We start from the raw sequence: 56,014 nt of genomic DNA, 5'->3' as shown, positions 1-56,014 counted from the left end.
GCCGAGCAGGCCGGCTTCGACGGTGTCGAGGTCCACGCGGCACACGGCTACCTGCTTTCCCAGTTCCTCTCCCCGCTGGTCAACAGGCGCACCGACCGGTGGGGCGGATCCCTGGAGAACCGCGCCCGGATGCTGCTCGACATCGTCCGAGCCGTCCGCGCCGCCGTCTCCCCCTCCTTCGCCGTCGCGGTCAAGCTCAACTCCGCCGACTTCCAGCGTGGCGGATTCGACGCCGACGACGCCCGGCAGGTCATCGAGATGCTCGAACCCCTCGGCGTCGACCTGGTCGAGCTCTCCGGCGGCAGCTACGAGAGCCCCGCCATGACCGGCCGCTCCGCCGACGCCCGCACCCAGGCCCGTGAGGCCTACTTCCTGGACCTGGCCAAGGACCTGGTCAGGACCAGCCCGCTTCCCCTGATGCTCACCGGAGGCATCACCCAGCGCGCGACCGCCGAGCAGGTCCTCGACAGCGGCGTGGCGGTCGTCGGCATGGGTACCGCGCTCGCCGTGACCCCCGACCTGCCCGACCGCTGGCGCCGGGGCCGCGAGGCCGATGGGCGGATGCGGCCGGTGAACTGGGCCGACAAGGCCCTCGCGTCCGCCGCGAGCATGGCTCAGGTGCGCCACCAGATGCGCCGCCTCGCCCGCGGAAGCAGCCCCAGGCCCGGCACCCACCCGGTGATCGCCCTGATTTCCGAACGGCGCAGGCAGCGCACGGCACTGCGCAGCTACCGCTCCTGGCTGTCGAAGCGCCGGAGCGCGGCCTGAGCGGCGCCACTTCACACCACTCAGGCACAGGAAGTACGGGGATGGCGGAACCGATACGGAACGACGAGGACCTGGGCGAAGGCCAGTCGGGCGACGGCGACGCCCCGGCGTCCCCCGCCTCGGCACAGGCGTCCCCCACCTCGGCACAGGCGTCGTCCGCCGAGCCCGACGAAGCGAGCCCGCACGAGCCCGCGGCCCTGCCCGGAGCCGTGGCCACGGTGTGGTCCAGCATCCTCGCCACCGCGTACCGGCGGCTCGGAAACGGGCGATGAAGGCCGTACAGCAAGCCGTGAAATCCCCCCACAGAATCCCCGCACCTCAGTGTTGACGCCGCAAACATGACACCCCTACAGTCAATGTATACGGCGCTTACATCAGAGTGAGGAAATTGCCATGTCTTCGCACCAGAAGGACACCGTCAAGGTCGACCTGGGAGGCCGCGAGGTCACGGTCCCCAAGGGCGGCATGTACGACCGCTACCGCATGAGCCCCGACCTCGACGCGGTCAACCGGGACCCGCGCGTCAGCGACGTGGACTTCTTCCGGAAGCTCCCCAAGATCAAGGTCGACTCGCCGATCGGTCCCACGCTCACCCCGAACTTCTACTACAGCATCTCGACCGCCCGCCTCACGATGCTCGCACCGTCCCGCGCGATCCGCGCCCGGCTCCCCGAGGAACTCTCGCCGCTGGAGGTCGTACCCGGCCTCGGCCTGGTCTCGGTCATGTTCTTCAGCTACGACCTGTGCGACATCGACTTCTACACCGAAGCGGCCGTCGGAATCGCGGTCAAGCCCGCGCGCCACGGCAGGCTCGGCTTCTTCGACCTCGTCACCGGCCTGAAGAACGAGCACCTCGACTCCTACGTCCTCTCGCTGCCGGTCAGCACCGAGATCGCGCAGGTCCGCGGCCACGACGGCTACGGCTTCCCCAAGTGGGTCACCGACCTCGACGTCGGCATCGACAACCACCGGACGACCGCGCGCGTGGCCAACGACTCCGGCGGAGTCGACCTGTCGCTCCTGGCGAACACCCCCGCCCAGAGGGCCTACCCGAGCGGGGAGCGCGTCGGCTCACTGACCTCGTACACGAGGATCGACGGCGCGTGGCACTCCACTCTGAACCAGACCAACGTGCTGAACGCCGGCACGACCCGCAGCACCGGCGGCATCACCCTCCAGCTCGGCGAGGGCCGTATGTCCGACGACCTGCGGTCGCTCAAGCCGAAGCGGACCATCCAGTTCGACGTCATGACCGAGGGCCAGGCCGCCCTGCACATGCCGGTCCCCACCTCGGTCCAGAGCCGCAGCAAGTAACGAAGGAGCCCCGCCATGTCCCTCGCACCCGCCGGCCCGACGACCGTCCGCGGTCCGGCTCTTCCCGCCTCCCTCACTCCGCCCTTCCTCCAGCGGCTGACCTCTCAGGTCTCGGCCGCGCCGAACGCCGCCCGCGTGACCACCACCGCCCCCTGCACCGGCGTTCCCCTGGCCGACTTCCCGGTCTCCGCCCCCGAGGACGTCGAGGCCGCGTTCGCCCGTGCCCGGACCGCGCAGAAGGCCTGGGCCGCCACCTCGGTCGCGGAGCGCAAGAGGATCCTGTTGCGCTACCACGACCTGGTCCTGGCCCGCCAGGACCAGGCGCTCGACCTGATGCAGGCCGAGAACGGCAAGACCCGCCGGGACGCGTTCCTCGAGGTCGTCGACATCGGCGTCGTCTCCCGCTACTACGCGCGCAACGCCGCCAAGCACCTCGGCCCCAAGCGGCGCCGCGGGGCGATCCCGCTGCTCACCCACACCACCGAACTGCGTCACCCCAAGGGCGTCGTCACCGTCGTCTCGCCGTGGAACTATCCGCTGAGCATGGCCGCGAGCGACACCATCGCCGCCCTGATGGCCGGCAACGCGGTCGTGCAGAAGCCCGACACCCAGACCGCCCTCACCGCCCTGTGGTCGATGGACCTCATGTACGAGGCCGGCCTGCCCAAGGACGTGTGGCAGATGGTGATCGGCCGGGGCAGTTCCATCGGCGGTGCGCTGATGGACAACGCCGACTACATGATGTTCACCGGCTCCACCGCCACCGGACGTCAGATCGCGAGCGACGCAGGCCGCCGCCTGATCGGCGCCTCCCTCGAACTCGGCGGCAAGAATCCCATGGTCGTCCTGGACGACGCCGACATCGAGAAGGCCGCCGACGGCGCCGTCGCCGCCTGCTTCCCCTCCGCCGGGCAACTGTGCGTCTCCGTCGAGCGCCTGTACGTGGCGGAGTCCGTCCGGGACGAGTTCGTCGCCGCGTTCACCGCCCGCACCAGGAAGCTCAAGATCGGCGCCGCGTACGACTACAGCGTCGACGTCGGCAGCCTCACCACGCCCGCCCAGCTCAAGACCGTCACCGAGCACGTCGACGACGCGGTCGCCAAGGGCGCCACCGTCCTCGCCGGCGGCAAGGCCCGGCCCGACCTCGGACCGCTGTTCTACGAGCCGACCATCCTCACCGACGTCACCCCCGACATGACCCTCTACGACCACGAGACCTTCGGGCCCGTCGTCTCCGTCTACACCTACCGCGACGTCGACGAGGCCGTCGCCCTGGCCAACGCCACCGCGTACGGCCTCAACGGCAGCGTCTGGAGCCGCAACGGGGCCCGCGGCCGGGCCGTCGCCGCCCGCATCCACGCCGGCACCGTCAACGTCAACGAGGCCTTCGCCGCCGCCTGGGGCAGCGTCGACGCCCCCATGGGCGGTATGGGCGACTCCGGACTCGGCCGCCGCCACGGCGCCGACGGCATCCTCAAGTACACCGAACCGCAGACCATCGCCCACCAGCGCGTCCAGGGCTTCTACCCGCCGTCGGGCATCCGCCCCGAGTCCTGGGCCGGTCTCCTGACCCGAGCGCTCAAGGTCCTCAAGGCGGCCGGCGTCCGCTGAACAGCGACTGCCGTGCGTCGGCGGCCCCGATCGGGCCGCGCCGCGAGAAGCGGGCGGCCCGCCCACCCGGCAGGCCGTCCTCTTGGCCGGCATCGGGGAAGCGGGGCCGGTCCTGACGGCGTTGCCGATGACGTGGACGGCGACCCGGGCGAGACCAGCGCGCCGGCCGTCCCGGTCCCTCTTCCCTTTTCGATCACTTACGATGTATACGGCGTTCACATTTGAGAGGGAATGTGGGCATTGTAAACATTAAGGATGGATGGGTCCCATGCCTCCGACCGGCACGTACCATCACGGCGACCTGCGCGCCGCCTGCCTGCAAGCCGCCCGCGAACTGCTCGAGGAGGACGGCAGCGCGGGTCTCTCGCTGCGCGCGGTCGCCCGGCGCGCCGGGGTGTCGGCCACGGCCCCCTACCGCCACTACGCCGACCGCGAAGCGCTCGTCTCCGCCGTCGCCGCCGAGGGCTATCGCGAACTGGCCGGGCACCTGGCCGGCGCCCATCCCGCGCCCTCGACGCCCGACGAACTCGCCGCGGTCGCCGTCGCCTATGTGCAGTTCGCGCTGGAGCACCCGGCCCTGTTCCGGGCCATGTTCGCCGAGCCCTGCGATCCGACGAGCGAGGAGCGGGTCGCCGCGACCGCCGCGATCTCGGAGTACGTCCGCGGCATCGTCCGGGCCACCTTCCCGGACGTGGACGCGGACGCCCTGTCGACCACCGTGTGGGCCCTCGTCCACGGCCTGGCGTTCCTGCACCTCGACGGCAAACTCGACGCCTCCACCCCCGAGGTGGTCGCCGGCCAGGTCACCGCCGCCGTCCACGCGCTGTTCAAGGCCTCCCCGGCGATGTCCGGGACGGTGGCGGCCCCACCGGCCGAGGCCTGAGCCGTCGGCGCCGACTCGGCCATCGAGGGCGCAGTCAGCGGTAGGTGAGCATGTCGCGCCCCGTCGCCGGCGAAGTGGGCGTGCTCGTTGAAGGTCAGCCGGATGACTGGGCTGACGGCGTGTGGCGCGGGCGATGCGGTCGTCGTCTGCCTGCGCCCAGTACGCGAGGGCGCTGCCGAGGCCCATCAGCGGATCACCGAGCGTGGCCATCTCCCAGTCCAGGACCCGGGTGACGCGCAGGTCCGTCTCGTCGAGGACGAGGTTGTCCAGACGCCAGTCGTTGTGGTGCCCGCCGGCCCGGTGTGCCGCTGAGCCAGACCACCAGGTCGTGGGTCGTGACCCAGGGCTCGAGGTCACGCAGCGCTTCCCTCGCCGTCACTGGGTCGCGCAGGAGCACTGGGCCGGCTTGAAGTCGACGCTGTAGTCGTTCCGCGGCTCGTGGTCACCGCCGCTGGAAGTCTCGCTCGCTGATCGCGGCGTGCTGAAGGACGGCCTGGCCGTGTTCGCCTCCGGCCTGCGCCAGGAACCGCACACCGCAGCGCAGCAGTAGAAGCAGCGCATTCCCATCACCCTGTCGAGACCGAGCACACCCGATCGGCCTGCCCGCAGTCATCGGCTGGGCAAGGCTTGGCTTCCGCCGCCAAGGAGCCCGGCGATCTCTCGGGCCGCGTCGCGGGCCGGCCGTCCGACGCCGATGAGCGTGGCGGAGGCGGGGCCTGTCCAGTCGCCGTATCCGAGGAGGTGCAGCCGGGGGTCTGCCACGGTGCGCGTGCCCTGAGTGGCGATGTGGCCGCGCGGACCCCGCAGGCCGAGAGGTGACAGGTGCGAGAGGGCGGGCCGGAAGCCGGTGCACCAGATGACCGCGTCGGCGGGCGCCCGCGTGCCGTCGGCCCAGACGACGCCGTCACGGTCGAGGCGTACGAACATGGGCGACGCCTTGAGCCACCCGGCGTCCCGGGTCTCGCGTACGGGCGGTACGGCGACGATGTCCCCCAGCGAGGCGACGCCGCCGGTGTCGGTGCGGCCCTCGTCGAGGGCGCGGCGGCGGGCGGTGGCCGCGTCGAACAGGGCGCGGCCGTCGATGTCGTCGGCGAGGTAGCGGGGCGGACGCTGGGTCGCCCAGGTCAGTTCGGTGTCGTGGGTGAGGTCGGCGGCGATCTGTGCGCCGGAGTTGCCGCCCCCGACGACGATCACACGTTGGCCCGTGAAGTCCTGCGGTCTGCTGTAGGAGACGGTGTGCAGTTGACGTCCCTCGAAGTCCCCTCGGCCGGGGACGGCCGGCAGGAAGGGACGCCACCAAGTGCCTGTCGCGCTGATCACCGCGCGTGCGCGCCACGTGCCGGAGTCCGTCTCCACTCTCAGCAGCCGTCCGTCGTCGTGCACGCCGACCACCCGGACCGGTCGCTGCACGGGGAGGTCGTACCGCTTCTCGTAGTCGCTCAGGTAGGCCACCACGTGCCCGGCGTCCGGGTACTCCTGGCCCGGCTGCGGCGGCATGAGGCGGCCGGGGAGGGAGGAGAAGGCGGCCGGGGAGAACAAGTGGAGCGAGTTCCAGGTGTGCTGCCAGGCACCGCCGGGGGTGGGCTGGGCGTCGAGAATGACGAAGTCCAGGCCCTGGCGGCGCAGGTGGTAGCCGGCGGCGAGCCCTGCCTGGCCGCCGCCGATCACCACCACGTCGGTGTGCTGTGTCATGCCGCCTGTGCCGCCGCGCACGTGGTGCACCGGATGGTGCGGACCGTGACCTCACCGGGTCGTCCGAGGAGTCGCCCTCCGCGCACGACGCGATGGGCGACGAGCGTGTGCTCGCGGCAGACGGCGGCTCCGCAGTCGTGGCGGACGCCGACGGCCGTGCTGGTCTTTCCCGGTACGCGGCAGTCCAGGCAGTGCATCAGTAGCCCCTGCCCTCAGTGGTCAGAGCGGACGGTGTGAACTTCTTGCGCCAGGCCAGCGATACGTAGACGAGGCCGATCAGGACGGGGACCTCGATGAGCGGTCCCACGACGCCGGACAGTGCCTGGCCGGAGGTGACGCCGAAGGTGGCGATGGCGACGGCGATGGCCAGCTCGAAGTTGTTGCCGGCGGCGGTGAGGGCGAGGGTGGCCGTGCGGTCGTAGGCGAGGCCGATCGCCTTGCCCAGGAGGAAGGTGCCGGCCCACATCACGGCGAAGTACACCAGCAGCGGCAGTGCAATGCGGGCGACGTCGAGTGGCTGCGAGGTGATGGTCCTGCCCTGGAGGGCGAAGAGGATGACGATCGTGAACAGCAGGCCGTAGAGCGCCCACGGGCCGATCTTCGGCAGGAAGTTGGACTCGTACTTCTCGCGGCCGAGTTTCTTCTCGCCGATGCGTCGGGTGAGGAAGCCCGCGAGCAGCGGGACGCCGAGGAAGATGACGACGTTCAGGGCGATCTTCCACATGGAGATGTCCAGGTGCTCGCCGTCGCCGAGACCCAGCCAGCCGGGCAGCAGGTCGAGGTAGAACCAGCCGAGCAGGCCGAATGCCAGGACCTGGAAGACCGAGTTCAGCGCGACGAGCACGGCCGCCGCTTCCCGGTCGCCGCAGGCGAGGTCGTTCCAGATGATGACCATGGCGATGCAGCGGGCCAGGCCGACGATGATCAGGCCGGTGCGGTACTCGGGCAGGTCCGGCAGGAAGATCCACGCGAGTGCGAACATCACCGCCGGGCCGACGATCCAGTTGATCACCAGCGACGAGGCCATGAGCCTGCGGTCGCCCGTGACGGCGTCGAGCTTGTCGTACCGGACCTTGGCCAGCACCGGATACATCATGATCAGCAGTCCGATGGCGATCGGCAGGGAGATGCCGCCGATCCCGACCTTGGCGAGGGCGTCGTTCAGGCCCGGGATGGCTCGGCCCAGGCCGAGGCCGACGGCCATGGCGATGAGGATCCAGACGGCGAGGAAGCGGTCGAGCGTCGACAGCTTCGCGACGACGGAGGACTCCTCGGTGGTCGCGGGTGCTTCGGTGCGGGTCACGGACAGGCCCGCTTGTTGTCGGCGGCGCTACGAGCAGACTCGGCCAGGTCGGTGAACCGACCGGCGAGCGAGGCGATGACGTCCGGGCGGACCTTGTAGTACGTGTAGCGGCCGCACGGCTCCGTGTCGACGACCCCCGCCTCGCGCAGCACTCTGAGGTGGTTGGAGAGGTTGGTCTGCCGGGCACCGGTCTCCTCCACGAGGTGAGTGGTGCACAGCGTCTCTTTGGCGAGCAGGGTCACGATCTGCAGCCTGAGCGGGTCCGCCAGAACCCGGATCAGGTCAGCGTCGACTGACGTCATCATGCACTGATACTCTCACATCAGTGGTGACTGACACCACCAGGTGCTGATGTCATTCGCACCTGATGCCGTCGCGAGACAAGAGAGACCTCCTGATGTCCGACAAGCCGTCCGTGCTGTTCGTCTGTGTCCACAACGCCGGCCGCTCGCAGATGGCCGCCGCGTGGCTGACCCACCTGGCCGGGGACCGCGTCGAGGTCCGGTCCGCCGGTTCCGACCCGGGCGACAATGTCAACCCGGCCGCCGTCGCGGCCATGCGTGAGGTCGGCATCGACATTTCCGCCGAGGTGACCAAGATACTGACCGTGGAGGCGGTCAAGGAGTCCGACGTCTGCATCACCATGGGCTGTGGTGACACCTGCCCGGTCTTTCCCGGCAAGCGGTACCTGGACTGGCAACTGGAGGACCCGGCCGGCCAGGGCGTGGATGCCGTCCGTCCTGTCCGCGACGAGATCAAGGGGCTGGTCGAGGGGCTGATCAAGGAGATAGCACCGGAGCCGCAGTCATGACCGCCGCTGACGTACGCGACGTCATCGTCATCGGCTCGGACCCGGCGGGCTACACCGCCGCGCTCTACACCGCCCGAGCCGACCTGAACCCTCTCGTCCTCGGTGGTGCGATCTTCGTCGGCGGTTCGCTGACACCACAACCGAGGTGGAGAACTTCCCCGGCTTCCCCGACGGTGTCCAGGGCCCCGAGCTCAGGGAGAGCATGCGGGCTCGGGCCGAGAGGTTCGGTGCCGAGATGATCGACGACGACATCGTCGCCGTCGACCTGACCGGCGACATCATGACCGTCACCGACACGGTTGACACCGTCCACCGCGCGAAGACGGTGATCGTCGCCGCGGGCTCCGGCTACCGCAAGCTCGGCCTGCCCAAGGAGGACGAGCTGTCCGGGCGGTGTCTCCTGGTGCGCGACCTGTGACGGTTTTCCCTTCCGGGACCGCGACATCGTGGTCGTCGGCGGCGGCGACACCGCTATGGAGGAGGCCACTTTCCTCACTCGATTCGCCGAGTCGGGGACCGTCGTGCGCCGGCGCTCTACCCTGCGCACCTCCCCGGTCATGCAGAACCGCCCCTTCTCCGACGACAAGATCGCCTTCGCCTTCGACAGCGAGGTCGCCGCGCTCCACGAGAAGAACGGCTCGCCGGTCGGGACAGGACTGTTCATCGCCATCGGTCACGACCCGCGCACCGAGCTCCTCGCGGGGTATTTGCGCCTCGACTCCGGGGGCTACCTCAGCAGGGAGGCCGGGGCGTCGATCGTCATCGACGTGGAGACCCTGTCGACGGACCGCCGGCCGTACGAGGGGCCCTGCGGTCCGGGCATGCGCGGTACGCAGAAACCACACGGTGCGGCAGATGCCAGCCCCACCGACCAGGCGCGGCAGACACGCCGGGACGCTGCTCAGTCGCGGGCGGTAAGAAATCCGGACAGGGCAGCCAGCACAGACGGAGCGAGACGGTAGTAGACCCAGGTGCCGCGCCGCTCGGACAGCAGCAGGCCGGCTTCGCGGAGCTTCTTCAGATGATGGCTGACCGTGGGCTGGGAAACGCCGACATCGGCGATGTCGCACACACAGGCCTCTCCGTCAGGATGGGAAGCGACCTTGGAGAACAGCCGTAGCCGCACCGGATCACCGAGCGCCTTGAACATGGCGGCGGTGACCTCGGCCTCCTCGTCGGTGAGCTCCCGGTCCGTGAGGGACGGGCAGCACGGTGGGACGGAGGCAGTGGCCGCCATCTGCGCTAGCTTCGACATGCATCTATGTTGACACTCGTTTCACCTCCTGCCAAGATCGATTGGTTCGATGAGCATCTAATCAGCGCTGGGGGCATGACAAAGATGCGTACCGCCGATATACGGCAGGTGGCTACAGCGCCGCCAAACACGACGCCCACGTGCTGGCCGAGACCTTGCGTCTGGAGGTGTGCGGGGAGGAGCTGCGGGTGATCGAGATCGCGCCCGGGATGGTCCACACCGAGGAGTTCTCCCTGAATCGCTACCGCGGTGACCTGAACAAGGCAGACGCCGTCTACGCGGGCGTGCCGGACCCGCTTGTCGCCGACGATGTCGCCGACGTGGCGACATGGGCAGTGACCCGGCCGCCCCACGTGAACATAGACCTACTGGTGGTCCGGCCCAGGGCCCAGGCGGCGCAACACAAAGTGCACCGCACCACCTGACCTCCCCGTCGACCACACGCCCCTCCCCCGAGCAGGGAGGGGCGAGCCGCCGCTGCGGTTCAGCAGCCGGAGGCGCCGGGTGCGTCGAACTTGTCGGCGGCGTAGGCGGCCAGTTGCAGGGCGGCGGTGTGGTCGATGCCGAGCTCTGTCGCGGCGGACAGAACGGCGTCCGAAGCGGTGGCCGAGGTGCCCAGGTTCTTGGCGGTGACGTGAAGGAGCTGCTCGTGCTGGTCCTTGGTCAGCCCCAGACGCAGAGCGAGTGCCTCTCCTCCGGCGGTCACCGAGCACACCCCGGTCTCGGGCAGCTGCAGTTCGACCGACTGGGCGGCTTCCATGTCGCCGGCGAGAGCGGCGGCGATGGAGCGGACCTGCTCGTATCCGGTGAGCATGAGGAAGGTCGGGGCCCGGCCGTAGCTCTTCATGCCCACGGCGTAGTAGCCAGGTTCGGGGTGGGCCAGTTCGCGGTAGCCGTGCGGGGTGACGGTGCCGCAGGAGTGCTGGTTGGGGTCGATGAGCGGCGCGAGCGCACGGGGCGCGGACATGATCGGGTCGAGTTCCAGGCGCAGCTCGTCGACGATGCCGTAGTCGGGCCGGAAACCGGTGGCCGCGACGATGCGGTCGGCGGTGAGCGTCTGCTCGGTGCCGTCCAGGCCACGAGAGACGAGCTCGACCTGGTCGCGCGAGGGGTCGTCGCCCAGGCGGCGGACGGCGTGGGTGCGGAAGTTGGCGGCAAGAGTCACGCGGCCGGTTTCCACGAGCATCTTCAGGCCGGAGCCGATGGCGCCGCGCGCGGGGAGTTCGTCGTCGCCGCCACCACCGAAGGAGGCGGCCGGGTCGGCGCCGCGGATGGCCCAGGTGATGGTGGTGCCCGGTGCGGTGTCGGCCAGCTCGGCCAGGGCGAGCAGAGTGTTGGCTGCCGAGTGGCCCGCGCCGACCACGACGGTATGACGGCCGGCGTGCTGGTCGCGGTCCGCTCCGAAGACGTCGGGCAGGCCGTGGTTGATCCAGGCGGCGGCGTCCTGCTCACCGTGGGCGGGCAGGCCATTGGCGCCGACGTGGTTCGGCTGACGCCAGGTGCCCGAGGCGTCGATGACGGCGCGGGCCGGCACTTCCTCACCGTCGGCCAGGCGCAGGACGAACGGGGCCGCGTCCCGGCCGGCGGTGCGCAGACGGTCAATGCCCAGCCTGCTGATGGCGGTGACCTCGGCGCCGTAGCGGATATGGGAAGCCAGCGCGGGAAGTTCGGCCAGCGGCTGGAGGTACTGCTTGACGAGATCCCCGCCCGTGGGCAGGGCGGAAGCGTCGGGCTCCTCCCAGCCTGCCGCCGCGAGCAGCCGACGGGCAGCGGGATCGGTGTTGAACTCCCAAGGACTGAAGAGCTGGATGTGGGACCAGGCCTGCACAGCCGTCGCAGCGGCGTCTCCGGCTTCTACGACGACGAAGGGGACGCCGCGTTCGGCCAGGTGCGCGGCGGCGGCCAGCCCGACGGGGCCGGCGCCGATCACGGCGACTGGTAGGCGGTCGGAGCTGAGGTCAACCACTGTGCGGTGTCCTTTCACGAAGGGAGGGCGGCAGTCAGGCATCTCGCGTGGGATCGGACGAGGCAGCCGCGAGATCCTCGGCGGTGTCCGCCTGCTTGTGCTGTTCGCTGCGCTGCGCGGCCCGCCGCCGAAATTCTGCGATCGCGGCACAGCAAGAGCCGGCCTGCTCGGCGTCGGGGTCGGGGTCGGGGTCGGCGGAGTCACTCATCGGAATCGGCTCCTGTCGCGGCGGCTCGGAGGGCGACGCGGGAGCGAGCACATCACAACCGCCTATATAGATAAACAACGAATCAGACTTCCACCCTCACCCTTGCTTCGATGAATGTCAACCTCACGCCACAGCCTGCCAGGGTGTGACGAGCGTCACTTCGCGCCGCGTTGCGCGGGCGACCCGCGTCGGGTCAATCTCGATACATGTCGAAACAGCGGGGGCAGTGCACTACCTCCCCGAGGGACTGGCCGAGCGCTTCGGCAAGAACGGCAAGACCCTCGGCAAGGTCCTCGCGGTCCTCGCCTCCTTCCTCATCCTGTTCTTCGGTCTCTTCGGCGGCAACCTCTTCCAGGTCAACCAGTCCTACGCCCAGCTGGTCTCGGTCACCGGCGGCGAGGACGGCGTGCTCGGCTCCTCCGCCGGCGCCCTGTTCTTCGGCATCCTGATCGCCGCCCTCGTCGGCATCGTGCTCCTCGGCGGCATCCGCTCCATCGCCAACGTCACCAGCAGGCTCGTGCCCGCCATGGCCGGCATCTACATCGTCGCGTGCCTGATCGTGATCCTTGCCAACGTCACCGCCGTCCCCGACGCCGTCGCCTCCATCGTCGAGGGCGCGTTCAACCCCGAAGGCGTCGCCGGCGGCGTCCTCGGCGCACTGATCATCGGCTCCAAGCGGGCCGCCTTCCCCAACGAGGCCGGCCTCGGCTCCGCCCCGATCGCCCACTCCGCGGTCAAGACCAAGCACCCCGCCAGCGAGGGCCTGGACGTACCTCTTCGGCCGCAGCCGGGCCAGCGAAGTGACCTACAAGGTCGTCTACACCGTCTTCGCCGTCGCCGGTTCACTGCTCACCCTGCAGACCCTGATCGACATGGCCGACGCCTTCCTCTTCACCCTCGCCGTCACCAACATCATCGGCCTCTACCTCCTCGCCCCCGTCGTCAAGCGCGAACTCGGGAGCTTCCTGGAATTCGTCCGTGCCCGGAACGCGGGAGAGAAGATCGACAACGGCGACGACGACCAGGAGCCGGTGAAGACCACCGTCTGACCACTCACACGGCCCGGCTCCTCAGGAACGGGCCCGTGCTCACCCTGCGCCTGGGTGAGCACGGGCCCGTTCACCACTCTCACCACGCCTGCATCGCAATGCTCGACGCCACGACTTCGGCGAAGCCCGATCCCGACACCGGTCCCGCGTCGGCCATCGTCTCCAGCCCGACCGGCGGCCGTCTCCTCGCGGTCAGCGTGACACCACGCTCGACCTCCTCCGGCTTCGCTGCAGCCGAGGTGGGGCCCGATTGCCTTCTCCGGTCCCGTGAGAACCGGACCCACCCCCCCCAGCACGGCAGATGTCGTCCTCGCCGAGCGGGCGGTCCTGCACTTCGCAGGTCGCTGGGACGCCGCACGAAGAGAAACCGCTCGTCGGTTCCGGGGGCCACCGCCGGTGGCGACAAGCGTTGGCGCACCCTCGGACTACAGAAATTCCTGCAGCATCTGGCACACGCCCCCGGTCGGGCGAGCGCTACTGTACGACGCAATGGCATGAGGTGCTTCGACACGACGACCCGGGGGAAAGACGCCGACACGACGGAGTAGGCCACAAGGGCCTGGAATCCGCTTGTGACGACTTCGCGGACTCTTGGGATTACGGGGCAGCCCACCAAACTCACCAAGGGCGTGTCGAAGTTCGCCAACAAGGTCGCTGAAGAATTCACGAAATTCGACCAGAAACTGTACGACGAGCTTCAGAAGGCGCGTGAGGCAGAAGGAGAGAAGTGGGCCTTCGACGACACCTCAGGAAGTTCCTGGACGAGACCGGAGAGGGTGGTCGGCCTGGCGGGTCCCCGCACGCACCGAGCGCCTCTGGTGAAGCCGAAGTGTCCTTCACGACAGAGGTCCCGTGGCCGTCGCTGTGGAAGTTCGCGCAGTTCGCGTACATCGCCGAGCAGTACGGCTACCGCTACACCGGCCTGGATCCGGAACTGCAGGATTCCGGCACACCGTTCTTCGTCTTCCGACGCCTGCCGGACGCGCGCGAGCGCGCCACTCGTACGAGAGAGCGGTATCCCGACGCCCCCGAAGACGGTCGGCTGCCAGGTATGCGTGCATGGCCTGTGCCCGTACTGACGCTGCCGAAGGCACAGAGCGAGGTGAAGCTGCTGCATGCCCGGATCGCCATCGATTACTACGGTGCGCTGGGGCGGCAGCGTATGCGCCCGTGGCTCATCGGTATTCCGGTGCTGTTCCTGCTCTTTCTGCTGGTGAACGGCGAGCTGCATGCGACAGGGCTGCGTGTCGCGGCCGGTATGGTCGCGGCCCTGCTCATTGCGTTGGCGGCTTCTCGGATCTTTGCGCGCCGTCGCCGTGCGGCTCATGAACGGCTGCTTGAGCGGTCCGGTATCCGTTGGCCGCCGTGACCGCGGTCTGCGTGTCGAAGACGAAAGTCCGCCCGATGTGTGCGAGGCGCTCGCTGTAGGAGCCCAGAAGGTAGACCGAGGCAAAGGGTTAGCAATTGTCCTGCCACAGTCACCCACAGCTGAACACACCCTCGACGGGCACGGCGCAACGCATCGGGCTTGCAGCACACCCAGCCGTCCAGCGCCCGCGAAGAGCCTGTGAAGGTCGACACAGGACGGCTGGTCCCTACCGGCCGTCACCGGCCCGTCAGTCATTCCCGCAGGTCAACGAACCCTTCCTCGCGGCTTCAGCGGCACCGGAGGCAGCACAGGGGCAGGCAGCGGGGCGCCGTCGTATCCCTTGACCTCTCCGAACCGTGTCCCTTCCATCCAGTCCCGCCGGGCCTGCACGATCTCCTCCTGGGAGCGCCCGATCCAGTTCCAGAACATAGCGAATCCTGCACACATTTGCGCAGGTCAGCGGTGTTCCGGATCGACGACGGTGAGCAAACTGTCGTCATCGGTCCTGGAGGGGTCAGCAACCGTGAGTGCCACTGGCTTGGTTCGTGGGATGGGTTCGTTTTTCAAGGAGTGTGAGCATCCGCGGTCGCGGTGGTCGAAGTGCCCGCACGCGTACAAGGTGCGGTATCGGTCGGCGGCCGGGAAGCAGGTGAAGGAGTCCGGGTCCTCCCGAACTGCACCTCGGTCAGACCCGCAAACGGCTCGATCCACTTCGGATCATCTGCTGAGATCACCCCACCCATGCCCGACCAACGCACCAGCCGCACCATTGGTTACGGGACAACCTCTAGGGCGGATGGGTCAACTCTCGGTGGAGCCATCGTCGCTGGCGTTGTCCGTGCGTCGGCGGCGGGACAGTACGAGGGCACCTGCTCCTGCGGCGGTCAGGGCTGCGGCGCCGCCGATCAGCCACGGGGTGGCGTCAGCGCCGGTATGTGCAAGCGAGCCCGCAGTGGCAGGGACCGCGGTACTCGGGGCGGTCTCGTCGGCTGTCGGGGTCCCCGAGACGGGCGCAGTCGGCACATCCTCATCCGCGCCGTGCTGGTTCGGGGTGGGCTTGGCGGTCGGCTTCTCAGCGGGCTTGCCTGACGGCTTTTCCTTGGGCGGCGGGGTGGTGGCGGTCCTGGCGTGGGTGACGGTCACGGTCACGGGGTCGCCCGGCTTGGCCTTGAACTCCTTCGAGGGCTCGTAGATGTGGTAGCCGGCGGGGGCCTTGATCTGCTTGACCCAAAAGACACTGCCTGTTGATGTGTTGACGGGGAGCTTGCCGCTGGCCGTGCCGTCGGAGCCGGTGGTGAGCGTCAGGAGGGTCTTGTTGCCGCTGCCGATGTTGACCGTGGATCCGGCCAGCAGCTTGCCGGTCTTGTCGTCCTTGGCCCGCACGAGGACGCTGGCGGCTTTGAACGGGTCGACGATGGACAGCTGTGTGGTCGCGCCCGGGGTGACGATGACGTCCTGGTCGGGGACGACCTCGTGAAGTCGGCTGCCCGAAGCCGTCTCCTTGAGCCGGTAGATGCCCGGCGCGAGGTCGGGGAAGGTCAGCTTCCCCTGGGCGTCGCTCTGGCCTCGTCCGGCTTCCTGACCGGTGGAGTCGAGCAGCAGGAATGCGACGCCGGGCAGGGCGTCTCCGGCCTGGTCCTTCGTGGTGATCTCGATGGTGCCGGCGTCCGGGGCCGGGGTCTGCGCTGGAGCGGCGGAGGCCGAGGGGGTCGGTTCGGAGGGCTCGGCGCTGGCGGTCGGCGCCCAGGTCAGGGTGCCGGCCGCCGCGACGGCGACGGCAGTAGCGGATCGGACGAATCGTGCGGGCACGAGGAAAGGGGCTCCTTGGGGCAGGGGACACGGAAGGTCATCGGGTGTGGCCGGAGGCCGGGGCGGGAGGTAGCGGAGCGACGGAGGGGTTGCTGTGCGGTTGCCTGCCTGTCGCAGTGGCGACGTAGAGGGCACGGCGGGTCTGGGTGGGGACGTCCTGGACGGTGCGCCGCAGTGGTTCGGTGGAGATGAGCGAGGCGGTGAAGGCAGCGACGAGCGTGGTGGGCGTGCCGAACGAGAAGCGCGCCGTCCAGTGCGGTTCACTGGGGTACCCGCCCCACGCCCGCCAGGACGGCTCGCTGGAAGCGCCGGTGGCATAGCGGTGGCGTACACCGCCGAGTCCCTCCGGGGTGAGGAAGGTCTGGGTGCCGTCGGTCTTGACGCCGTGGCTCCAGCCGCGGGTGAGCAGCAGCGCGTACGCCTCGTAAGGCGGTGTCCCGTCCTGGAACAGTCGCTTCTGGGCGCTGTCCCCGTCCTGGAGATAGAGGTCGAGCAGCTCGCTGTGGACGTCGTGCAGGATTTCTGCGGGAGTGGTGGCGTCGAAGGTGATCCGCCAGAAGGGCGGGGTGAACGGGGCCCGGTGGGCGTTGACCGTCCATGTGCCCTTGCCGGGCTTGTCGGGCTGGGGGTCGAAGGTGGTCTGCAGGCGGAGGCACGGGCTGAATGCGGTGGCCGTGCCTGCTTCGGTCTGGGCGAATGTCCAGCCCTCCTCGATGGGGAAGGCCCACACGGTGCGGGGGTCGACGGAGCCGGGGCCGGCGAGGTGGCGCGGCAGAGCCTGCACGCTCTGGGCCGGGTCGAGGCTCTCAAGGGGGTGGGTGAGCACGGGCGGGGCTCCTGCGGAGGAAGGGCGGACTGCTGGGGAAGGGGCGCGGCTCAGCGAGTGCGGGCGCCGCCGCGCGCGGCCGGCGGGGCGGGCGCCGTGTGCGTGCTGCTGTGGGGGCCCGGTCCGGCGCAGACGCCGCCCATGCCCCGGGGAACCAGACAGTGGTGTACTGCTCGATGGCGTCGCGGAGCCCGGTGAACTCAGCTCCCTCCCAGGGTGGTTGACCGGGACGGTGGTACTTGTTGAAGGTGCCGTGCATGGAGTCGTTCAGGGCCCTGTTGCTGGTCACGTCGCGGCGGTGGAAGGTGTCGTGGTCCAGGAAGCTGAGGGTGACCGCATCGATTGCGCCCCGTTCCGGGGGGACGACCGCGAGGCGTAGACCGCCGTACGTGTCCGCGTAGATAGTGCGGGTGAAGTCGATGCGGAGCCGAAGGTGCGTGCCGGCAGTCGGCGCGGCGAGGTAGGTGTTGCCCACGACGGCGTGGTCGTGGAAGGGGAGGCGGAGTTCGGCGAAGAACTCTGGGGCTTGCAGGGGCAAGGAGGATCTCCGGTCGGGCGTGTTATCGGCGCGGGCCGGGCAGGGCTGGTCGGCTGATGGTGCTCCAGCGCGGGACGCTGGCCGCGGGCAGCGCAGGCGGGCGGCGGGAGGAGACGGCCCGCTGCACGTCGAGCGGAGTAGGAGCGGCCGGGCCGGGCGGGAGGATCGGCGTGAGCTGGGCCATCCCCTTGATGTAGCTGGAGGTCGCCTGGCGCCACCGGGGCAGGGGTGCCGGATCGGCGACGCACTCGGTGACGGCGGTGAGCAGGGCGATGGGGGTGTCGGTGCTGGCCGTGGCGTACCAGATGGGCCGGTCGATGGACGTGCCCGCCCACAGCTGCCAGCGGGCCTCGCGCGTGGTCAGTTCGGTTTCCGGATCGAGGTCGCCGGTGGTGAACTCCATCCCGGCGTGCCCGTCCGGGGCCTGGACCGCGAGGACGCCCCAGCGTGGACGGTCGATCTCCCAGCCCTGTTTCAACAGAGGGACGACCGCGAGGAAGGGATCGTGCTCGTCGATGCTGTAGACCGGCCGGGCAAGGTAGGCATCCGGTCCCTGCTCGTATGCCGTGGCCAGGACCGTGGTGAACGCCTGGACGAACTCGGTGGGGACGCGGTCGTTGAAGCAGACGCCCCACGCGGGCGGTCCGAAGGAGTCCTTGTAGGCGTTGATGCGCCACAGTCCGTCGTCGTCGCCCTCGGGCAGGTAGCCCAGGCGTACGCGCCGGTCAGGAGCACTCACGTACACGTTGGAGTCCTCGTCCTGCCGCAAATCCCAGCCGAGGTCGAGCAGTGGGGCGAGGGCGGGGTCGCCGGTTCCGGTGGTGGAGGCGAGGTGGCGCGGGGAGACGTAGACGTCGCCGTCGATGGTGTCGTGGTCGTGGTGAGGCACTGATTCCTGGAGGGGGTGAGGAAGGCGGGTCAGTTCGCGGGGTGCAGGGCGGCTGCGAGGTCGGTGGAGCGGCCGGTGTAGTGCAGGGTGCGCAGCCCCAGGCGGCGGGCGGCGTGGCAGTTGTCGGCCCGGTCGTCCACGAGGAGGACGCGGTCGGGGCCGGCGGCGCCGGTGGCGTTCAGTGCGTGCTGGTAGGCGGCCGGGTCGGGTTTGCAGACCTGGAGCCGGGCCGAGTAGAGGGCGTGGGTCATCAGGCGGCGCCATGGATGGCGGTCGAGGACGTTGCTGAGGTGGCGGGGTGCGTTGGACAACAGCACCAGCGGTAGCCCGGACGCGTGGGTGTGTTCCAGGACTTCGACGACGCGGTCGTCGGTGGACGTCCACATGTCGGTGTCCGCCTCGCGCAGTTCACGCAGCCGGCGGGCGCCGGGGTGGTGGCCGAGGACTGTGGCCCAGTAGGCGAGATCGCTGAGCTGGCCGGCGTCGTAGGCGGGGCGGGCGTTCCAGAAGGCGTGCTGGAAGGCCGGGAGGTCGTTCTCGGGCCACAGGGCGGTGCGGGCCAGGCGGAGCCACTGGTCGGTGGTGGGTTGCAGGCCGATGACGCCGTTGTAGTCGAGGATGGCGGCGTCCAGTCCCGGGTGAGCGGTGGTGGGTGTCGAAGCGGTCACGGGGTGGTGTTCTCCAGGGCGCGGTGGGCGAGGACGGCGACGGCGGCTGCGAGGGCGGCGGGCAGCAGCAGGGCCGTGGACAGGGTGGTGGCGCTGGCCAGGGCACCGATGAGGGCCGGGCCGGCGAGGAGGCCGAGGTAGCCGGTGGCGGTGACCCTGGCCACGGCCCTGGCGCCGCCGGCTCCGGCCGCGGTGATGAGCGACGGGACGGTGGTGGACAGGCCGAGTCCGAACAAGGCCCAGCCGGTCAGCGCCAGGGGGGTGCTGGTGCCGGTGGCGCCGATGGTCAGTCCGGCCGCGGCGAGCACCGCTCCGGCCCGTACGACGGTCGGCGCGCCGAAGGCTGCGGTGAGCCGGTCTCCGGCCAGCCGTCCGGCGGCCATGGCCGCGCTGTACAGGGCGAACGCGAGGGCACTCGCGGCCGTCGGGGCACCGAGGGCGTGGAGGTGCACGGCGGCCCAGTCGGCGGCGGCCCCCTCCCCCAGCAGGCTCGCTGCCGCCAGCGCGGCCAGAAGCCAGAGCCGTCCCGGCGACGGGAGGAGCGGCCGCTCCTCGTGGGGATCGGTGCCGTCGCGTGCTGTCGGGTGGTGGTCGGTGCCGCTCAGGCTGCGGGTGGCCCGGACAGCAGCGACTGCGGCGCAGGCGAGAAGGACTCCTGTGCTGGTGAAGAGGATGCTGTGCGGGGTGTGGGCGGTGGTGGCGGCCAGGGCCGCGCCGGCCAGGGCGCCGAGGGAGTAGGCGGCGTGGAGGGCGGACATGATGGGCCGGCCCATGGCGTTCTGGCAGTTGACGGCCGCGGTGTTGGCGGCGACGTCAAGGACACCGTGGGCGAGGCCGAAGGCGACTGCCGCCGTCAGCAACGTGGACAGGCTCCCGCTCTGGCCCAGCAGGACGAGGCATCCGGCCAGGGAGATGGAGCCGGCGGTGAGCAGGGCCGGCAGCCGAGCCGGACGGGCGCAGCGGCCTCCGACCTGGAGCCCGGCGACCATGCCGACGGCGGCGGCCAGCAGGACCAGGGCCAGCCCTCCGGTGCCGAGGTGGGCCGCCTCCTGCACGGCGGGCATCCGGGCACCCCACACCGCCATGATCATCCCGAGGCCGAGGAAGTACCCGGTCAGGAGGGCCCGGCTGCCCGGCCCAGCCGCGAACGCCCCGCTCACGCCGCGATGCTGGTCGGGCCGACGACCGCGGTGACGTCACCCGCGGCCTGGTCGGCACGTGCGCGCGCCTGTACACCGGTGCTACCGGTGGTGATCAGGTAGCCGATCCTGCCCGTGTACAGGTTTCCTCCGTCGGCGGGCAGGAGGAGCTGGTCGCCGGGGCTGCACTGGAAGTGCAGCCGCTCCAGCCACGTCGGGCGGGCCCCGTCATAGCTGAGATGGGTGAGGGTGCCCGAAGTGATCGGGTAGAGCAGCCGGATGGCAGCTGCCGAGGACCTGGTCGGCGTGAGGTCGGGTATGCGGTCGCAGGCGATGTCGGCGGCGGCACGGGCCAGGTCGATGCCGGTGGCCAGCCGCACGAGGTGACCGATCATGTCACCGGCGAGGCGGGCGTTGACCTCGATGAGGCGGGGCCGTCCGTCGACCATGCGCATCTCGACGTGGCTGACGCCGTCGGTGATTCCGAGGGCGGTGAGCGCCGCCCGGGCGGCCGGGGCGACGGCCTCCAGGAGCGGGTCGGTGGCGTCCACCCTGTGGGCGAGCTGCTCGAAGTGCGGGGGCGGGCTGAGGGTCTTCCGGTTGACCGCGACCACCGTGGTGTTGCCGCGGTGGGTGACGCACTCGACGGAGATCTCCGGCCCGTCGAGGTACTCCTCGACCAGCACGCTCGTGTTCTCCGCGTCCTGCCCGGCCGTGCGTTCGGCTGCCTGGTAGGCCGCCGTGAGCTGGTCGCGGTCGTCGGCGCGGAGCACCCCGATGGCGCCCGCGTGCGCGGCCGGCTTGAGCACCACCGGATACCCGACCCGTTCGGCGGCAGCTTCGGCCTCCTGGCGGGAGCGGACGCTCACCGATGCGGCCGAGGGCACGCCGTGGCGGGCGAACAGCGTGCGGGCGGCGGCCTTGTTGCGGCAGGCCCGCATCACCTCGGGCGCGCTGGTGGGCAGGTGGAGCTGTCGGGCGAGACGGGCGACCTGGACGAGGTGCCACTCGCTCCAGGTGACCACCCCGGCCAGGTCGTAGCGCTCGGCCAGGGTGCGGCCGGCGGCGGACAGCGCGGCCTGGTCGGTCAGATCGGGTACCACCACGCAGTCCCGGATGAAGGGCACCTCCCAGGAGGGTTCCTCGGTGGTGACCAGGACGACGTCATAGGCCGCGGCAATGGACTGCAGGCAGTAGCCGCGGTATCCCTCGTCGGGAGGGGCGACGACCAGAGCGACAGGACGGGACAAGAAGGAACTCCTCAATATGGACAGGGGGATGGGCCGGCCTGGTGGCGTCGGCGCTGAGCCGGTGGCTGTGTGCGCCCCGGCTGCGGTCAGGCGGACATGACCGGCATCCGGCGCAGCCGGGCGAACGCGATGGCCAGGCCGATGGTTTGCAGGAGGGCAGCGGTGGTGATGGCGTGCCCGAGATGGGCTGTGGGGAGGGCTGCGACGAGGAGTCCGGCGGCGGGGTAGGGCAGCAGGAGCAGCAGGATCGTCACGGCGAGGGTGCTGCCGAACACGTCGGCCGGAATCACGTGCGAGCGCACCGTGCGCAGGACGACGGCGAGGCCGCCTTCACCGGCCATCAGGACGGCGATGAGCAGGAAGTAGCCGCGGTAGGTGTCGGCGTGGGCGACGGCGAGCGTCGCTCCGGCCGCCACGGTGGCGGCCGTCGCGCCGGCCGGCCACAGTCCCCAGCGGTCGATGGCCCAACGGGAGGCCGTGACAGCGAGCAGGGAGGTGACCGCGGCGGCGGACCAGACGAGTCCAGCGTCCGCGCTGGAGTGGTCCAGGTCGGTGACGACGATGACCGGCACGGCGGCCTGCAGCAGGGCGACGGCACCGTTGGAGACGATCAGGCCGCCCACGAGCCAGGCGAGCGCCGGCAGGCTGCGCAGCGTCGTCCACCCAGCGCCCAGCCCCCGCCGGGTGTCCCGGTCCACCGGGGCGGTGCCGTGGCGTGGGCCGAGGGCTGCGGCGAGGAGGGAGAACAGCGCAAGGGTGGTGAGCATGGCGGCGGGTCCACCGTGCTCGATGAGCAGGCCGGCTGCGGCGGGCCCGGCCAGGGTGGCGGTCTGGTCGATGGTGATCAGCGTGGACTGCACACGGTGCGCCCGCACACCGGCGACCCGGCTCGCCGCGCCGCCGGCGGTCTCGGCCGCCACGTAACTGCACTCGGTGAGCGCGCCGGTGAACGCGGCGAGCAGCAGGACCGTGACCGTCGCGACGGTACTGCGGGCATCCCCCATGGCCAGGGCGCCGGCCGCGAGGAGTGTGACCACGGCCCGGGCCAGGGTCGCCGCCCTGAAGAGGCGGGCCGTGCCGAAGCGGTCGGTCAGCGTCCCCGCGACGGTGAACGCGCCGATCCGTGGCAGCCACTGCAACGCGAAGGCCAGCCCGGTCCACGCCGCCGAGCCGGTGGCGGCCAGGACCAGCAAGGGAACGCCGTAGGTCGTCATCGCGGACGCGGCGGCATCGGCCCCGCGGGGCAGGTAGAGCGTGCCTGCCAGGGCTGACGGTGGGCGTGGGGCGGCTGGTGGTCTCACGCGGCGATGCCGTACGCGCTCTGCTGCGGCTGGGGCTGGTGGTGGGTGTCGGCCCACTCGGTCAGCAACTGCTGGATGTGATGCAGGCTGGCGTCCACCTCGCCGTCCTGCTGGCCCGGCTGGGTCGTGGTTGGGTCGGCGAGCAGGGCGAAGACGCGGCGGATCCGTTCGGCGAAGGTGCTGACCGCGTGGGGGTAGTTGTGGTGGCGTGCCCAGCGGGCCGCGGTGTCGTAGAGGTCGGCGAGGTCGCGGCCGGCCTCGGTGAGCCCCAGGCCCGTGTGGGAGCGGTCGAGGAGGCTGAGCGCGTCGGCCTTTTCGACGGCCTGCCTGATCTGTGCGGTGGACAGGGCGGTCAGGGTGCGGGCCAGGGCGCGGGATGGGATGGCGCCGTGGTCGTCGATCTCGCTGATCAGGCGGATCAGGCCGGCCGAGGCCAAGGCCGTTCCCATGTGCTGGAGCTGGTGGCGGGAGTGGGCGGGGTTCATCGGCGGATTCCTCCGGTCGGCAGGGCGGCTATGGGGCGGGCCGGGACGGCGTGGGAGAACAAGTCGGTGCTGTTCCACGCCGTGCGGTCGGTGGGCGGGCCGACCGCCACAGCCGCGCGGGCGGCTGGTGCTGGGGTTCGGTTCTGGTGGCTGACCCAGGCCCGTGAACCCTGGGCGGTCGTCTGCCGGCCCCAGACGGGGTGCCGGGCGGCCTGGGTGAGCGGCTGTCCCGCCGACCAGGCGGACAGGGCACCGAAGACCCGCCCGAGCCCTTCGCCCGAGACGGACAGGCGGTAGGGGTGTCCGGTGCCGTCGGTGTCGACCAGTCCGTCGGCGACGAGCTGGCGCAGCGGTGGATAGATGTTGGTCCAGTTCCTGTCGGGCATGACCGTGCGGGCCAGGGCCCGGCCGCTGGTCTCCCCACGGATCTTGAGCGTCCACAGGATCGGGGCGGCGTGCCGCCGGGTGAGCAGGGTGAGGCTGTCCTCGATCTGGTCGATCGCGGGCAGTGGCTGCTTCGGCTCCAGGTACTGCTCGGCCCAGGTGGCGATCACGGGAAGCACCGGCAGCAGTGTGGTGGCCCGGTCGGTGTGGGCGTAGGTGACGTGCCGGGCATCGTGTTCGGTGCGCTGGACGAGTCCCGCGTCGCACAGGTTGCGCAGCACGAGGTGGACCTTGCTGTTGCTCAGCCAGGCGACCTTCCGCGCGGTCTCGGTGTAGCGGGCCGGTGGGCCGGACAGGGCGAGCAGGACCCGCATGTTCCACCGCGGTGTGATCATCGCGAGGGCCTCGCAGACGCGGGCGAGATCGGCGTCGGTGGCGGGCGGCAGACCGGTGTGGGACAACGCAAAGACTCCTGTGGCGTCAGGCTGGGATGGGTTCAGCGACTCGGCGTAGCGCTTGTGGCCGGGAAGGCGGGTGCCGGGGCGGCCGGGGCGGGGACCGCGGAGGGTGTCGGCTCGGTCGGGGTGAGGCGCCCCAGGCTCTGGAGCACGGCCCCGGCGGTGTGGGCCTGGGTGTCGCGGACGGCGACGGCTTCGGCGAGGCGGCGTGCGCAGTCGAGGAGGTGAGACACCTCGTGCCCGCTGATCTGCCGTTGCGGGTGGATGAGTTGGGTGATGCGGTCGCGGTGATAGGTGATGCTGTGTTCGGCGTGGCGGAGGCCGTGGTGCATCGCGAGGAGCGCGGCGAGCATGCCGGGCGGCTGGTCGCGGGCATGGGCTTCGAGGTCGGCGAGCGGGGCGCCGTACAGGTCCTCGATCTGGCGCGCGGTGTCGGTGGACGTCGGGTGGGGCAATCAAGGGGCTTTCAAGTGCGGCGGGCCCGGGCCGTCCCGGCACGCTGGGGTGCCGGGACGGCCTCAGGCAAGAGGGTGGTCACCGTCGGCTGTGACAGACGGATGGACCGCGGCTGTTCGACGGGCGGCATGCTGCGCAGCAGATGGTCGAGTGCGCTGCGGTAGCCGTTGCGGGCATCCAGCGCAGCCTCCAGCCAGTACGCGTCCTCCCGCAGATCGTCCGCGGACGCGGACAGGTCGTTCATGTCCCGCTCGGGGTCCATGGCCTGGCGGACGCGGTCGCGAACCCGGGCGACCTGTTCCTCGGCCAGGGCGAGGAAGGAGCGCAGCTGAAGCGCCCGGGTCAGGGCGACCGGAGCGTCCGGGCCTGTGGCCGTCTCGTACAGGTCGGCGACGGGAGCGCCGAAGACGTCGGTCAGCCGGCCGTCCGCGGAGCTGGGCCTGGTTGGTGAGGTCACCGCACCGCGCTCCGTCCTGGCTGTGCCGTGGTCGCGGGACGGGGCGGTGGGGTGGTCGGTACGGCCGGGCCGTACCGGCGCGTTCCGCGGTTGTGGGCCCGCCGTTCGGCGGCCAGGTCCTGCTGGCCGGCAGCGTGGGGGTCCAGCGCCCATCGGACGTACATGGCCCGCCCGTCGCGTGCGGTCACGGCCGCATCGACACGCTCGACCAGGTCTTGTGTCGGGCCTTCGGCGTCAGGATGCGGGGTGTCCAGCACGGTGAGCAGATCGTGCTCCGCGCGGTCGAGGGCCGCCTGGGCTTCGAGGAGCATTCCGTGCCACTTGACCACGTCCGTGGCCGCGGGGTTGGCGGTCGGTGCGGCGGTCACGGCCGCCTGCAGCTGATCCATGCTCATCCCGAACCGGGCCTCGATGTGTTCGGTGAGCACGCCGACCACATCGGCGCCGATTCCGTCGTCGGACAATGGCTTCTCTTTCCTGTTTCCATTCTCGGGACTGGACGGGTTCGCCGGCATGGCAGATCTGCTGCCGGGCTGCTGAGGCAGGCTCAGCTGCCGCACACCAGCGCATGGCGGACGGTGAGCGATGCGGGCATCGCTACTGAAAGGAGGGATCGATGTGAACGCATACGGAAGAAACCTCCATCGGGCAGAAAGCTGTTACGGAAAAGGACCGTCGAAGGACGACTTCTGCGGCCGGTAAAAGAGTCCGGAGAAACGCCGGTTTGGCCAACCGGCGATCGTCGGATATGTTGCGCCGCCCGCGTGAGGCTGAGCGCTCAGCGCGAACGGCCTGGCGGGCGCGGGGCAGGGGCCTTGGCGGCACCGGCCGGGCGGCCGGCGGTAGCTGCCAGGCGGACCGGCGGCAGAGGGTCGGCCTCGCCGGAGAGGCGGTCGTTGCACCACTGCAGGGCCTCACCGGCCGTGTCGAAGCCGCCCTCGCGCAGGGTTCGCGTCCACCTCTCGGTATCGACCTCCTCGACCACCACGCGGAAGGGGCTGGGGGCTTGCTCGTCTCGGGCACGCAGAACCACGACGATGACCATGTCGTCCGGGTCGTCGCTGGTGTAGGAGTGGCCCATGGCGTAGTGGTCACCGTCGCCGACGAGGCGGCGCTCCAATGCTTGCGTGGCCTCGTCCGCCGGGGGCGGGCCCAGTTGCGGGTCGAGACTGATGGCGTCGGGTGAACAGCCCCGGTGGATGAGCCAGGACTGAGCCATCGCGGGCAGCGGCAACGGGGCCCGCTCGAAGCTGAACGTCTGCTTTTCGCTGTCCCGTTGCAGATGCACGGCGAGCACCTGGGCCATGCCGGGGTGTCCCCAGGTGGCGGTGCGGTCGAACAGCACGTAGTAGCTGTGCGGGCCGTCGTGGTGTTCGGCGAGGGGGACGAGCATGTCCTCGTGGACTGCGACCTTGCGGTAGAAGTCGAGGTGTCGCTCCTCGTCGGAGTCGAGGTCGTCCAGCTCGAAGTCGACGTGAGGGATGGGCTTGCGGGCCGACGCCGGTTCGGTGGGGGACAACAAGAGCCTTTCGGTGGAGTTCGGCGCCGCTTCGCCGGAGTGGACGGTGATGCGCCGGGGCGAGCCGAACTTTTCGGCGCATGCCTCGTGGGAGTCCGGCGGGCGTCGAGCAAGGCGGCTCGCCCGGCCTCGCTGAGGAAGACGGGCGGCCGGCGTGCGCAGGGGGGCTGGTGTCCCGGACGATCAGGCCGGCGCGTTCCAGCTTGTGCATCTTGGGATAGGGGATGCGGGCGCCGGAGGAGGCGGTTACGGATGCCTTGCCGGACAAGAGGTGTTCGTGGAGCTCGGCACGGCCGGCCGTGGCGAGCAGTGCCGCGTGGTCCCACGGGGTCAGCGGGCGAAACGGTGGGCGGGAGTGGCTGCGGGGCGGGGCAGGCCGGGCATCGCGGACGGCAGCGGAACCGGCCGTGGTGCCGGAGGTGCGGCAGCCAGCTGCGGTGACCGGGAGCGGGCCGCGTGTGTGCGGGCGCTCAGTGGCCGGCGGGGCATCCCCAGGCGGCGGCCGACCTCGTCGTAGACGTCGTTGTTGGCCCGGGGGCGGACGGCGACCACGTGTGCCTCCCGCCGGTAGGTCACCGACTCCGGAGACGGGCGCAGACGGTAGACGACCCGCCACTCCTTGCGGGCGTCCACCACGAGCTTCCGGTAGCCCTCCAGGTCGCCGGTGAGGTGGCTGCCGAAGCGCTCGGCGTTGACCACCTCCTGCAGCTGAGCGAGGGCCAGGTCGCGGATGTCACCGGGGGCCTGGAGGAGGTCGGTCAGGGCACGGGGATCGAAGCTCAGGCCGAACGCCGGCCTGGAGGGCTGCCTCTGGTTCACGAGGCCAGCTCGTACGATTCACGCGTACCGGATGCTGGTGGCGCCGTCTTCTCCGAGCGGACCGAGGGCGGCGGGCCGGGCAGAAGCCGGTGCGCGGGCCGCTCCGGAGAGGTCATGCAGGCCGACAGCGGGCCGCCGGGGGCGCGGACCGCCGCGACGGCGTGGGTGAGGAAGTCCCGGTGCCACACGAGCAGGCCGGAGAGCCCGGCTTCGGGGTCCCGGTGCTGCTGGTAGGCCAGCCACAGGGCATGCAGCCAGGCCACGACGTCGTCGTGCTCCTGCCAGCGCAGGCACCACGGCGACGCTGTGGTGACCTCCGCGCCGTAGACGGGGAGCAGGAAATCATCGACCCAGTCGGACAGCGCGTCGAGTTCGTCCTCGTACTCCTCGCCTTCCAGTTCCAGGATGGGGCGCGGTTCCGGCGGCGTGGGCGGGGGCGGGCCGGCGAAGGCGGGCATGCCGAACGCCGCGAACGGCGCTCCGCCGGGGCCTGCGGGAGATGGCGGGGCCGAGGAGAGGTGGTCGAGTTGCTGGGCCTGCTGCGCCGACTGTTGCATCAGCCGTCGCACGCTGGCCTCGATGCCCTCCAGCTGGGTATCCGGAACGCGGACCGGTTCCATCTCCCCGTCGGTGGGGGGTTCTACAGATTCAGACACGAGAAGGAACGACCTCCTGAGAGCCGTGAAGGGTGAGAGCGAAGGCGCCGCCGGGCGGCTGACCGTTCGGTGACGTGGGGCCCGGGTCAGGTGACGAGGGCGACGTCGTCCCGGGTGAGGGTCTGGCGGACCGTCTGGGTGAGCCGGTCGGCCGCGACGGAGGCATAGTGCTCGGTCTTCTCCACACCGATGAAGTCACGGCCCTCCAGGAGAGCGGCGACGCCGGTGGAGCCGGAGCCGGCGCAGAAGTCGAGGACCGTGCCGCCCGGCGGCGAGATCTTGACCAGCTCGCGCATCACCTGGACCGGCTTCTGGGTGATGTGCTGCCGCTTCGCCCCGGAGGGCTGGGAGGCGGAGTAGAGACCGGGCAGGTAGACCGGATTGCGGGAGGCGTCGATCGCCCCGTTCGAGGCCCAGACGACGAACTCGCAGTTCTGGGTGAAGCGGCCCTTTTGGGGCCGGGCCTGCGGCTTGTGCCAGGCCAGCACACCGCGCCACAGCCAGCCCGCCGCCTGGATCGCGTCGGTGGTGACCGGCAGCTGGCGCCAGTCGGTGAACAGCAACGCCGTCCCGCCCGTCTTGGTCAGCCGGTGCGCCTCGGTCATGATCTGCGTCAGCCAGAACCCGTAGCTGCGCTGGTCCATGTTCTCGCCGGTGAAGTCGGCCAGGGTGTGCTTGGCATCGGCGGAGGTGTACTTCTGCTTCGCCGACCGGCTCGTGCGTTCCTTCGCGGTCCGTCCGCCCGAGTTGTACGGCGGATCGGTGATCACAGAGTCGACGCAGTCGTCCGGCAGGCCGGACAGAACACTCAGCGCGTCACCCTGATGCAGGGAGAAGGGCAAAGAGAAACCCCGATTCGGGTAGGGGGTAAGGGGGAGATACCCGTCGCTCCAGAGAATTCCCGCAGGGCGTGAAGCGGGCGTGGAGAAGCACACGGCGCCGCGGACCGGGGAGGGCGAGGGGAGTCATAAAACTGTAGAGGCGAAAGCGTCGACGACCAAGAAGTAGCCTCCGGAGGTGCCGGATTCCGGCACCCCCATACCGGTTTTTTGGTCAACCGCCAATTCGCGCCTACTGTTTTTGAACCGCCCGGCGAGCACCGCCGCCGACGCCTTCCCACCACCCCCATACGGAAATACTCCCTTGCCCCGGCACACCTGAATTCCCCCGGGCCCCGCGGACCGAGCGGCAACTCGTCCGCACCTCCTGGCCCTCGCGATTGCCCACCCCGGCCGCCGTGTTGCCTTCCACCTTGGGCGCATATGCGGCGCACCGGACACCGTCTGAGAAGGAGATCTTCGTGACGTCCCGTTACCCGCCCCCGTCTGTCCGTCCTGCTGAGCGCGGGGGCCAGGCCGGTTGAAGGCGCTCGCCGCCGGCATCGGCGTCGTCGTCCTCTCCCCGTTCCTCCTCGGCGGCGCGGCCATGATGATGGCCACCTCCAGCGAAGCCGCCGCCCAGAGCAGCGCGTTGTTCCAGTGCCTGCCCGACCTGGACACCAGCAAGGTCACCGAGCAGATCACCGAGATCCTCAACGGCGCGGACGCCTCGGACATCCGGATCGAGGGCCTGGACCTGCCCGGTGAACAGATACCGAACGCCCAAACCATCGTCGCCACCGGGATCAGCCTCCAGGTGCCCGAGCGCGGACAGGTCGTCGCCCTCGCCACCGCCCTGCAGGAATCCAGGCTGCGCAACCTGGCCTACGGCGACCGCGACTCGCTGGGCCTGTTCCAGCAACGCCCCAGCCAGGGCTGGGGAACCGCCGACCAGATCCGCGACCCCATCCACGCCTCCACACGCTTCTACGAGGCGCTGGTGCAGGTGAACGGCTGGCAGCAGATGACCGTGGCCCAGGCCGCCCAGGCCGTGCAGCGCTCCGGCTACCCGGACGCCTACGCCCAGTGGGAGCCGCTGGCCACCGCCCTGCAAAAGGCCATCGCCGCCACCTTCCCCACTACGGGAGACGACCCCGAGCAGAGCACCGGCAACGCTCCCCCGGTGTCCGGCTGCACGACGGCAGACGGCTCGTCCTTCGGGAAGATCCCCGAAGGCACCGTCCCGAAGGGATACGAGATCCCCAAGGACGCCGACCCGCGCGCCCGCACGGCGATCGTCTGGGCGATGCACCAGCTCGGCACGATGTACCAGTGGGGCGGCACGTGCACCGCACCCCATGGCCGCGACCCGATGGGCCGCTGCGACTGCAGCTCCCTGATGCAGCAGGCGTACGCCAAGGCCGGCGTCCCGCTCACCCGCACCACGTACACACAGGTCGGCGAGGGCAAGGCCGTCTCCGTGAAGGCCATGCAGCCCGGCGATCTGATCTTCAGCCGCGGCACCGCCGCGCGTCCCGAGCATGTCGGCATGTACCTGGGCGAGGGCCTGGTCATCGAGGCCCCCCGCACGGGCAAGCCCGTGCGCATCACGCCGCTCAAGGACTGGGACGTCCTCGCCGTGCGCCGGGTCATCTAGCGCCGCCTCCAGCGCCGTCCTCTCCTCCCCTTCCCCCCTGTTTCGGCCCTCCCTGGCCTGCTCACGCAAGGAGCCCCTGCCCCGCCCATGACTCCACTCGCCGACCGTCTCTATCTCGCTTTCGATCCCGGGATCTCCCCGAAGGGCGGCGGCCTGCCCGGACTCGCCGTCCTGAAGAACGTCGTCAACTCCATCAACCTGTTCGGCATCATCGCGGTGGTCGGCGCCCTCGCCGTCAGCCTGGCGGTGTGGGCCTGGGGCCACCACACCGGTGGCCACCAGGCCGAAGCGAACGGGAAGAAGGGGGCGACCGTCGCCGCCGGCGCCGCCCTCGGCCTCGGTGCCGCCAACGGCATCGTCGCGTTCTTCTCGGCCCTGGGATCGCAGGTCCAGTGAAGAACCGCTTCTCCCTGTCGGCGTTCGGGATCGGCTGGTCGGCCAACCGCCGCATGCTCGTGATCGCCGCCGTCCTCGCCGCGCTGCTCGCCCTCGCGGGCGTCACCGCCTACGTCACCGGTCACCACACGCGGCAGACCGGGCCTGCCGGTCAACACGAGTCGTCAGCACCGTCCAGCTCGATGCCGGCCAACCCGGCTCCCGCCGAGTCGACTCCGGGGGCCGGATCGGTGCCCCGGCCTCCACGGCTCTCCGATCCTCTGGCCTTTGCCAAGGCCGCAGCCGCGATGCTGTGGTCCTACGACACCCGCGACACCAGCCGTGAGCAGCAGCTTGCCGGCATGAAGGCGTGGATGACGAGGGAGGGCCAGTACAGCGACTGGGCGTCCATCTCCGCGCAGATGCCCGACCCGACGCTGTGGTCGCGGATGGCCGACCAGCAGCAGCACGCCACCGCCCACGTCGCCGAAGGCCACTATCCGGCCGCGTTCAAGCAGGCCCTGGCCGAGGACCCTGCCGCGATCACCGAGGCGTACATCTACGCCGTGACCGTCACCGGCAAGCAGACCATCGCCTGGGCCAAGGGCGGAGGCGGGGCCGAAGACCGTTCCCTCACCCTCGCCGTGCAGTGCCATCCGTCGGCCGACTGCTCGCTCGTCGCCGTCGCCCCGCGCGTCGCGCCCTGACCGAAAGGAGTCCCCCATGGGGTTTTGTGATCTCCCCCTCGCGGACAAGGTCTGCGCGGTGGGTGAGGCCGTCGACTTCGCCTCCAACCCTGGCAGAGCCATCGGCGACTGGATGGCGAAGAGTGCCGGTGAGCTGGCCGCCGCCGCGGCCGACCTCGCCGCCGAGGCGGTCGATGTCACCACGCGTGTCGACCTCAACGCGGGCTGGTTCCGCGACAATTACGAGACGATCCTGCCCATCGGGCTGGTCGTGCTGGTGGCGACGTTCTGCGCCCAGCTCGTGCGCGCGGCGATCCGCCGCGACGGACAGGCCCTCACCCAGGCGTTCACCGGGACAGCGTCCGGGGTGATCTTCGCGGTCGCCGCGATCGCTCTGACCACGGTGGCGATCGAAGTCGTCGACGCCCTGTCCGACGGCCTGTTCAAAGCCGCGAACACCGATATCGCCTCGGCGGTGCGCCGCATGGTCAAGGTCGGCCAGATTCCCGGACTCGCCGGACTGGGCTGGCTCGTCGCGGTCTTCGCCGCCCTCGGCGCCACCATCGGCGCCGTCCTGTACTGGTGCGTGATGATGGTCCGCAAGGTCGGCATCCTGGTCCTGGTCACGCTGGCGGTGTTCGCCGGGGCAGGGGGCGGCTGGGAGGTGGCCCGCCGCTGGCGCAAGGGCTGGATCGAGGCCACCGCCACCCTCGTCGTCTCCAAATTGCTGATGACGATCATCTTCGTTCTCGGTGTCGCCGCGATGGGCAAGACCGAGGCCCAGGACGGGCTGGCCGCACTCGCCGATGTCCTCTCCGGCATGGTGATCATGGTGCTGGTGATGCTCTGCCCGTACGCGACGTTCAAGTTCGTGCACTGGGCCGCCGACGGCTCGGACGGTGAGACGCTGCACCGGGCCGGCGGTGCCGGCGCTCAGCTCGCCAAGCAGCACGCCGAGCGTACCGGGAAGAAGGCTGCCGCCATGGCCGCCACCGCCTCGACCGGCGGTGCGGCGGCCGGCGCCGGCGCGGGAATGGCTGCTGCCCCGCAGGGCCCCGATGCCGTCCCCGGGGGCGGCGGATTCCCCGGCGACATCGCCTCGGGGACGGCCGGCGCGGAGGGGTCGGCAGAGGGGAGCGCGGGCGGCGAATCGTCCGGCACGGGCTCCCCCATGGCCGGTCTGAAGAAGGTGGTGCAGCCGGCTCCGACCAGTGTCGCCGACGACACCAGCGGCCAGGTCGGCGGCAGCCCGGCTGGCGGTCCGGGCGGCGGGTCCGGGCCCGGATCTCCTCCGGTACCCAGTCGCGCCGGTGGGTGGAATTCCACGCCTCCGACCACCACGCCTCCGCCGCAGGGCGCCGCACCGCCCCCCAGCCCGCAGGCCGGCGCCGAACACCGCACGCCCTCCGCGCCGCCGCCTCCGGCCGACGCCTGACCGGCCTGTCCATGCCCGGGGGCGGGAGGCCTGACCTCGCTCCCGCCCCCGGGCCCCGCCCGCGCCCTCTGGACCAGCCTCTCCCTTGTCTGATCTCTCCCTCGCCCCGGTCACGGTGAAATTCCCGCACCGCTCACGCCGCGGCATCCTCCTCGGCCTCTCCCTGGCCCAACTCATCCTCGTCTCCGCCGCACTGGGACTGCTCCTGGTGACCGTGGTCCTCACCGGCCTGCTCGGTGCTCTGGCGCTGACCCCGCTGTGGGCGGCCGTCGCCGTCCTGGTGGTGGTCCGCCGCCACGGCCGGTCCCTGATCGACTGGGCCCCCATCGTCACCCGCTACGCGATCCGTGCCCGTACCGGACAGTTGCTCTGGCTGGCCCGGCCGGTCACCCGGCCCCGGCAGGACGGCATCCTGCACCTGCCCGGAACCGCCGCCTCACTGAAGGTCGTCACCCCCGGCGACTCCGCCAACGGCGCCGCGGCCGTCCACGACCCGCACCATCAGACCCTGACCGCCGTCGCCCGCGTCACCTCCCGGGCGTTCGCCCTGCTGGACCCGTCCACCCAGAACGCCCACGTCAAGGGCTGGGGCCGTGCGCTGGCCGGCATCGCCCGCGCCGGGCACGTCGCCACCGTGCAGGTCCTGGAGCGCACCGTGCCCGACTCCGGCGACACCCTCACCCGCCACTGGACGCAGCACGGCCGGCCCGACACCCCGGTCGCCGGACGGGTCTACGAAGAGCTGGTCGCCTCCGCCGGCCCGGCCGCCGCCCCGCACGAGACCTACCTCGCCATCTCCCTGGATCTGAAGGCCGCCAGGCGGCTCATCTCGCAGGCGGGCGGCGGCCTGCCCGGCGCGTTCACCGTCCTGGAGCAGACCACCTCCTCCATCGCCCAGGCCGCCCGCAACGCCGGCCTGATGGTCACCGGCTGGCTGTCCGCGCGGGAGATCGCCGCCGTCATCCGCACCGCCTACGACCCCGGCGCCCTGGCCGCCCTGCAGCAGTGGTCCGACACCGGCCGGGCCGAAGCCGACCCCGCCGCCGCCGGGCCCGTCGTCCAGGTCGAGGAATACGACCGTCTCGCCACCGACACCGCCCGCCACGCCACCTACTGGGTGGAGAACTGGCCCCGGACGGAATCACACGCCGGGTTCCTGCACGGCCTGATGTTCACCGCTGGCGTCCGCCGCAGCCTCTCCATGATCTACGTGCCCCAAGGACTCGAGTCCGCGCTCCGCGACGTCCAGCGCAAGAAGGCCGCGATCATCGCCGACGCCAACGAACGCGCCCGCCGCGGACAAGTCGACTCCGAGGAAGACTCCGTCGAATACGCCGACGTCAAAACCCGCGAACGCCAGCTCATCGCCGGCCACGCCGATGTCGCCCTGACCGGCCTGGTCACCGTCAGCGCCGACACCGACGCCCTCCTCGACGCCGCCTGCGCACAGATCGAAACCGCCTCCGTCACCGCCGGCGTCGACCTGCGCCGCCTCACCTACCAGCAACCCAGCGCGTTCACCCTCGCCGCCCTCCCCCTCGCCCGCACCGCCCTGTAACCCCCAGGGGAACGGACTCGGCACCGGGGCCCGCCCCTCACCTTCGACGTCGCTCAACCCTCCCTTCACGCAAGGACTTTCGTGACAACCAACCGCGCACCCACCACGCACCCCTACCTGCGCGCCGCCACGGCCGGAGTCCGTCACCACACCCGTGCCCTCGACCGCTCCGTGCTGGAGCAGCCGGTGGACCGCGCCCATCTCGACGTACTCCACGCCCACGTCACCGATCTGCACCGGCTCCTCGACCGGCTCGCGGAGGCGGCACGCCCTGCGCACCCCGGCGCAGGCAGGCACCTCGCTACCGCCCATACCCGGCTGTGGCAGGCCAGTGCCGAAGTGCACTCGGCCTTCCACCTCCTGCCGACCGAGTTGACGGATTCCACCGAGTGCCGGCCCGAGCAGCTGCCCGAAGGACCGCCGGTCCTCACCATCTGCCAGCGGCACCTGGCCGCCGGTCACACGGTCCGCCGCAAGACCACCCCCACCGACCTGAACCGCCCCCGCACCACCGCACGCGAGCGATGAGCACCGCCCGCCGAATCGAGACGCCCGGATGAACCATCGGCCCGAACGCCGCGCCCGCCGTGCTTCCGCCAGCCCGCTGTTCACTCCTCACCACGCCGACCGGGCCGGCCGCAGAGCAGCCCGCCGCCGGCTCGCCGAGGCCACCGCGAAAGCCCGTTCCGAAGCCACCCGGCACCCGGCAGGACCCGCCCCAGCAGAGCAGGAGGTAACGGCGCCGCTGTACCCAGCCGGCGGGCGGCCCGGTGCCGCCTCAGCCCGCGGAAGCAGGCTCACCCTGCCCGCCCACCGCATGACCACAGCCGTCGCCGCAGGCGCATACCCCTTCCTCGCCGAAGGCGGACTCGGCGCCGAGGGCATCTACATCGGCCGCGACCTCCACGCCGAAGCATCCTTCGTCTTCGACCCCTTCGCCCTGTACGGGAAAGTCGACGGGTTCACCAACCCCAACGTCCTGCTGGCCGGTGTGATCGGCCAGGGCAAGAGCGCCCTGGCCAAGAGCCTCGCCCTGCGCAGCGTGGCCTTCGGCTACCGCGTCTACGTGCCGTGCGACCCCAAGGGCGAGTGGACTCCCGTCGCACGAGCGCTGGGCGGCGTGTCCGTGGCTCTCGGGCCCGGCCTGCCCGGCCGCCTCAACCCGCTGGACGCGGCCCCGCAGCCCGCGAGCGTCCCGGCCGCGGACTGGGCCGGCGAGATCCGCAAGCGCCGCCTGCTGCTGCTCGGTTCCCTGGCCCGGACCGTCCTGGGCAGGGACCTGCTCCCCATGGAGCACACCGCACTCGACGTGGCCCTCGACGCCACCGTCACCCGCGCCACCGCCACCGGCCGCACCCCGCTCCTCGGCGACATCGCCGCCACCCTCAACAACCCCGCCCAGCTCGACGAGGCCGCCGGGACGATGGCCGGTCGGCTCGGCGACGCCGCCCGCGACCTCGCCCACGCCATGCGCCGCCTGGTCCACGGCGACCTCGGCGGCATGTTCGACGCCCCCTCCACCGTCACCTTCGACCCCGCCGCGCCGATCCTCACCATCGACCTGTCCCGGCTCGGCGGCTCCGGCGACGACACCGCCCTCGTCCTCGCCATGACCTGCGCCTCAGCCTGGATGGAATCCGCCCTCTCCGACCCGACGGGCGGCCGACGCTGGATCGTCTACGACGAGGCATGGCGGCTGATGCGGCACGTCGGTCTGCTGCAGCGCATGCAGGCCCAGTGGAAACTGTCCCGCGGCCTCGGCATCGCCAACCTCATGGTCATCCACCGGCTGTCCGACCTGCTCACCGCCGGCGACGCCGGATCACAGGGCCGGGCTCTGGCCGAGGGCCTCCTCGCCGACTGCTCCACCCGGATCATCTACCGCCAGGAGACCGACCAGCTCCACGCCGCGGCCTCTCTGCTCGGCCTGACCTCCGTCGAAATGGACGCCATCGCCCACCTCAACCGCGGCAGAGGATTGTGGAAAGTCGCAGGACGATCCTTCATCGTGCAGCACCTGCTGCACAGCCATGAGCTGGCGCTCTTCGACACCGACGCCCGCATGCACTGAAAACAAGGTTCGGAGAGAAATAGAAGTGCCAGATCCATCAAGTCTACTCGGCTCGACCATGGTGTCGCAGAAACTTGGTGCAACTCCCCGGCGCCTCGTACAGGCGTGCGCGTCAGGGAGCCCCCATGACGCCCTGGCGCAGTGGGTTGCCACGCTCGCACACCGCCTCGACGACCTGCACCAACAACTCGTCACCCAGGCAATGCACTCCGCCGACACCCTCACCCGGGTCGCCACGGGAAAGGGGCAGATCAATTCCCTCGGCATCCTGCAGAACAGCGGAATGCAGATCGACATCCTGGCAGCACGCAGAGCCGACGCCATCGAGCATCTGACCCTGGCAATCCACGTGTACCAGCAACTTGACGAGCCACAAATACGCCATGCCGCCGTATCTCCTGTGGCGAAACTCAAGACACAGCCAACGCGAGGCCGTTGAGAACCCTCGAACAGTGAACCGACGGATCTGCACGCAAGGGCTCATGTCTCACGACATCCAGCGCGAACTCATACCGCGCAACGACACCATCCGCCTCATCGGCAACCTCAACACGATGAAGGAGAGACTGCACGACGCCTTCCAACACTGGGTCCTGCTGGACGAGAACGGTCACGTGCCGACCGCGCCCTCCTACCCGGAGCTGCTTCAACACGCCGCCGACGCACAGGAACTCTCCCGCGATGTCCTACGGCTGGCGACTGACTTCGCCCGGAGCCCGCACGCCACTACCCGCGTCGGCGGCGCCGTCCTCACGCGTCTCGCCTCAGCAGCCTCCCTGTCCAGCCACTCCGCACCGCACTTCGCCGACACGGCGCAACACGCCCTGCTTCGCTCCCGGGCCACCCACTCGACCGAACAGCACTACCTAGCCAACCACATGGTCGTCGACCACGCCGACGCCCGAGCGTTCCTGCGGCGCTCATCGGAAGCCCTCCACGAGGCGGTCACAGAACTAGACCAGCACCTCGGCCTCCACCGCTTCCTCACCCCGATGACCCAGCAACAGAACCCAGCACCCCCACCGCCGGAGCGCAGCGGTCGCCACAGGTAACCCCCCGAGAACGACCGTCGGCCTCGCCCGCCAGAATGACACGAAACGTGGAGTACCCCTGCACGACCCCGACTTCGAGCTGTACGACAACGTCGGCCGCACCGCCGACCAGATCCGCGCCCACCACACCCGATCCGCCACCAGGAGCGACCTGCGCCGCTGGGCCGACCGCGACGCTGCCGCCTTCCGCACCCGGCACCCCTTGCCGCACGCGCCCTTCCCCACGCCGGACCTGAGCCCCTACCGCGCAGCTTTGGACGCAGCCGAGTCTCCGGCCGAGTTCAGCAACGTGCTCAATGCCCTGCTGGACTCCGTGGCACCGTTCCTCAACGAGGTCATCGACCATCTGGCCGCCACCGCAAGGTGGCGCGGCCAGAACCGGGGAGCGGACGTCGAGTCTCCGCCCTGGCTGCTGCGTAACGCCGCCAGCAGCATCGCCTCCGGACTGGCCATGGCCACTGAAGCGGATGTCAAGATCCTTCGCGCGCATTACGACCCGGCCCCGGATCTCGATGCGCTCCAGAAGCACTCCCGCTGGGCGTCCGGTCCGCCTCCGGCACCGTCCGGTCCGCAGTACGGACCTTCAGGCCCCCGGCGCTGACCGCAAAAGGGAACCGGACCAGCCGATGCCGGCACCCGACGCAGGGACCGGGCCCGTCCGCCCCCTGCACCCATCGCGGCTGACGTTCACCGGACGCGCCAACTGCCCTGGCGGGCCGTTCGGCAGAACGGCCCGCCACAGCCACCCCTCCCGCGCCCCGCGGTCCCGCTCGACACAACCGCTGTGGAGTCATCCGAGAGCCAGCCGGCAAAGCGTCACGGCCACACCACAACCACCAGGCACCACGCCTTCCCTACCGGAGAAGAACCATCGATTCCCATCCCGCCAACTCCCTCATCCCCCCGCTCGACGAGGACGACCTGGCCGTCCTCATGCACGACATCCAGGCCCACGGGCTTCTCCAGCCCATCGTGCTGGACCGCTCGGGCCGTGTCCTCGACGGCCGCGGCAGACTCACAGCCTGCGAGCGCCTCGGTATCGAAGCGGACTTCGTCACCTACGACGGCGCCGGATCCGACATTTACAGCCTGTCGGTCAACCTCAAACGCCGCAGCTTCACCAAGGGCCAGTCCGCGATGATCACGGTCAAGGCCCGGGCCACCATGGGATACGAAGCCGGTCCCCCCTCGGGACAAGAGGCTGGTCCCGAGGGGGGACGCGACGCCCGTCCCGAAAAGGGACCTACGGTCCGGGACATCGAGGCGCAGCTCGGCGTCGCCAGGGCCGTCGTCGGACGAGCGAACGTGGTCTGGCAGCACGCACCCGACCTGGTCGACTCCGTGATCAGCGGCGTCCTCGGACTGGACCGCGCCTACGAAACCGCCAGGGAAAAGAAGGCACAGGTCGACTCGGCGGAGGCCCAGCTGGCCCGTCTCCGCAAGGAGGACCCCGACCTCGCCACCCGTGTGGTGGAGGGCGAGCTGACCCTGCAAGGTGCCTGGGCCGAGCGCAAGGCACGGCAGGAGGAACAGACGCGGCAGCGACGGGTGGCCACGCAGCTCCTGTGTGAAGTGCTGCCGTCCTTGGCCCAGGTCCGCGGCAGCGACACCTTCGCCCTCTACGATCCTCAGCTCGCTCCCCCCGGACGCGCCGTGACCCGGGCGGTCATCGCGCACGCGGCGACCGCGCTGGAGGAAATCGCGACGGTGTGGAAGGAGCGTGACCTTCCGTGAAGCACCCCTTCGACCAGGCCCTGCGAAAGCTCGCCCTCGAAGCAGCCGAACAGGCCACCAACGACATCGGACGCATCCACACCGCGGACTTCCAGAATGCCCTGATCGAACGCCTGCGTCAGGACCAGGGACTGAGCGAAGCAGTGCTCTACAAGGCGTCCCAGGCCCTCGCGCGGGATTTCGGCGAACGCCGCAACCCGCGCCGCCGCCGCAGGGACAACGGCTTCTACCACCCGCACAGCGTCATGCGGCTCGGCCAGGGCATCTGGGTGTGGATGAAGGACTCCACACCCACCGACATGGCCCAATGGGCCCTCATCTCCTCCCGGAACAGCGTCCAGGTCATCACCGCAGAGGCAGACAAGCAGCAGTACACGCTCGAACGCACCGACGCCTACCGGGCGAATCCCTCGATCAAGCGACTCTCCCAACTCGAAGAGACCGTCTTCCACTACCGGCAGGACCCGCTCGACGACCTCGCCTTCGACGAACCATAACCCCGTAGCACCCCGCTTCCGCCTCCCCCATCCCGCGACATGGCCGGGGAAAGCACGTTCCACGCAGCACCCCGCCCCCGCCCGCAAACGGAGCCCTCTTGGCACATCCCCTTCGCAGGAACACCGCCGAATGGACCGCATCCCTGACACGCCAGGACGAGCACGCCAACGCCACGACGCAGATCGACCGCCCCGCTGCCCGGAGAGAACAGGACCTACCGGCCACCGACGGTCACACCTGCAGTCCGGTCCCCAGTGGGGAAACCGGCCCCGCCCGCCGGACACCTGACCAGCATTGCGCGTCGGCCTCCCGCAGGAGGCATCGTGGCCGCTGACGCAGCGAGCACCCCCGACGCCCGCCGGCCGACCCCCCTCGCGCCCCTTCCCCACCACCGCAATGTGAACATGCGGTGGTGGCAGGAACTGTGGCGTTACCACGCGCACATCACCACACCCCTGCGAGAGCGCGGGCTGGTGTGCGACATCGAGTTCGGCCTCAACGCGTACTACGTGTACGTATCACTGCCCGACGACGGCTACTTGATCATCAGCCCTCCGCAGGAGCAACCTTCCGACCGCCCGCCAGGTACCCCAGAGGGGTGGATCGTCACCCGGAACCATCCCGACGATCGCGCACTGTTTGAGATCATCTACGACTCGGCTCCCAACGATGACCCAGATGCCCCTCTACGGCCCGAAACCCGCCACGGCGGCAGCATCGAACCCATGGTTGAAGCGATCGATGATCGCCTCAACCAGCTCGGACTGCTGACGCATTCCAGCACGCCCACCGAAACCCCGCCCACGCTTCCGGCAAGCACACGGCACCCCACGCCCGAACCCGCGGTTCCCCAGCACTCCGCTGGCCTCACCTCAGCCCATGTCTACGGCGAAATGATCCGCGCTCTGACCGACCAGCTCAACGGAACTGAATCGCACGCGGACGCCGCCGCTCTGCTGCACCAGATCCTGGCCCCCGCCGACGGCGTGCTCGCCACGCTCGGCGACTTCTTCGAAGCCGCCGCAGAGAAGGCCAAGGAAGCCGAGGAAGACGACGGCTTCGACCTGTCCTACGACCTCGCCGACGCAGCAGCCGAGATCCGCGACCTCACGGATGTGCTGCACTCGGCCGAGGAGCGCATGCGGACACTGACCCCGCTGGAGCCGGAGTCGCAACGGCCGACGGCCTCACCACCAGGAGCCCGCGCCCTTCCCCCGCCCGTCCCCCCACCGGGCAAGCCGCGGCACACGCGCTGACACCGGCCTCCCTCCCCGTCGTTCACACCGCGCCCCGGCAACTTCAACCCCCGGGGGCCAGGTCATGGAACCCACGCCCCCGGCTTTCACCGCCCAGGCCAGTCGTCCGGGCTCGCTCTCGAACGGCCCGGCGCACTACCCCACACCCCGTCCGCACCTCCTTGGAGTCGTTCATTCTCACCGCCCGTCGCGCCCGGCGCCTGATGGCCGGCGCAGCCTGTCTCACCCTGGCCCTCACCAGCTGCACCACCGACCACTCCACCCCCCGCACCAAGCCGACCACCAGCGTCAGCACCGCCCCGAAGCCCGACCCCGCCCTCAGTCCCGACCAGGCCCGCAAGGCCATTGCCCGATACTCGAAGATCAACAACGAGGCCAACGCCGAGCGGAACCGGCGGCTGCTCGACACGGTCGAGGACGGCCCGCTGTACGCGATGTCCGTATCGGACTACACCGAGACCGAAGGGCTCCCCACGGCGGATCGCGAGCCGTACGAGCCGTGGTCCTACGACATCGCGAGCGCCAAGCTGTACATCCCGCGCCTGGCCGACGGGCAGGCGCGATGGTTCGCTGCCGCTCTCTCCAGCGAGAAGGGCAAGGCCCCCTCACGCGTGGCCGTGTTCACCGAACGGCCCCGGCACGAACGCTGGGAGATGGTCTCCGTCGTCGACCTCGACAGCCACAAGCTGCCCGACATCGCCCTCGACCGCGAGGGATACGCGACGGCGGTCGCCGCCCACGACAACAAGCAGCTGGCCGCCGACGCCGACCTTCTGCGCACCGCGGTCCTGGACAACTTCACCACCGGAGGCACGAACACCGGGACGAAGGTGTTCGCGCCGACGAAGGCCAGCAAGCGGCAGATCAAGGTCCACAGCGATGCCGCAACACGCTTCGGAGACAAGGGCACCAGCGTCTTCGACGGAGCCGACAACCCTCACACGGACGCCTACGCCCTCAAGACCACAGACGGCGGCGCGCTGATCCTCTTCTCTCACACGCACACCCAGACCGACGCCGTCGCACACTCCGGCCTGCAGATCAACCCGGGCAAGCACGACCGCGCCTGGCTCCACGACGTGCCCCGCACCTCCATCACGTTCACGTTCGTGTGCAACGACGCCGCCACCGTCCCCGCGAAGGCACAGCCGTCCCGGCTGATCGGCTACACCTGCGCCCGCACCAACGCCTCCGGCCCCCCGCTCCCCTCCTGGACGGCCCGCGCGTAAACACAGGTCCCGCCTTCCCGTCGTCACACGGGCGCCGAACGGCGCCAGCCCCCTCTGCTCGGGCCGGAGAAGCCCCTGTCCATACGTTCCTTCATCGCCCGCCCCACCACCGGCTCGGGATACAGCGGCATCCACGTCCAGCTCGACGGCGTACCCAGCCACCACCTGCCGCTGCTCCTAGCCGCCCACCAGTACAAGTTCGGACGCGACGTCAAGGCCATGGCCCGGCACCTGATCGACGACGTCGCCGTCGGCTGGGACGAGCTCGGCACCGATCTCCTCGACCATGCTCCGCCCTCGCTCGTGGCGGCGCTGACCGGCGGCGAACACTGGCCCAGCCGCACCCTCGACCACCTGGTCACTGCGGACGGCTCGCCGCCGGTACGCATGGCGGTCACCGACGCGACCGCCGACGCGCAGGACCTGCAGTGGGGATGCGTCCTGCACCAGGAGGGCATCGAGGTGATCAGCCTCCTGCACGAGGACATCGGTCCGGTCGTGGACTGGGGCATCGACCCGCGCACGGCCTTCAACGACCACCCGGCCGCTTGGCCCTCCTCGCGTCCCGCCTTCTTCATCCACCCGCCACGGGGCGGCAAGCGGTCCCCGAACGCTCCCGCCGCCGTGCCGGCGATGGCCCACCCCAAACGCCCAGCCCCACGCCGCTAGTTCCCCGACTCGTCTTCTTCGGAGCCTTCCTCTGCCCCCACACACCACGCCCGTGATCACCGTCGTCATCGCCAGCCGGCTGCGCGAAGACCGGCTGGACTACCTGACCGCCATGCACTCCAGTCTCACCCGGCAGTCCGTTCCGTGGGAGGCAGTGATCGCGCTCGACGGTGCTTCGCCCGACCGCCTGCCGGCGCCGCTCGCGCAGGACCCTCGCATCCGCACGCTGGTATTGCCCCGGCCGGTGGGCGCCGCATGTGCCCGCAACCTCGCCCTCACCCAAGTCCGCACCCGGTACGTGAACTGGGCCGATGATGACGACGAGTTCACCGATGACGCGATGTCCGTACGGCTGAATGCCCTGGAGTCCACCGGGGTCGGCTGGTGTGCGGGATGGAGCCAGGACCAGCACCCCGACGGCACGACCACCCTCTGGCGCTGCCCCACTCCGCCCGGCCGCCACGAGGCCGGTGACGTGTGGACGTACTGGAAGTCGCCGGCGCACACCATCCCCATCGGACCGACCACCATCCTCGCCCGCACCGACCTCGTGCGCGCCGCGCCCATGGGCGGACTGGTCCAGGGCGAAGACTACTGCGCGGCCCTCGGCGTGACCACGCTCGCGCCCGGAATCCTCCTTCCGGTGCCCGTGTACAGGTACCGCAAATGGGCGGGGCAGATGACGGCGCAGGCCGGTCACGACCAGCTGGAGGCGGCGGCCCGTGAGCACGCCTGGGCCTACGGACGCAGCCTGCGCGCCGTCCTGCGCGGGGGCCAGGACCTGGCCCGTGTGTGAGGCGTAGATCGCCGAAGAAGAAGCGTGCTTGCGCCAGGCCCGCGCGAGCGCACCGCACCGCCGCACGCCCACCCAGCGCGCACCTCGCCCGCGTACCGCAGTCACTGACGGCCCCGCACCGACCACGTCAGGAGCACCCCTCCCCCTTGCATCCCGCCCCCCATTTCGCCTTCGGCGACCACAAGGAACACGGCTTCGTCGCCTCCTTCACCTCCGCCATCCCCAGCCACCTCGCCCACTGGTTCCTGGTTCGCGAGGAGTTCGAGCCCGTCCCTGGCGATCCGGGGCTGTACCGGCTCAGCGAGCCTGAGCGTGACGGTCCCCGCCGGACCCGACAGGCTGTCCACGATCTCCGCCGCCGCGGCTACACCGTGCAGGCCGGCATCCGCCTCAATCCGGCCGATACCACCAGCCCGCCACGCCCGGTCCGGCCGCATGGACTCCCTGAGCACCGCAGCCGACTCGCCCAGGCCGCCGCCGGCCGAACCACGCAGCGGGCCATAGCGCCCGCCGCCCCTCTGCACGCCGCCCGGCCGGTTCCGCCGAGGCCCGCGTACAAGCCGACCGTCCCTCTGACGGCCTCCGGCGACGGGCCGTCCCGATGACGCCTGCCGGCGTTCCGGTCCCCGACAGTCCCCGGCCGGTGGCAGCCGGACTCGGCAACGCGGCGCGCGACTTCCGGCTGCGGATGGCGGTCATCGACTGCGAGACCGAGGCCGCGCTCGACAGGACACGCGACCGCCACGGGCGCACCGTCCACGCGGGCGCCGCCGCAGCCGCACGAACCCACCGCGACAAGGCGGCGGTGGAGGCATACACCACACACCTCGCTCCCCATGCCGAGGCTCTCCTGGATGCCGCCCGTCTCGCCCTCGACGCGTTGCCGCCCGCCCGGCACCTGGCCGGATGGCGGGCCGTACTGGACGGGCTGGATGCCTGCACCGCCGAGATCCGCCGGACGCTCGACCGGCCGGCCGCCCCCGGCTCGCCGGCCGAACGCGCTCAGTTCCGGGCTCTGTGGCCGCACCTCACCGCCTGGGCGGACCACGGCTCCATCGCCTCCAGCCTCGCCGACCAACACGACCGCCAGCATCAGAAGGATCCGCTGACCGACGAGGAACAGCGGATGTGGACCGAGAGGGCACAGGCCGCGCAGCTGCGCGGCGCGCTGGATCTGACCGAGTCGTGGTACGCCGCCGACGGACAGCCGATCACCCTCGCGTACCTGGTCGAGGACGACGACTCGACGGTGGTCGCGCTGCGCGGGGATCCGGGCATGCCGGGCTGGCGGGTGATCGGGCACTACGCCCACGAGTACGAGGCGGGCAAGGCGCTGCCCGCTGCGGTCCCGCCCGGCGTGCTGTGTGCGGACACCTCCCGGTTCAACCGCCCCGCACCGGCCCCGGAGGTGTCCGTGCAGGACCTCCTGCGCGATGTCGTCGAAGGCCACAGTGCCGGTGACGCATCCAACGCCCTCCTTGACGCCGTCCAGCGCGGCCACCAGGCCGGCCCTTTGGTCCGGCTGCAGGAACTTTTGGAGACGAGCGGCCAGTTCGCCGGCGCTCTGGAAACCGCGCAGGGGCGCCAGATCGCCGCCCGTCTTTCGGCGTTGGGCCGGCAGATCGAGTTCCTCACCCGCGAAGTCGAAGAGGCGGCCGAGGACCTCGGCGCGACCGTCGCCGTCCTGCCGCCACACCGCACCCCCGTGCTGCGCATGCGCCCGCGCCCGGCTGTGGACACCACGCCGCCCGCGCCTCCGCCCCACACCACCACGACCGCCCGCCACCTCTGACCGCCGAAGCCCTCACCCCCCGTCCGGCACAAGAGCCCTGATCAGGGCGCAGCTCCCCCCACCACTTCCTACCTTTCGAGGAGACCTCAATCATGGCCGTTATTGGTAATCGCGGCTATCAGAAGATGCGGGATTCCGCCGGGCTTGACCCCACGGCATGGTCCGCGTTCACCGCAGCGGGCGGTCCCCGAGACCATGTAGGCAAGTTCCCCTGACGTGAGGACTTGAACTGTCGCTTTCAGACATTCGCTTTGCCGACACTCAACCTGGACGCCAGCTGGCTCCGTCCTTCTAGTGCCGCATCAGGGCCGGTCGATGAGCTCGCCAGCCAGGCTGGTCGTGGCGAGAAACACCGGGTCGCCCGTGCGGTCGTAGGACTCGACGGCGGTGTCGGTGAACTTCAAGACGTGCTCGTCACCGTGCTCTGCTGCCCGGCACAGCGCATCCTCGCGGGAGAGCTCGGGTAGACGCGCACGGATCTCCGCTTCTGGTGCCGACTGGGTCGGTGCGTAGGTCGCGATGATCGCCGCTGTGGCAGCCCAGGCCGCTGTCAGGCTCCGCTGCCACAGCTCTGTCGGCAGGGCCGGGAGAACATGCAGTACGGCGTTGGGCGCGGTCGCGGCGTGGACGAGTAGGACCGGAGCTGCATGGCCAAACCCGAGGTATGCCCTGGCGGCGCTGTCGACCAGCGTCTCCAGCCGGGCCGGGACCTCTTCGGTGGACGCGGCGGGTTGCAGCAGGCGTAGGCTCGCGGTCCAACCCGGGCTGTGCTCGAGGCGGTCGAGGCGGTGGGCGATGAAGCCCCTTTGGTTGTCCAGCCGGTTGACGGCTGTCACAGCCTGTTGCGGTGTGAGGGAGCCCGTTGGCATGGCCACCCCGGTGAGCTCACGGTAGCGCGCCGTCCAGAACGCCAGTCCGTGCGCCAGCTCGTCGAGCATCGGACGCACTGGCGCGCCTGGAAAGGCGCAGAGGGCCCTCACCGCGTGACCGACCCGGATCACGCCATGGGTCGAGCCGGCCACGATGCCCGGTAGCAACCGTGGCCACCACTCAGTAAGCACGTCTTGCCAGGAACGTTCGGCAAGCTCTCGCTGGAAGTACACCGTCCAGTCCGGCAGCCGCCGTGCCTGACCGAGCGCCGCGCTCCACCCGTCGGGCTGGACGGGTTCGCCGACGTCGGGAAGCTCCGCCAGTCGGTGAACGTAGCGGTCGAGCCATTTCTGAACGCCAATATCCAGCCCGCGTCTGACCATGACCTCTACAGCCATAGGGCCGTGATTGGTCAACCCGTGGTTGCCCTCCTCGTCCCCGCCGAATTCGGGACCGTATCCGTGCAGTCGCGCGTACGCTGCGGCGAGTTCGTCCGAGTTCACATGGGGTTTCATGGCAGCCCTCTCGGTGACGGTTTTCGGAGGCGGGCTTGACGCTGCCGCTCGGTGCGCGCGACGCGCGGTCAGGTCCCTAGGTGCACCATCTATGCGCTTGTCGGGCGGATCGACCGAAGGCCGTGGGGATGCCCGGCGTTCGGACACTTCGGCGTGCGGTTCGACGGTGGGTCACTGCCGCGTGGCTGCGGCCCCCAGCTGGGGTCTACGCGCCTTCGGCAGACAGCTCGTAGCCGGCTTCCTCGATCGCCGCGCGTACGTCCGCGGTGTCCAGCGCCTCATCGCTCGTGATCGCAACCGTGCCGCTGTCGACGTCCACGCTGACAGCCGTAACACCAGCGATGCCTTCGAGCTCTTCGCCAACCGACTCCGCGCAGTGGCCGCAGACCATGCCCCTGACGGTGTAGACGCGCTCGGTCACGGTGTCACCGCCTGCTGCCCGCTGTTTGCGTCGGCCCGAAGAGTGCGGGTGGTCATGTGCGCCTGTCTCATACGCCCGTCCGGCGTGAACCGGCCGAAGAAGTAGACCTCGGTGGCGAGGTCCTTGCCGCGTTGCGAGGAGTGCATGGTGTACCGGGCGGCGAGCCGGTCGCCGTCGACGATGGCCTCGTGCACCTCCATGCGCAATGTGGGGCGGTTCTTGCGCACGGGACGGCAATGCGCGATGAGTTTGTCGCGGTCCATCCGGTGCCCGTCGGCGATCTCCACGATGTCCGGGGTGTGATAGCGGTCGATGATCGCTGCTGCGTCCTCGTCCGACTGCAGCAACTCCTCGGTCAAGGAGGTGTAGAAGTCCGCGATGAACTGCCCGGGGTCGGTGCTGCCAAGAGGTCGCATGTCGCTCCCGCTGTCGAGGTAGGGACGCTATCTTTTACGGGCTGTCAAATATACAGCGGCCGACAATTTTGGCAACATGTAAGAGATGAAGTCACCTCCTGCCCGCAACCGCCGCGCGGACGCCCTTCGCAGCCGGGCCGCCATCCTGGATGCCGCGACCCAGGTCCTCAACGTGGATCCCGACGCCGGTCTGGAGGCCATCGCCGGGGCCGCGGGGGTGACCCGGCCGACGGTCTACGCCCACTTCCCCTCCCGGGAGAAGCTTTTGCTGGCCGTGGTCGAGCGGATCACCGACGAGGCCGTCGCCGCCATGGACGCCGTAGACCTCAGCGCCGGCACCGCCACGGAAACGCTGCTCCGCATGATCGACGCCGGCGCCCAGGTGACCGAGCGCTACCCCGTACTGCTGCGGATGATCAGCGCCCAGCCCGTCAGCGCGGAGGCCGACCGCGACCGACACCTGCCCGTCGCTGACCGGATCAGACAGGTGATCGAACAAGGCCAGCAGGCAGGAGAATTCGACGACCGCCTACCCGTTGACTGGCTCGTCGCCTCGACCATCTCTCTCGGGCACACGGCGAGCACGGAGCAGGACGCCGGCCGACTGCCGGCGACAGTGGCCAGAGATGTCCTGCACGCCAGCCTGCTCCGCCTGCTCGGCGCCGCCGAACCAGCCGATGCCCCCGCTAGCAGGCCATCCCCGCCCGCTGCGAATGCCGGGGTCAGCGGCGGGTGAGGTCGGCGGCGTAGTCGGGTCCGAAGCCGGAGGCTTCGGTGTTCCAGTTGTCGGCGGTTTGTTGGCAGTAGCCGAGCAGGCGGCTGAAGACGTAGGCGGGCAACTCGGAGGCGACGTCCATCAGGGAGGCGTTGCGGGCTTGGCGCGGCTGGACGCCGATGGCTCTCAGGCGGCGGCTGAGGCTACTGGGATCCATCGGACGGCCGGGGTAGATGCCGTGGAAGAGCCAGGTGGGCTCGCGGCTGGGCGGGATTGTCGACCGGCCGCGGCGGCGGGTCACCAGCTCCCGCAGCAGATCATCCAGTGGTGCGGGGACGAGCACGGGTTCGCGGCCCAGGCGCAGCCGGACGTGCTCGCCGGTGTCGAGGACATGGTCGGTGGTGAGCCGGGTGATGCGGCTGGGTGGTTGCGCGAACAGCAGCACCAGCAGCCCGGCGGCGCGGTCCGGGGCGGCGAGCTGGTGGTCGGTGGCCAGGCGGCGGACCAGCGCCCACCGGTGATCTTGGGCGATGACGTTGAAGCTGAGCTCGCTGCCGTGGGCGGGCGCGGTCAGCGGCCTGCTGTGCCCGCTGCGGGAAGTCCACAGCAGGAAGGCGCGTACCCAGTGACGCTGGGTGCTGCCCTGACTGAGCCAGGTGTCGATGTGATCCTGGGTGGCTTCAGCCAGGGGAATCCCGCCGCCGTGGAGCCATTCCAGCAGTCGTACCGTGTTGCGGATTTCCATGCGGACGCTGTCACTCTGCCCGACGGTGATGTGCCGTCCGGGTCGAACGCGACGCAGTCGGCGCAGTGGCTGCCAGGCGGTGTAGTGGGTCAGCAGGCGTCGCTCGGTGGCGTTAGGGACGCGGGCAACGGTGCGGGTTGCCCAGCGTTCCAGGCGGGCGAGTTGTTCGTCGCGCTCGGGCAGCGCTTCGCCGGCGACCAGCAGGGCGCGCAGGTGGTCGACGATCTGGGCCGGGGCCAGCGGGTCGAGGCTTTCGTGGGTGATAGGGCCGGTGCCGGCGGCCAGTGCCTGTAGGAGCGCGCGGTGGGTCGGCCGGCGGTTGCTCCAGCGCAGGCTCGCATGTGGTGGCAGGCGCAGCAGCGCGGTGTAGACCCCTTCGAGCTCGGGGCGCAGCTGTCCGTCTGGGCCGGCCAGAGCGCGGTGCAGGCTGCGCGGGGCGGCGCAGGCGGCGCACAGGCCGTGGTGGTAAAGCCGCTCGACGCTGCCGCAGGCGGCGCACGGCTGCCGGGCGGCGGGGTGTTTGGCCCAGCAGGTCTGGCACAGCGCCCGGGCGTCGGTGGTGCGGGCGCTGACCCGGTAGACCTTGCCGCAGCCGTCGCACGGCTTGGGCTTCTTGCCGCAGTTGCCGCACAGCGGTTCACCGGTCGCCGTGCGGTTGTTGACCCTCCGCCAGTTGCCGCAGCCGACGCAGTTCGCTTCCTTGCGCTGCTTCGCGCAGCATGACAGGCAGCGCGGCGGCTCACTGGTCACGAACCGGCACGGACCCAGCTCCCCGCAGGTGGCGCACCGTGCCCGGGGGATGTCGTGGCAGGTGGAGCACAGAGCGCGGCCATCACCGGTGCGCGCCTTGACCACCCGCAGCTGGCCACAGCCGTCGCAGCGGCGGCGGTTGAACGGATCGGCCTGCCGGCAGCCGACGCAGACCGGCTTGCCGTCGAAGGTCCGTCCGCCCACCGGAAGCAGCCGCTCGCAGTCCGCGCAGACCTCCCGATGACGCGCCAGCCAGCAGCGTCCGCAGCATCGCTGACCCTGGTGCAGCAGCCGCAGCTCCGCTGCCCGGTCGCACAGCGGGCACCGGGGTACCTGCACCCCGGTGGCGCCGCGGTTGATCAGTGCCCGTGCCAACGCTCCAGTTTTTGGCGGGCCCTTCGCGCCACCGCCGGACAGCAAGTCCGGGTGGTCCTCGAACGCCCACAGCAACCGCAGCTGGCCACCCCGGTTGCGGGCGACCGCGCGGATCGCCGCAACCGCCGTCTCGATGGGCAGGCCGGTCGGCCCGGCCAGGCGGCCGGCCAGTTCGACGGCCGGGTCGATGTCGCCGCCGGGCGGGTGCGCACGACACCGCGGAGTGCCGTCACGATCCCGGCCCGCATAGTCGATACTGCCGCAGATCCCGCACGGATTCGCCTGGACCTGCCGTCGGTTGGCGCACGAGCGGCAGATCCGGCGACCGTCAGCCAGGGCCGTCAACGGCCGCTGACGCCCGCACTTCCCGCACCGCGGCAGCACCAGCCCCGTAGCCCCTTTGGCCTGCAGGGCGCGGATCAGCCGCTCCACCGTGCGCGGGCCTTCCGGGCGGCCGGAGGTCAGCAGCTCCGCATCCGTGTGCAGCACCTCTGCGAGCGTGCGGCGCTGGCTGCGGTAGCAGAAGACCTCCTCCAGCAGCGCCGTGATGTCGATCGTCGCGCAGCTCGAGTCGACGGACCGGACGATCTCGCCGATGACCGTCTCGGGTTCGATGGCGAATCGCGGCAGGCTCTCATCCACCGGCGGCTACTCCGGCACGATCCGCGCCCGGCGCGGGCGGAAGCCGCCCACCCCGGCCTCCCCGGGGCCCGGCGGATCATTCAGATCGGCTCCGGCGGCGCGGCGGCGCCTGGCACCGGCCGCCGCCACCGGCTCGATCAGTTCGTCCATGGTGCAGCCGAGGATGTCCAGCAGCGCCATCAGGGTGCGCAGACTCAGCCGCTCCGGCCGCTCGGCCACCAGCCGGTAGATCTGGCTGGGAGAGAGGTCGATTCCCCGCTCGGCCAGCAACGGGCCCAGATCGGTGGTGGAGAACATGCCGCGGGTGGCCATCACCTCCCGCAGATGCCATCGGTAATCCAGCTTCGCAGCCACGGTCGCTCCCTACCCCCCTCCATCGAGCGCCCGGTCCAAGACCTTGCGCATCATCGTGTTCATGAAATCGCCGCTGACCCCGGTGTACAGCGCGGTTGTCGACGGGTAGACGTGCCCGACCTGCCGCTGCACGAACACCGGATCAGCCCCATCCTCGATCTGATGCGTGACGTGGCTGTGGCGCAGGCAGTGCGGCACCAACGCCTCCTCCAGCCCCAGCGCGTCACGGTACTCGGCGAACCGTGCCTCGATCTCCCGCGGCTTCAGCCGGCCACCGCGCTCGGTCAGCCACAGCGCCGCGCTGCTGGCCGCGGCCGGATAGCGCGGCCGGATGTTCGTCACGTAGTCGCAGACGGCCTCCGCCGCCCACGGCATCACCGTCAAGGTCGTACGCCGCCGCGGAGGGGAGCCCCTGGTCCGCTTGCCGTAGCGCACATGCAGCGCGCCGAACCTGTCCAGCTCCGGCGCCTTGGGATTGCGGTAGAAGTCGGCCTCGTCCAGCCGGGAAGTCTCGGTGCAGCGGGTTCCCCAGCCGTACATCACCTTGAACACCGTGGCATCCCGGTACGCCGCCAGCGCCCCTTTGCGGCCGTGCCGCACCGCCCGCTCCACCTGCGCATCGGCGTGATCGAGAAACGCCTGGATCTCCTCGCGGGTCATCGGCCGTCGCGCCGGCTGCCCCTCGTAGTCGACCAGATGCGCCGTGGTGTTCCACTCGTGGCAGATCTGCACCGGATGCGTCCCGAACCGCGCCTCGCACTCCGCTGGCCACTGGTAATGCGGCGAGGTGACGTAGTCGCAGAACATCCGGATCGCGCCCTGATAGCCGCGGATCGTGGACTCCGCGCGCTTCAACTCGCCGATCAGGTACGTCATCCACTCGTCCAGATCCGACGCCGTCCACTGCCACGGATAGGAGTTGGTGTACGCCGCGAAGCGCCGCACCATGCCCGTCCGGTCGTCGATCGTGTCCGGCTGCAGCCGTCGCCCGCCCCGCTGCTGCCGCTCCCAGCCGCTCAACATCGCATCGAAGACCGCGTCTTCGGGGTGCAGCAAAGACACGCCCTGCACCAGGACCAGGCGAGCTGACGCCTCGCTGACGCCCGCTCCGCTCACCCAACCCTCCCCTCGTCTGATGCGCGAATCATGCATCAGGTGCAGGTCACCGCACAACACTGCAGGCCATCGGCCTGCGTACGAAAGAAGGGACAACAACGTGAAGCCGCAGAACACCAGCTCAACCTCGAATGGATCACGCATCAAACGCAATTCCACGGGGTCAAGTACGCACTGGACCGTGGAGCACGCCTGCTCCCACCGTGTGAATCACGATCTGTCCCAACGCCCTGCCGACAAGCGGGCCGGCTTCGTCCGCTGGCTCGCGTCGAAGGACTGCACCGACTGCTGGAAGGCCGCGCGGGACTCCGACACCGAGTCCAGGGCTCAGTGGCTCGCGGCCCGGCGCGGCGAAGAGCAGGAGGCCGCCTCCGCGTGGGCGAAGCGGTTCGACATGCCGGCACTGGAAGGACCGGACAAGGCCCTTCACTGGGGCGAGCGGTCCCGCCATCAGCTGATAACGGCCGCGCACACCGCCCTCGTCATAGAAGGCAGTTGGGGCGAGGCGGACTGGGCGGAGCTGGAGGAGAAGGCCCGCGCCATCACCCGCGCCGGATGGTGGATCGATCAGCGCGACTCCGAAGGAGCTGACCTGGTCGAACTCCTCGACGCAGCCGGTGAGGCGGACCGTGGGACGGAGAACCCGTTCCGCTGACGGCGGGGCAACATAGCGGGGAAACGCCGGTTAGCCAAACCGGCGGTCCTCCGGACTATTGATGCTCCCACCCCGTCCAACCGTCGCGTGGAAGGAACCGCGTGCTCCCTCCGTCCTGGGACCATCACCCCACCCCCGTCACCGCCCTCACCCCCGACCCGCTCACGCCCACCCGTGACATCACCCACGCCCACTTCCGGGCCGGGGACACCGTCGTCGTCCTCAAGGGGCTGGCCGGCCGGGAACTGTGGGGTGACGCGATGCGCGTCGTCGCCCCCTCCTGGCACACCCCCACCGACGAGGACGGCTGGCGGCTGCGGGACGCTACCGGCGGCGCCCAGTCCTACGTCACCGCGCACCCCCGCTACCTCGTGCACCTCTCGCGCCGCTGCCCGGACTGCCTGATCCACCTGCGGGCCGTGGAGGACGCCCTCCTTGCGCGGTTCGCCGACCGCGACGAGCTGGTCGACTGCGGTTGGTACACCACCACCGCCCTGGGCCAGCTCGTGCACATCACGGACCTGAGGAGCGGCCGGTGACTGCCCCATGCACGCTCACGGCAGGACCGCCGCCCTCGGCGTCGAGCGGGAGGCCGTCATGATCCCCCGCCTGCACAGGCGGACCCACTCGCCACGCGACCCGCTCACCGAAGCCCTCGGACGGCCCCTTTCCCCGGCCGAGGGCCTGACCGAGTACACCGTCGTCGCCCACTGGCCGGGCCTGGACTACTACACCCCAGACGACGAGCAGAGAACCTGGACGTCCGTTCAGTGGGCCGAGCACCTCGAAGATCCGTACCTTGAGCATCCGTTCGCTGCCAGCCCGGACGACGACCGGCGGGCAATCCTCCACCTCAGCATCCGGCTCCACCCGGACGACCGGGAACTGACCGGCCCAGAGTGGGCCGAAACCGCCCAACGGCTCGCGCGGGCCGCCGACATCGAGATTCCCGGCAAGGAGAGCGGCTGCCGGTGGATCGCCGTCCACGCCCAGCCCAGACGCCTGGACCTGATCGCCAACCTGATCCACCTCGACGGCGCCTGGCACGCCCCGCCCACCGACATCCTGCGACGCCTTGCCGGTGAAGCGCGCCGCATCGAGCAGGACCTGAACCTGATCCCTGTGCGCACCGGCCCCACGACGCGGGCCACTGCCCATACGGTCCCGGCCGCATCTGCGCAGCTCGCGAGCGTCCTCACTCAACTCACCGACGAACAGGCCGGCCCACTGGCCGCCGTCCGCGGACTCATCGAGCACACCGCGCACCGAGTCGCCCACCAGGTCGGAACCAACGGCGCCGACACCGCCCACCGCTTGGAGCTGATCGCCCGCCGCCTCCACGCCGTCCAGCAGGACCTGAACACCACCGCCGCTCAGCTGGCCCAGCCGCCGATCGCCGCCGTAGCACCCACCACCCGGCGCCTATCACGGTAGGAGAAACGTCTCTGCCCACCATCGACCGTCTTCTAGAGATCCGCCGTGACCCGCACTCCGGGGAACTCCTCGCCCGCGGCGGTGACCCCGGGGCGCACAGCGTCCTGCAGCGAGTCGGATTCGTTTCCGTCGCGCGCCTCCATGAGACCTACCACCGCGTCCCCACCGGTCTGTCCGACCGGGACGAGGAACGTCTTGCCACGGGCGCCGTCGCGCGTCTGCGAGCCAGGGGATACCACGTCGACTGCGACGCAGACTTCGACACCGACGCCCGCCCGGCGATCTACCCGACCTTGGGCTCGTCCGTCGCCCACCTCGCCGAGCGCATTCGCGAGGCCACCACCACGGACGAGGTGGCGGAGGCACTGACCGGGCTGACCGCCGCCCACGACGGCATCCTCGCCATGGTGGCAGATGTCCTCACCGCCACCGCCGACTTCTACGACGGGCTCGACGAGCCGACCGACCCCTACATCGCCCGGCGGCTGCGCCACCTCACCGACGAGCACCTGCGCACCATGCGCACCGACCTCGTCGATACGCGTAACGCTCTCGCCGACCGGCACGCTCCGCACCCCGGCCGCAGAGCCTGCGCCTAGAAGGTATTGAGCACCGAACGCGAGCGCTCCGCCGTGTGCGCCTGCTCGCCCCCGACACGCACGCTCCCCGCCCCGCCGCCGCAGGTGGCCGCTGGACTGCGCCGCTGACTTTCACCTCGCCCAAGGACACCATGCACGACCACCACGACACCTCTGAGCGCCTCGCCTCATACGCCGACGTCCTCGCCGGTGAACTCCCCGACGCCTGGACCAGTACATACCTGGCGCCCGATGCCAAGGGCGACCTCGTCGACCTCGCCGACCGGATCTGGGACCTGGACCTGGTCGCCGCCTCGCTCGCCGAGCACCCGCTCCGGCACGCCGCCATCCTCAGCCGCCCGGACGGAGCCCAGCTCGTCCTTGTGGACCGGCACGACGAACGCGACGGCTTCCTGATGGCCGCCGTCGCCCCAAGTGCCCTGCTTGACGAGGCATACCGCGGCGTTCCCGAGCCCAACGGCATCGCGCTGGCCGACGATCCGTTCCTGAGCGCGGAGCAGGTCGCCGTTGATCTGCTGGCCCGCTACGACCGTGCGCTCGCCCAGGTCCGGCACAACGCACTGGACGGTATCCAGCCCTCCCATCCGGACCAGGTCGTCTTGACCTGGCAGCCGGACGGCAGCGTCGCCACCGCTCCCGCCGACGACCGCGCCGGCACGATCCTCGCCGCCCACGGCTTCGTCCACGACCCGCACACCGGCATCTACCGTCTGGAGGGCAACGACACCCAGGCCCAGGCCCGCGCGCTGCGCGCGGTCGGCCCGCAGCTCGACACGCTCGGCATCGGCACCGCCCTTCAGCACCCCGCCGGCCGACCCGCGCCCACCTCTGGCCCGGCTTCCGCGCCACCGGCCCCTGCCGGCACCCGCACTCCCTCCGCCAGGACGCGATGAACGAG

61 protein-coding genes and 6 pseudogenes (2 of these 67 only partly in view) are annotated in these 56,014 nt (G+C 70.5%); 33 read left to right on the top strand and 34 right to left on the bottom strand.

Features of this window, described 5'->3' with window-relative positions:
* The 5 genes from ABS735_RS14395 to ABS735_RS14375 form a co-directional block, all read left to right on the top strand.
* On the top strand, positions 1–768 hold the 3' portion of the coding sequence (locus tag ABS735_RS14395; protein WP_373905786.1) for an NADH:flavin oxidoreductase/NADH oxidase family protein. 477 nt of this gene lie to the left of the window's left edge; 768 of the gene's 1,245 nt are visible here — the last part of the coding sequence; its start codon lies off the left edge, out of view; its stop codon occupies positions 766–768.
* A 41-nt stretch (positions 769–809) separates the two neighbouring features.
* Complete coding sequence (locus tag ABS735_RS14390; protein ID WP_373905787.1) at positions 810–1,040, top strand: hypothetical protein; 231 nt, start codon at positions 810–812, stop codon at positions 1,038–1,040.
* A gap of 121 nt (positions 1,041–1,161) precedes the next feature.
* Positions 1,162–2,082, top strand: a complete 921-nt coding sequence (locus ABS735_RS14385; RefSeq protein ID WP_373905788.1) for an acetoacetate decarboxylase family protein — start codon at positions 1,162–1,164, stop codon at positions 2,080–2,082.
* 15 nt (positions 2,083–2,097) lie between these two features.
* Complete coding sequence (locus ABS735_RS14380; RefSeq protein ID WP_373905789.1) at positions 2,098–3,693, top strand: succinic semialdehyde dehydrogenase; 1,596 nt, start codon at positions 2,098–2,100, stop codon at positions 3,691–3,693.
* Between the two features lie 268 nt (positions 3,694–3,961).
* Positions 3,962–4,576 carry a TetR/AcrR family transcriptional regulator gene (locus tag ABS735_RS14375; RefSeq protein ID WP_373905790.1) on the top strand — a complete coding sequence of 205 codons (615 nt, stop codon included), beginning with the start codon at positions 3,962–3,964 and terminating at the stop codon, positions 4,574–4,576.
* Positions 4,577–4,708: 132 nt separating this feature from the next.
* Here ABS735_RS14375 and ABS735_RS14370 read toward each other — a convergent pair.
* From ABS735_RS14370 to ABS735_RS14350, 5 genes and pseudogenes are all read right to left on the bottom strand, one after another.
* Positions 4,709–4,933 (bottom strand): annotated as a pseudogene (locus tag ABS735_RS14370) (phosphotransferase family protein); the annotation flags it as partial.
* A 252-nt stretch (positions 4,934–5,185) separates the two neighbouring features.
* Entirely contained in the window at positions 5,186–6,268 is a 1,083-nt protein-coding gene (locus ABS735_RS14365) for an ArsO family NAD(P)H-dependent flavin-containing monooxygenase (RefSeq protein WP_373905791.1), read from the bottom strand.
* Complete coding sequence (locus tag ABS735_RS14360) at positions 6,265–6,465, bottom strand: DUF2180 family protein (protein WP_373905792.1); 201 nt, start codon at positions 6,463–6,465, stop codon at positions 6,265–6,267. The genes ABS735_RS14365 and ABS735_RS14360 overlap by 4 nt, the downstream gene beginning before the upstream one ends.
* On the bottom strand, positions 6,465–7,571 hold the full coding sequence (gene arsB, locus ABS735_RS14355) for an ACR3 family arsenite efflux transporter (protein WP_373905793.1): 1,107 nt from the start codon (positions 7,569–7,571) through the stop codon (positions 6,465–6,467). The genes ABS735_RS14360 and arsB overlap by 1 nt, the downstream gene beginning before the upstream one ends.
* Positions 7,568–7,876: an ArsR/SmtB family transcription factor gene (locus ABS735_RS14350; RefSeq protein ID WP_373905794.1), complete on the bottom strand. Its 309-nt coding sequence runs from the start codon at positions 7,874–7,876 to the stop codon at positions 7,568–7,570. The genes arsB and ABS735_RS14350 overlap by 4 nt, the downstream gene beginning before the upstream one ends.
* Positions 7,877–7,968: 92 nt before the next feature.
* On the opposite strand from ABS735_RS14350, the gene ABS735_RS14345 reads away from it, so the two are divergent.
* Together ABS735_RS14345 and ABS735_RS14340 are read left to right on the top strand one after the other, a co-directional pair.
* Complete coding sequence (locus tag ABS735_RS14345) at positions 7,969–8,382, top strand: arsenate reductase ArsC (protein WP_373905795.1); 414 nt, start codon at positions 7,969–7,971, stop codon at positions 8,380–8,382.
* Positions 8,379–9,128: pseudogene (locus tag ABS735_RS14340) on the top strand (NAD(P)/FAD-dependent oxidoreductase); the annotation flags it as partial. The gene ABS735_RS14345 and the pseudogene ABS735_RS14340, both read left to right, overlap by 4 nt.
* Positions 9,129–9,283: 155 nt before the next feature.
* Here ABS735_RS14340 and ABS735_RS14335 read toward each other — a convergent pair.
* Positions 9,284–9,637 carry an ArsR/SmtB family transcription factor gene (locus ABS735_RS14335; protein ID WP_373905796.1) on the bottom strand — a complete coding sequence of 118 codons (354 nt, stop codon included), beginning with the start codon at positions 9,635–9,637 and terminating at the stop codon, positions 9,284–9,286.
* A gap of 107 nt (positions 9,638–9,744) precedes the next feature.
* On the opposite strand from ABS735_RS14335, the pseudogene ABS735_RS14330 reads away from it, so the two are divergent.
* Positions 9,745–10,062 (top strand): annotated as a pseudogene (locus tag ABS735_RS14330) (Rossmann-fold NAD(P)-binding domain-containing protein); the annotation flags it as partial.
* A 59-nt stretch (positions 10,063–10,121) separates the two neighbouring features.
* Here ABS735_RS14330 and ABS735_RS14325 read toward each other — a convergent pair.
* Together ABS735_RS14325 and ABS735_RS14320 are read right to left on the bottom strand one after the other, a co-directional pair.
* Entirely contained in the window at positions 10,122–11,603 is a 1,482-nt protein-coding gene (locus ABS735_RS14325) for an NAD(P)-binding domain-containing protein (protein ID WP_373905797.1), read from the bottom strand.
* Between the two features lie 34 nt (positions 11,604–11,637).
* Complete coding sequence (locus ABS735_RS14320) at positions 11,638–11,811, bottom strand: hypothetical protein (protein ID WP_373905798.1); 174 nt, start codon at positions 11,809–11,811, stop codon at positions 11,638–11,640.
* A 214-nt stretch (positions 11,812–12,025) separates the two neighbouring features.
* Here ABS735_RS14320 and ABS735_RS14315 point away from each other — a divergent pair.
* Positions 12,026–12,860 (top strand): annotated as a pseudogene (locus ABS735_RS14315) (alanine:cation symporter family protein); the annotation flags it as partial.
* 829 nt (positions 12,861–13,689) lie between these two features.
* Positions 13,690–14,229 carry a hypothetical protein gene (locus tag ABS735_RS14310; protein WP_373905799.1) on the top strand — a complete coding sequence of 180 codons (540 nt, stop codon included), beginning with the start codon at positions 13,690–13,692 and terminating at the stop codon, positions 14,227–14,229.
* 264 nt (positions 14,230–14,493) lie between these two features.
* Here the strand turns inward: ABS735_RS14310 and ABS735_RS14305 are convergent.
* The 19 genes and pseudogenes from ABS735_RS14305 to ABS735_RS14215 all read right to left on the bottom strand — a co-directional run.
* A pseudogene (locus ABS735_RS14305) lies at positions 14,494–14,658 on the bottom strand (pirin family protein); the annotation flags it as partial.
* A 236-nt stretch (positions 14,659–14,894) separates the two neighbouring features.
* Positions 14,895–14,972: pseudogene (locus ABS735_RS14300) on the bottom strand (IS5/IS1182 family transposase); the annotation flags it as partial.
* A 58-nt stretch (positions 14,973–15,030) separates the two neighbouring features.
* Positions 15,031–16,038 carry a SpaA isopeptide-forming pilin-related protein gene (locus tag ABS735_RS14295; RefSeq protein ID WP_016325372.1) on the bottom strand — a complete coding sequence of 336 codons (1,008 nt, stop codon included), beginning with the start codon at positions 16,036–16,038 and terminating at the stop codon, positions 15,031–15,033.
* A 37-nt stretch (positions 16,039–16,075) separates the two neighbouring features.
* Positions 16,076–16,864: an SPDY domain-containing protein gene (locus ABS735_RS14290; RefSeq protein WP_016325373.1), complete on the bottom strand. Its 789-nt coding sequence runs from the start codon at positions 16,862–16,864 to the stop codon at positions 16,076–16,078.
* The gene (locus ABS735_RS14285; RefSeq protein ID WP_016325374.1) at positions 16,845–17,402 is read right to left on the bottom strand and encodes a hypothetical protein; all 558 of its coding nucleotides are present in this window, start codon (positions 17,400–17,402) and stop codon (positions 16,845–16,847) included. The genes ABS735_RS14290 and ABS735_RS14285 overlap by 20 nt, the downstream gene beginning before the upstream one ends.
* Before the next feature lie 22 nt (positions 17,403–17,424).
* Positions 17,425–18,291 (bottom strand): SPDY domain-containing protein, encoded by an 867-nt coding sequence (locus tag ABS735_RS14280; protein ID WP_016325375.1) that lies wholly within the window; start codon positions 18,289–18,291, stop codon positions 17,425–17,427.
* Positions 18,292–18,320: 29 nt separating this feature from the next.
* Positions 18,321–18,959: an HAD family hydrolase gene (locus ABS735_RS14275; RefSeq protein WP_016325376.1), complete on the bottom strand. Its 639-nt coding sequence runs from the start codon at positions 18,957–18,959 to the stop codon at positions 18,321–18,323.
* On the bottom strand, positions 18,956–20,119 hold the full coding sequence (locus ABS735_RS14270) for an MFS transporter (RefSeq protein ID WP_016325377.1): 1,164 nt from the start codon (positions 20,117–20,119) through the stop codon (positions 18,956–18,958). Before ABS735_RS14270 ends, ABS735_RS14275 begins: the two co-directional genes overlap by 4 nt.
* On the bottom strand, positions 20,116–21,348 hold the full coding sequence (locus ABS735_RS14265) for an ATP-grasp domain-containing protein (RefSeq protein WP_016325378.1): 1,233 nt from the start codon (positions 21,346–21,348) through the stop codon (positions 20,116–20,118). Before ABS735_RS14265 ends, ABS735_RS14270 begins: the two co-directional genes overlap by 4 nt.
* 86 nt (positions 21,349–21,434) lie before the next feature.
* On the bottom strand, positions 21,435–22,649 hold the full coding sequence (locus ABS735_RS14260) for an MFS transporter (RefSeq protein WP_016325379.1): 1,215 nt from the start codon (positions 22,647–22,649) through the stop codon (positions 21,435–21,437).
* Positions 22,646–23,134, bottom strand: a complete 489-nt coding sequence (locus ABS735_RS14255; RefSeq protein ID WP_016325380.1) for a hypothetical protein — start codon at positions 23,132–23,134, stop codon at positions 22,646–22,648. Before ABS735_RS14255 ends, ABS735_RS14260 begins: the two co-directional genes overlap by 4 nt.
* Entirely contained in the window at positions 23,131–23,979 is an 849-nt protein-coding gene (locus ABS735_RS14250; protein WP_042799369.1) for a winged helix-turn-helix transcriptional regulator, read from the bottom strand. Before ABS735_RS14250 ends, ABS735_RS14255 begins: the two co-directional genes overlap by 4 nt.
* Before the next feature lie 35 nt (positions 23,980–24,014).
* Complete coding sequence (locus ABS735_RS14245) at positions 24,015–24,431, bottom strand: hypothetical protein (protein ID WP_042799370.1); 417 nt, start codon at positions 24,429–24,431, stop codon at positions 24,015–24,017.
* A gap of 11 nt (positions 24,432–24,442) precedes the next feature.
* The gene (locus tag ABS735_RS14240; protein ID WP_016325383.1) at positions 24,443–24,889 is read right to left on the bottom strand and encodes a hypothetical protein; all 447 of its coding nucleotides are present in this window, start codon (positions 24,887–24,889) and stop codon (positions 24,443–24,445) included.
* Complete coding sequence (locus ABS735_RS14235) at positions 24,886–25,353, bottom strand: hypothetical protein (RefSeq protein ID WP_042799371.1); 468 nt, start codon at positions 25,351–25,353, stop codon at positions 24,886–24,888. Before ABS735_RS14235 ends, ABS735_RS14240 begins: the two co-directional genes overlap by 4 nt.
* 314 nt (positions 25,354–25,667) lie before the next feature.
* A complete protein-coding gene (locus ABS735_RS14230; protein ID WP_016325385.1) occupies positions 25,668–26,411 on the bottom strand; it encodes a hypothetical protein in 744 nt (247 codons plus the stop codon).
* A gap of 327 nt (positions 26,412–26,738) precedes the next feature.
* Positions 26,739–27,227: a hypothetical protein gene (locus ABS735_RS14225; protein ID WP_016325386.1), complete on the bottom strand. Its 489-nt coding sequence runs from the start codon at positions 27,225–27,227 to the stop codon at positions 26,739–26,741.
* The gene (locus ABS735_RS14220) at positions 27,224–27,784 is read right to left on the bottom strand and encodes a DUF4913 domain-containing protein (protein ID WP_042799837.1); all 561 of its coding nucleotides are present in this window, start codon (positions 27,782–27,784) and stop codon (positions 27,224–27,226) included. The genes ABS735_RS14225 and ABS735_RS14220 overlap by 4 nt, the downstream gene beginning before the upstream one ends.
* Before the next feature lie 185 nt (positions 27,785–27,969).
* Positions 27,970–28,725 (bottom strand): DNA-methyltransferase, encoded by a 756-nt coding sequence (locus ABS735_RS14215; protein WP_016325388.1) that lies wholly within the window; start codon positions 28,723–28,725, stop codon positions 27,970–27,972.
* Positions 28,726–29,242: 517 nt separating this feature from the next.
* On the opposite strand from ABS735_RS14215, the gene ABS735_RS14210 reads away from it, so the two are divergent.
* The 7 genes from ABS735_RS14210 to ABS735_RS14180 all read left to right on the top strand — a co-directional run bounded on the left by ABS735_RS14210 (position 29,243) and on the right by ABS735_RS14180 (position 36,483).
* Positions 29,243–30,358 (top strand): C40 family peptidase, encoded by a 1,116-nt coding sequence (locus ABS735_RS14210; protein ID WP_016325389.1) that lies wholly within the window; start codon positions 29,243–29,245, stop codon positions 30,356–30,358.
* An 87-nt stretch (positions 30,359–30,445) separates the two neighbouring features.
* On the top strand, positions 30,446–30,754 hold the full coding sequence (locus tag ABS735_RS14205) for a DUF6112 family protein (RefSeq protein WP_016325390.1): 309 nt from the start codon (positions 30,446–30,448) through the stop codon (positions 30,752–30,754).
* On the top strand, positions 30,751–31,440 hold the full coding sequence (locus tag ABS735_RS14200; RefSeq protein WP_016325391.1) for a hypothetical protein: 690 nt from the start codon (positions 30,751–30,753) through the stop codon (positions 31,438–31,440). The genes ABS735_RS14205 and ABS735_RS14200 overlap by 4 nt, the downstream gene beginning before the upstream one ends.
* Positions 31,441–31,456: 16 nt before the next feature.
* Complete coding sequence (locus tag ABS735_RS14195) at positions 31,457–32,854, top strand: SCO6881 family protein (RefSeq protein WP_016325392.1); 1,398 nt, start codon at positions 31,457–31,459, stop codon at positions 32,852–32,854.
* An 85-nt stretch (positions 32,855–32,939) separates the two neighbouring features.
* Positions 32,940–34,412: an SCO6880 family protein gene (locus ABS735_RS14190; protein WP_016325393.1), complete on the top strand. Its 1,473-nt coding sequence runs from the start codon at positions 32,940–32,942 to the stop codon at positions 34,410–34,412.
* Between the two features lie 81 nt (positions 34,413–34,493).
* Entirely contained in the window at positions 34,494–34,940 is a 447-nt protein-coding gene (locus tag ABS735_RS14185) for a DUF6238 family protein (RefSeq protein ID WP_016325394.1), read from the top strand.
* A gap of 28 nt (positions 34,941–34,968) precedes the next feature.
* Complete coding sequence (locus ABS735_RS14180; RefSeq protein ID WP_016325395.1) at positions 34,969–36,483, top strand: VirB4 family type IV secretion system protein; 1,515 nt, start codon at positions 34,969–34,971, stop codon at positions 36,481–36,483.
* 112 nt (positions 36,484–36,595) lie between these two features.
* Here the strand turns inward: ABS735_RS14180 and ABS735_RS14175 are convergent, their stop codons facing one another.
* Positions 36,596–36,868 carry a hypothetical protein gene (locus tag ABS735_RS14175; protein ID WP_046247819.1) on the bottom strand — a complete coding sequence of 91 codons (273 nt, stop codon included), beginning with the start codon at positions 36,866–36,868 and terminating at the stop codon, positions 36,596–36,598.
* A gap of 97 nt (positions 36,869–36,965) precedes the next feature.
* Between ABS735_RS14175 and ABS735_RS14170 the strand changes: the two genes are divergently transcribed.
* The 9 genes from ABS735_RS14170 to ABS735_RS14130 all read left to right on the top strand — a co-directional run bounded on the left by ABS735_RS14170 (position 36,966) and on the right by ABS735_RS14130 (position 45,509).
* Positions 36,966–37,535: a hypothetical protein gene (locus ABS735_RS14170; protein WP_186009681.1), complete on the top strand. Its 570-nt coding sequence runs from the start codon at positions 36,966–36,968 to the stop codon at positions 37,533–37,535.
* Positions 37,536–37,788: 253 nt separating this feature from the next.
* Positions 37,789–38,136: a hypothetical protein gene (locus tag ABS735_RS14165; protein ID WP_051248900.1), complete on the top strand. Its 348-nt coding sequence runs from the start codon at positions 37,789–37,791 to the stop codon at positions 38,134–38,136.
* A gap of 332 nt (positions 38,137–38,468) precedes the next feature.
* Complete coding sequence (locus tag ABS735_RS14160; RefSeq protein ID WP_016325399.1) at positions 38,469–39,269, top strand: ParB N-terminal domain-containing protein; 801 nt, start codon at positions 38,469–38,471, stop codon at positions 39,267–39,269.
* Positions 39,266–39,766 (top strand): hypothetical protein, encoded by a 501-nt coding sequence (locus tag ABS735_RS14155; protein ID WP_016325400.1) that lies wholly within the window; start codon positions 39,266–39,268, stop codon positions 39,764–39,766. Before ABS735_RS14160 ends, ABS735_RS14155 begins: the two co-directional genes overlap by 4 nt.
* 324 nt (positions 39,767–40,090) lie before the next feature.
* A complete protein-coding gene (locus ABS735_RS14150; protein WP_016325401.1) occupies positions 40,091–41,023 on the top strand; it encodes a hypothetical protein in 933 nt (310 codons plus the stop codon).
* A 161-nt stretch (positions 41,024–41,184) separates the two neighbouring features.
* A complete protein-coding gene (locus tag ABS735_RS14145; RefSeq protein WP_016325402.1) occupies positions 41,185–42,252 on the top strand; it encodes a DUF8094 domain-containing protein in 1,068 nt (355 codons plus the stop codon).
* Between the two features lie 219 nt (positions 42,253–42,471).
* Positions 42,472–42,921 carry a hypothetical protein gene (locus tag ABS735_RS14140; RefSeq protein ID WP_016325403.1) on the top strand — a complete coding sequence of 150 codons (450 nt, stop codon included), beginning with the start codon at positions 42,472–42,474 and terminating at the stop codon, positions 42,919–42,921.
* Between the two features lie 52 nt (positions 42,922–42,973).
* Entirely contained in the window at positions 42,974–43,717 is a 744-nt protein-coding gene (locus ABS735_RS14135; protein ID WP_016325404.1) for a glycosyltransferase family 2 protein, read from the top strand.
* A gap of 601 nt (positions 43,718–44,318) precedes the next feature.
* On the top strand, positions 44,319–45,509 hold the full coding sequence (locus tag ABS735_RS14130) for a hypothetical protein (protein ID WP_016325406.1): 1,191 nt from the start codon (positions 44,319–44,321) through the stop codon (positions 45,507–45,509).
* Between the two features lie 302 nt (positions 45,510–45,811).
* Here ABS735_RS14130 and ABS735_RS14125 read toward each other — a convergent pair whose 3' ends face one another.
* From ABS735_RS14125 to ABS735_RS14115, 3 genes are all read right to left on the bottom strand, one after another.
* Positions 45,812–46,882 carry a questin oxidase family protein gene (locus tag ABS735_RS14125; RefSeq protein ID WP_042799375.1) on the bottom strand — a complete coding sequence of 357 codons (1,071 nt, stop codon included), beginning with the start codon at positions 46,880–46,882 and terminating at the stop codon, positions 45,812–45,814.
* 217 nt (positions 46,883–47,099) lie between these two features.
* Positions 47,100–47,315, bottom strand: coding sequence for a heavy-metal-associated domain-containing protein (locus ABS735_RS14120; RefSeq protein WP_016325408.1), 216 nt, complete (start codon positions 47,313–47,315; stop codon positions 47,100–47,102).
* Complete coding sequence (locus ABS735_RS14115; RefSeq protein ID WP_016325409.1) at positions 47,312–47,731, bottom strand: nuclear transport factor 2 family protein; 420 nt, start codon at positions 47,729–47,731, stop codon at positions 47,312–47,314. Before ABS735_RS14115 ends, ABS735_RS14120 begins: the two co-directional genes overlap by 4 nt.
* Positions 47,732–47,816: 85 nt before the next feature.
* Here ABS735_RS14115 and ABS735_RS14110 point away from each other — a divergent pair, with 85 nt between their 5' ends.
* On the top strand, positions 47,817–48,467 hold the full coding sequence (locus tag ABS735_RS14110; protein ID WP_016325410.1) for a TetR/AcrR family transcriptional regulator: 651 nt from the start codon (positions 47,817–47,819) through the stop codon (positions 48,465–48,467).
* On the opposite strand, the gene ABS735_RS14105 is transcribed toward ABS735_RS14110, so the two are convergent.
* From ABS735_RS14105 to ABS735_RS14095, 3 genes are read right to left on the bottom strand one after another with little or no spacing between them, the layout of a single operon-like run.
* Positions 48,454–50,958 carry a hypothetical protein gene (locus ABS735_RS14105; RefSeq protein WP_016325411.1) on the bottom strand — a complete coding sequence of 835 codons (2,505 nt, stop codon included), beginning with the start codon at positions 50,956–50,958 and terminating at the stop codon, positions 48,454–48,456. The genes ABS735_RS14110 and ABS735_RS14105 overlap by 14 nt on opposite strands.
* A gap of 6 nt (positions 50,959–50,964) precedes the next feature.
* Positions 50,965–51,312, bottom strand: a complete 348-nt coding sequence (locus ABS735_RS14100; RefSeq protein WP_016325412.1) for a helix-turn-helix domain-containing protein — start codon at positions 51,310–51,312, stop codon at positions 50,965–50,967.
* 9 nt (positions 51,313–51,321) lie between these two features.
* Complete coding sequence (locus tag ABS735_RS14095; protein ID WP_016325413.1) at positions 51,322–52,428, bottom strand: tyrosine-type recombinase/integrase; 1,107 nt, start codon at positions 52,426–52,428, stop codon at positions 51,322–51,324.
* A gap of 205 nt (positions 52,429–52,633) precedes the next feature.
* Here ABS735_RS14095 and ABS735_RS14090 point away from each other — a divergent pair, with 205 nt between their 5' ends.
* The 6 genes from ABS735_RS14090 to ABS735_RS14065 all read left to right on the top strand — a co-directional run.
* On the top strand, positions 52,634–53,083 hold the full coding sequence (locus ABS735_RS14090) for a hypothetical protein (RefSeq protein WP_042799377.1): 450 nt from the start codon (positions 52,634–52,636) through the stop codon (positions 53,081–53,083).
* 101 nt (positions 53,084–53,184) lie between these two features.
* Positions 53,185–53,622, top strand: a complete 438-nt coding sequence (locus ABS735_RS14085) for an MDR/zinc-dependent alcohol dehydrogenase-like family protein (protein ID WP_016325415.1) — start codon at positions 53,185–53,187, stop codon at positions 53,620–53,622.
* A 58-nt stretch (positions 53,623–53,680) separates the two neighbouring features.
* A complete protein-coding gene (locus tag ABS735_RS14080; RefSeq protein ID WP_042799844.1) occupies positions 53,681–54,517 on the top strand; it encodes a hypothetical protein in 837 nt (278 codons plus the stop codon).
* 293 nt (positions 54,518–54,810) lie between these two features.
* Positions 54,811–55,116: a hypothetical protein gene (locus ABS735_RS14075; protein WP_234308217.1), complete on the top strand. Its 306-nt coding sequence runs from the start codon at positions 54,811–54,813 to the stop codon at positions 55,114–55,116.
* Positions 55,117–55,247: 131 nt separating this feature from the next.
* Entirely contained in the window at positions 55,248–56,009 is a 762-nt protein-coding gene (locus ABS735_RS14070) for a hypothetical protein (RefSeq protein ID WP_042799380.1), read from the top strand.
* On the top strand, positions 56,006–56,014 hold the 5' portion of the coding sequence (locus ABS735_RS14065; protein WP_016325419.1) for a hypothetical protein. 645 nt of this gene lie beyond the right edge of the window; only the first 9 of its 654 coding nucleotides appear in the window; the start codon lies at positions 56,006–56,008; its stop codon lies off the right edge, out of view. The genes ABS735_RS14070 and ABS735_RS14065 overlap by 4 nt, the downstream gene beginning before the upstream one ends.

It is taken from the genome of Streptomyces sp. MMCC 100 (assembly GCF_041538145.2).
Classification (GTDB): Bacteria; Actinomycetota; Actinomycetes; order Streptomycetales; family Streptomycetaceae; genus Streptomyces.
Note: the sequence above shows the minus strand (reverse complement) of the source record. Positions and strands in the feature narration are given on the sequence as shown.

Excerpts from the sequence above, each read along its gene's own strand:
- ABS735_RS14390 (WP_373905787.1), top strand. The coding sequence starts at position 810 with ATGGCGGAACCGATACGGAACGACGAGGACCTGGGCGAAGGCCAGTCG.
- ABS735_RS14385 (WP_373905788.1), top strand. The coding sequence starts at position 1,162 with ATGTCTTCGCACCAGAAGGACACCGTCAAGGTCGACCTGGGAGGCCGC.
- ABS735_RS14380 (WP_373905789.1), top strand. The coding sequence starts at position 2,098 with ATGTCCCTCGCACCCGCCGGCCCGACGACCGTCCGCGGTCCGGCTCTT.
- ABS735_RS14375 (WP_373905790.1), top strand. The coding sequence starts at position 3,962 with ATGCCTCCGACCGGCACGTACCATCACGGCGACCTGCGCGCCGCCTGC.
- ABS735_RS14365 (WP_373905791.1), bottom strand. The coding sequence starts at position 6,268 with ATGACACAGCACACCGACGTGGTGGTGATCGGCGGCGGCCAGGCAGGG.
- ABS735_RS14360 (WP_373905792.1), bottom strand. The coding sequence starts at position 6,465 with ATGCACTGCCTGGACTGCCGCGTACCGGGAAAGACCAGCACGGCCGTC.
- ABS735_RS14350 (WP_373905794.1), bottom strand. The coding sequence starts at position 7,876 with ATGATGACGTCAGTCGACGCTGACCTGATCCGGGTTCTGGCGGACCCG.
- ABS735_RS14345 (WP_373905795.1), top strand. The coding sequence starts at position 7,969 with ATGTCCGACAAGCCGTCCGTGCTGTTCGTCTGTGTCCACAACGCCGGC.
- ABS735_RS14335 (WP_373905796.1), bottom strand. The coding sequence starts at position 9,637 with ATGTCGAAGCTAGCGCAGATGGCGGCCACTGCCTCCGTCCCACCGTGC.
- ABS735_RS14320 (WP_373905798.1), bottom strand. The coding sequence starts at position 11,811 with ATGAGTGACTCCGCCGACCCCGACCCCGACCCCGACGCCGAGCAGGCC.
- ABS735_RS14255 (WP_016325380.1), bottom strand. The coding sequence starts at position 23,134 with ATGAACCCCGCCCACTCCCGCCACCAGCTCCAGCACATGGGAACGGCC.
- ABS735_RS14220 (WP_042799837.1), bottom strand. The coding sequence starts at position 27,784 with ATGCAACAGTCGGCGCAGCAGGCCCAGCAACTCGACCACCTCTCCTCG.
- ABS735_RS14205 (WP_016325390.1), top strand. The coding sequence starts at position 30,446 with ATGACTCCACTCGCCGACCGTCTCTATCTCGCTTTCGATCCCGGGATC.
- ABS735_RS14195 (WP_016325392.1), top strand. The coding sequence starts at position 31,457 with ATGGGGTTTTGTGATCTCCCCCTCGCGGACAAGGTCTGCGCGGTGGGT.
- ABS735_RS14180 (WP_016325395.1), top strand. The coding sequence starts at position 34,969 with ATGAACCATCGGCCCGAACGCCGCGCCCGCCGTGCTTCCGCCAGCCCG.
- ABS735_RS14175 (WP_046247819.1), bottom strand. The coding sequence starts at position 36,868 with ATGGCGTATTTGTGGCTCGTCAAGTTGCTGGTACACGTGGATTGCCAG.
- ABS735_RS14170 (WP_186009681.1), top strand. The coding sequence starts at position 36,966 with ATGTCTCACGACATCCAGCGCGAACTCATACCGCGCAACGACACCATC.
- ABS735_RS14160 (WP_016325399.1), top strand. The coding sequence starts at position 38,469 with ATGCACGACATCCAGGCCCACGGGCTTCTCCAGCCCATCGTGCTGGAC.
- ABS735_RS14140 (WP_016325403.1), top strand. The coding sequence starts at position 42,472 with ATGGCCCGGCACCTGATCGACGACGTCGCCGTCGGCTGGGACGAGCTC.
- ABS735_RS14130 (WP_016325406.1), top strand. The coding sequence starts at position 44,319 with ATGACGCCTGCCGGCGTTCCGGTCCCCGACAGTCCCCGGCCGGTGGCA.
- ABS735_RS14115 (WP_016325409.1), bottom strand. The coding sequence starts at position 47,731 with ATGCGACCTCTTGGCAGCACCGACCCCGGGCAGTTCATCGCGGACTTC.
- ABS735_RS14110 (WP_016325410.1), top strand. The coding sequence starts at position 47,817 with ATGAAGTCACCTCCTGCCCGCAACCGCCGCGCGGACGCCCTTCGCAGC.
- ABS735_RS14080 (WP_042799844.1), top strand. The coding sequence starts at position 53,681 with ATGATCCCCCGCCTGCACAGGCGGACCCACTCGCCACGCGACCCGCTC.
- ABS735_RS14070 (WP_042799380.1), top strand. The coding sequence starts at position 55,248 with ATGCACGACCACCACGACACCTCTGAGCGCCTCGCCTCATACGCCGAC.